The organism is uncultured Sphingomonas sp., assembly GCF_964244235.1.
Lineage (GTDB): Bacteria > Pseudomonadota > Alphaproteobacteria > Sphingomonadales > Sphingomonadaceae > Sphingomonas.
Map to the genome: position 1 here is coordinate 1 of NZ_CAXTII010000010.1, position 50,090 is coordinate 50,090.

A 50,090-nucleotide genomic window follows, 5' to 3' on the forward strand; every position below is an offset into this window, starting at 1 on the left:
ACCCGCAAGAGCTACCGGTTCGACTTCGTGCTGGAAATCGCGTTCCGGATCGAGGGCGCGACGTTGTCGGCCGAAGCGCAGATCGAAAACGGCGGCGACGCGCCGATGCCCGCGCAATTCGGCTTCCACCCCGCTTTTGCCTGGCCGTTGCCGTACGGCGAACCGCGTGCCGACCACCGCGTCACCTTCGCCGCGGACGAACCCGGACTACTCCGCAAGATCGCGCCCGACGGCCAGATCGCGGCGGACATGCGCGCCAGCCCGCTCGACGGTCGCGTCCTGTACCTACGCGACAACCTGTTCGTCGATGATGCGCTGGTCTGGGACCCGGTCCAGTCGCAGGCGGTGACCTATGGCGCGGCGGACGGCCCGCAACTGCACGTAGCATTCCCCGACACCCCGCGGCTCGGCATCTGGACCAAGCCCGGTGCGCGTTTCGTCTGCATCGAACCCTGGCACGGCATCGCCGATCCCGAAGGCTACACCGGCGATTTCCGCGTCAAGCCGGGCGTATTCGAAGTGGCCGCCGGGGAAACCAGGCGGATCGCGATGCACATCACGCTCGTGCCCTGACATCTGTCCTACACGCGCAATCTCTGCCAAGGCGCGCGCATGACGTCGCGCGCCTTCCCCACCCCGGCCAGCCACAAATTTCGCGCGGGGGTGATTTCGGCGTGGACGTGCCGTGTGGTTCGTCCACTTCCGACCCCGATCAGCCTGGATCGACCGACCCGATGAGTTCCCCCCGCCGTACCTTCGCGATCATCTCGCACCCCGATGCGGGCAAGACGACGCTGACCGAAAAGCTGCTCTATTTCGGCGGCGCGATCCATCTGGCGGGCGAGGTGAAGGCGCGGGGCCAGAACCGCCGTGCGCGCTCCGACTGGATGAAGATCGAGCAGCAGCGCGGCATCTCGGTCACGTCGTCGGTGATGACGTTCGAGCAGGCCCAAAAAGACGGGAGCGTCATCACCTTCAACCTGCTCGACACGCCGGGGCACGAGGATTTCAGCGAGGACACCTACCGCACGCTGACCGCGGTCGACAGCGCGGTGATGGTGATCGACGCAGCGAAGGGCATCGAGCCGCAGACGCGCAAGCTGTTCGAGGTCTGCCGCCTGCGCAGCGTGCCGATCATCACCTTCGTCAACAAGGTCGATCGCGAAGGCCGCCCGGTTTTCGAGCTGCTCGACGAGATCGCCGACATGCTCGCGCTCGATGTCTGTCCGATGAGCTGGCCGATCGGGATGGGGGGAGAGTTCGAGGGGGTGCTGGACCTCGTCAGCGGCGGCGTCAGCCGGCCAGAGGGCGACAGCCGCGGCTTTCAAGGGAAGATCGATACCGATGTGATTCTGCCCGAACGCTTCGCCGAGGAGGTCGAGCTGGCGCAGATCGGCTATCCCGCGTTCGACGTCGAGGCGTATCGGAGCGGCGACCTGACGCCGGTGTATTTCGGATCGGCGCTCAAGGATTTCGGCGTCGCCGAACTGATCGCAGCGCTGGCCGACTATGCGCCGTCACCGCGCGCGCAGCCGGCCGAGCCTGCGCCGGTGTCCCCGGACGAGAAGGAAGTCACCGGCTTCGTCTTCAAGGTGCAGGCGAACATGGACCCCAACCACCGCGACCGGATCGCGTTCATGCGGCTGTGTTCGGGAACCTTCAAGCGCGGCATGAAGCTGATCCCGTCGGGTACAGGCAAGCCGATCGCGGTACATTCGCCGATCCTGTTCTTCGCGAGAGACCGCGAACTGGCGGACGAGGCGTTTCCCGGGGACATCATCGGGATCCCCAACCACGGCACGCTACGGGTGGGGGATACGCTGAGCGAACGCGCGGAGGTGCGCTTCACCGGCCTGCCCAATTTCGCGCCCGAAATCCTGCGCCGCGTGATCCTGAAAGACCCCACCAAGACCAAGCAGTTGCGCAAGGCCCTGGACGACATGGCGGAAGAAGGGGTGACGCAGGTCTTCTACCCCGAGATCGGGTCGAACTGGATCATCGGCGTCGTCGGGCAATTGCAACTGGAGGTGCTGCTCAGCCGCCTCGATGCGGAGTACAAGGTTGCCGCCGGGCTGGAACCGGCACCGTTCGACACCGCACGCTGGATCTCGGCGGCCGAACCCGCGGACCTGAAGGCGTTCACCGACATCAACCGGTCGGCGATGGCGAAGGACCGCGACGGCAATCCGGTGTTCCTGGCGAAAAGCGCGTGGGAGATCGGCTATGTCGCCGACCGCTACCCCAAGGTCCGCTTCGCGGCGACCCGCGAGCGGTGAGCGGGGCCGGGGGGCTGGGCGATGCGCCCTATGTCCTGCTCGACGATGCACGGCTGGGCGGGGCCGTCGCGCGGTTGTACCGGGGGCCGGTGGAGATCGTGGCGGCGGTCCGGGTGGCGGAGGTGGCGGCTGCGCTCGAGCGTGTCCGGGCCGCGACGGCGAGCGGGCTGCACGCGGCGGGCTACCTCGCCTACGAAGCCGGAGCGGCATTCGTCCCGATCCGTTCCCCGGCGAACGCAGGAACCCAGGGTCCCGAGGACGACGCCCATGACCCTGGGTTCCTGCGTTCGCAGAAAAACGGGCCCCTCCTCTGGTTCGGCCTGTTCGACCGTTACGACACGGTCGACGATGTCGCGGCGCTTCTCCCCGATCCGGCGGGCGTATGGATCGGTGCGGCACAGCCCGCGATCGACCGCGCCGACTATGACGCTCGCATCGCCCGCATCCTGGGTCTGATCGCAGCGGGCGACATCTACCAGGCGAACCTCACCTTCGCCGCGACCGTCCCCGTGGCTGGTGATCCGGCGGCATTGTTCGCCCGGTTGCGCGCCGCGTCGGGGGCTGGATACGGTGCGCTGATCGATACCGGCGACCGCTGGGTCCTGTCGCTGTCGCCCGAACTGTTCTTCGCACTCGACGGCGACCAACTCATCTGCCGGCCGATGAAGGGCACCGCGGCGCGCCTGCCCGATCCGGCAGCGGATGCCGCCGCGGCGGCGACGCCGGCGGCGGACCCCAAGCAGCGCGCGGAAAACCTCATGATCGTCGATCTGATGCGCAACGACCTGTCGCGCGTCGCGGTCGCGGGCAGCGTCGCGGTGCCCGCATTGTTCGCGGTCGAACATTATCCGACCGTGCACCAGATGACGTCGACCGTCACGGCGACGATCGCCCCCGGCCGCGACGCGGTCGACGTGGTCGCCGCATTGTTTCCGTGCGGATCGATCACCGGCGCACCGAAAAGCCGTGCGATGGAGGTCATCGCCGACGTCGAGGACCGCACCCGCGGCGTCTATTGCGGCGCGATCGGCCGGATCGACGCAGCCACCGATGCTGCGGGTAGCGACGCGATGTTCAACGTCGCGATCCGGACGCTGACGGTTCGAAATGGCACGGCAACGATGGGACTTGGATCGGGTGTCGTCGCGGACTCGGTCGCGGCGGACGAATGGGATGAATGCCTGGCGAAAAGCGCGTTCCTGACCGCCGGCACCCACCGCGGCTTCGACCTGATCGAGACGATGGCGTTCGATCCGCAATCCGGGTTGCAGCGGCTCGACCTCCACCTTGCGCGGCTGAATGCGAGCGCCGCGGCGTTCGGCTTCGCATTCGACCGGCATGCGGCGCGCAACGAACTGCAGGCCGCGACCTTCCGGTTGCGGACGCCGCGGCGAATCCGGCTGTTGCTGGCGCGGTCGGGGGCGATCGTGGTTCAGGTCGGGGCGATGCCGGAGCCGGTGGCGGCAATGACGATCGCGGTCGTGCCGTTGCCCGTGGCCGCGGGGGATTTCCGGTTGCGGCACAAGACCAGCGACCGTGGGTTCTACGACGCCGCGAGGCGGGTGGCGGCGACCGACGAAGTGATATTCGAACGCCCCGACGGTCGCCTGACCGAGGGTAGTTTCACGTCGCTGTTCGTGGCCCGGGGCGACGGCATCCTGGTCACCCCGCCGCTGGCGGACGGCCTGCTGCCGGGCGTGCTTCGCGCCGACCTGATCGTCGCCGGTCGTGCGGTCGAGCGGTCGTTGACGCGCGCCGATCTCGTCCCCGGCGGTGTGTTCGTCGGCAATGCGCTGCGTGGGCTGATCCCCGCGGTGTCCGCGGTTGCGCCATAGGATGTACCACGGCATAGGCCACGCGTCGCTTTTGCAAAGGCCCGCCATGCATCCCTCCGCCGCGCTCGACCGGATCAGCCCTTCGCCCACGCTCGCGATCACGGCGCGGGTCGGGGAATTGAAGCGCGCCGGGATCGACGTGATCGGGCTCGGTGCCGGCGAGCCCGATTTCGATACGCCCGATTTCGTGAAGGACGCCGCGATCAAGGCGATCCGCGACGGCAAGACCAAATATACCAATGTCGATGGCACGCCCGAACTGAAATCCGCGATCGTCGACAAATTCGCGCGCGACAATCGCCTGGCCTATGCCACAAACCAGATCAGCGTGAACGTCGGCGGCAAGCATACATTGTTCAACGCCATCGTCTCGAGCGTCGATGCAGGCGACGAGGTCGTGATCCCGGCACCCTATTGGGTCAGCTACCCCGATGTCGTCCAGTTCGCGGGCGGCGTCCCGGTCGTCGTTCCTTGCGGGCCCGAGGTCGGCTACAAATTGTCCCCCGAGGCGCTGGAGGCGGCAATCACGCCGCGCACCAAATGGGTCGTCATCAACTCACCCTCGAACCCGACGGGGGCCGCCTATACGAAAGCCGAGATGGTGGCGCTCGGCGCGGTGCTCGACCGCCACCCGCATGTCTGGGTGTTCGCGGACGATATGTACGAACACATCCTCTATGACGGCTTCCCGTTCGCAACGATGGCGGATGCCTGTCCGCAGCTGTACGAGCGCACGCTGACGGTGAACGGCTGTTCGAAAGCCTATGCCATGACCGGTTGGCGGATCGGTTATGCCGGCGGCCCGGCCTGGCTGATCGCGGCGATGGCGAAGCTGCAATCGCAATCGACGTCCAATCCCTGCTCGATCGCACAGGCCGCGGCGGTCGCCGCGCTGAACGGCGATCAGTCCTTCCTTGCCGAGCGCAACGCCGCGTTCAAGGTCCGGCGCGATCTGATCGTCGGGATGCTGAACGCCATCCCCGGCGTGCATTGCCCGACCCCGGAGGGCGCGTTCTATGTCTATCCGTCGATCGCCGGGCTGATCGGGAAGACGACGCCGGCGGGCAAGATCATCGACAGCGACGATGCCTTCGTCGCCTATCTGCTCGACGATGCGAAGGTGGCGGCGGTGCAGGGGTCGGCGTTCGGGCTGAGCCCGGCGATGCGGATCAGCTATGCGACGTCGGACGAATTGCTGGCCGAGGCGGGTCGCCGGATCCAGTCGGCGTGCGCGGCGCTCGGCTGATCGTCGTAACGCGGCGTTAGGGGGTATCCGTAAGCGGGCGTTAATCGTGCGTTTCGCAATAGGCCATTGTCGAACGCGCGCATCCGTTCGATGACCAGGCACGTAGCTGGGACGACCAGCGGTTTTCGAAAGTGGGATATGCGGGGCATCGTCAAACCGGATTTCTTCCTGCCGTTCGCCGGTGGGTTCGTGCTCGGCACGATCGGCCTGTTCGCGATGCAGCCGGCCGATGCGACGCAAGGCTTCGCGCAGCGGATCGGCGCGATCGTCCACCAGCAGCGTTGAGGATTAGGGTCCAAACCCGATCACGACCATTGGCCTGATCGGGTTTGGACCCTAGAGCAGCGGGCTCATGATCCGGGCGATATTCTCGATCAGCCGCCGGACCTTCGGGCGGGCACGCCAGGTCATCAGATCCACGCAGTCGCTGCCGTCCAGATAAGCCTCCTGGATCCGTTCCAGCGCGCCGATGGCATCGCTGTCGTAAAGCAGCAGGCTTGCCTCCTCGTTGAGCTGAAACGAGCGGAGGTCGACGTTGCTCGATCCGACGATGCCGAGCCGCGAATCGACGGACACATTCTTGGCGTGCAGAAGGAAGTCGCGGAACAGGTGGATGCGGATGCCGGCGCTGAGCAGCGCATCATAGTAGGAACATTGCGCCAGATGGACGATATGCTGATCGACGACCGCCGATACGATCAGATCGACCGTGACACCGCGTGCCGCCGCGCTTCGCATCGCTGCCAGCACCGCCTCGTCGGGGATGAAATAGGGGGTGACGAGCACCACCCGGTCGCAGGCGCGGTGCAACTGCCAGACCAGCAACGTCTCGAATCCCTCCAACGGATAATCCGCGCCGCTCGGCAGCAATTGGACACGGGCATGACCGACAGCATCGGGTATCGTGACCGCGGCGGGCTCGTCCTCGGTTTCGAGACTCCAGTCGCCGGCGACGACCGCCATCAAGGATGCCACCGCCGGGCCCGTCACTCGTGCCACCAGTTCGCGATTGACGACGCCCGGGCGGAAATCCTTGGTGACCAGGTTCTGCGAGCCGGCATAGCCGACGCGCCCGTCGATCGCGAACAGCTTGCGATGGTTGCGCATGTCGCTCCGCGTCCGCCGCCACAGCCACCGGACGGGCAACGCCTCGCGGACATCGACGTCGATACCGCGCAACAGCTTCAACGTGCCCCGCCGCCAATGATGCGACCCCACCGGATCGAACATGACGCGAACCGCGACGCCGCGAGTCCTGGCCCGACCAAGCGCCGCCGCGATCCGCCGCCCGACCATGTCGTTGGCGAAGATGTAGACCAGGATATCGACCCGCTCCGCCGCACCGTCGATATCGCCAACCAGCCGGTCGATCATCCCGTCATAATCGTCGATCAGTTCGACCATGTTGCCGCCGCACGCCGGCAGCCGACCCAGCCGATGCGCGAACCCTCCGATCTCGCTGCATTCGCCGGGCGGCGCATCCGCCTCGATCCGTGCGGCGATATCGGCGAAATAGGGATGCAACGCCTTCCACCTTTGCTGCCGCCACTCCGGGAAATGCGGCCGCCCGATCATCAGGAACAGCACCAGTCCCGGCACGGGCAGGAAGAAGATCAGCAACAGCCAGCTGGCGGTCGCCGCCGGGCTGCGCCGCAGCGGCACGGCGGCGAGTGCGCCGATGCGGATGATCCATTCGGCGGCATACCAGGCAGTGCGGGGGTCGGGGAGAGTCACAGCTGCGATCCTAGACCGACCGACGGGCTGCCGACGAGGGGGGATTTGCCCGGATGGACTGCGCAGCCTATCTGGCAAGCATGTCCAGGCCGTCCCAACCACCGCTCCGCGCCGTCATCGTGCCGGTCACGCCGCTCCAGCAGAATTGCACGGTCGTCTGGTGCATGGCGACGATGAAGGCGGCGGTGGTCGATCCCGGCGGCGATCTCGACCGTATCCGTGCAGCCGTCGCGGCCCAGGGCGTGACGGTGGAAAAGGTCCTGCTGACGCACGGGCATATCGATCATGCCGGCGAAGCGAAGCCGCTGGCGGACATGCTCCGCGTCGCGATCGAGGGTCCGCATGCGGAGGATCGCTGGCTGCTCGATACGCTGGCGGAGGACGGCGCCAAATATGGCATCCGCGGCGTGCCGTTCGTTCCCGATCGCTGGCTGGTCGAGGGCGATACCGTCACGATCGGCGATCTGGCGCTCGATGTGTACGAAACGCCGGGACACACGCCCGGACATGTCGTGTTCCACCACGCGCCATCGAAACTGGCGCTCGTCGGCGATGTGCTGTTCCAGGGATCGGTCGGCCGCACCGATTTTCCGCGTGGTAACCACCCACAGCTGATCGCGTCGATCGTCGACAAATTATGGCCGATGGGGGCGGAGACCGCGTTCATCCCGGGCCACGGCCCCGCCAGCAATTTCGGCCACGAACGCGCAACCAACATGTTCGTCAGCGACCGCGCGCTGTCGGCCTGACCGTCAACGCCGCGCTGCCGCCGTCGCGTCACGCACATCTTTGAACTCCGACCCGGCGCTCCACGTCGGCCAGTCGCGTCCGTCGGCCAGCCGTCGTGCGACCGAATATACCAGATCGACATCGTCCGCCGCGCCGCGCAGGTTCCAGTCAGCGTCCCAGGCGTCGCAGGTCTGGTGGTAGCATTTCATGTAACCGTCGAGCCACGCCTGCCCCGCCGGACGCCCGCCCGTAACGAGATCGGGTGCACCGCTGATCGCCATCAGCAGCAGCGTCGGCACGCCGCGTTTCGCCAGCGAGAAATGGTCCGCGCGGTAGAACAGCCCGCGCTCGGGCAATGCCTCGGGCGTCACCACCCGACCCTGCGCGGTCGCCGCATCGCCCAGCATTCCCTCGATCGAATCCTGCCCCGCGCCGACCAGCAGAACGTCATGCGACGGCCCCGCGGTCTGTAGTATGTCGAGCGTCAGGTTCGCGACCGTCTTTGCCGCCGGATAGACCGGTGCGACCGCATAGGTCTCGGACCCGAGCAGCCCGCGCTCCTCCCCGGTCCAAAGCGCGAAGACGACCGAGCGGTCGGTTTGCGGCGCGGCCTTGAACGCGCGTGCCATCTCCAGCACCCCGGCAACGCCAAGCCCGTCGTCGTTCGCGCCGGGGCGCATCGTCCGGCCCTGTGCGTCGGGTTTGCCGAGCCCATAGGCGTCCCAGTGCGCACCCAGCATGACGACTTCGCCAGGATGGCGCGTACCGGTGATCTTCGCCAGCACGTTGCGGCTTTCGATATGTTCCTGGGTGACGGGCAAATCCACGGAGAGACGCGTCTTCAAGGTGACCGGGCGGAATGCGCTGCGCCGCGCCGATGCACGCAGCTTGGCGAGATCGAGCCCCGAAGCGGCAAACAGCCTGGCTGCGGCATCGCCCTGCAGCCAGCCTTGCAGCAGCATCACCGATGCCGGATCGGCGCGGACGATATCGTAATTCTCGCCCGCAGGCGCGGTCACCGTCGACCAGCCATAGCCAGCGCCCGGCGTGTCGTGGACGATCAATGCACCGACCGCACCGCGCCGCGCGGCCTCTTCATATTTATACGTCCAACGGCCGTAATAGGTCATCCGCCGCCCGCCGAACTTGCCGATCGAATCGTCGCCCGCCGCCGCTTCGAAATCGGGATCGTTGACCAGGAAGACCGCGACCTTGCCCTTAAGGTCGACGCCCTTGAAATCGTCCCAACCGCGTTCGGGCGCGTTGACGCCGTAGCCGACGAACACCATCGGCGCGGCGGCGATCGCCACCTGGTCCACCGCGCGATCGGTGCCGACATAGATGTCGCGGCCCTGCACCAGCGGCAGGTCGCCCGCGCGGATCGTCCCCGCACCGGTGCGAGTATGGATCAGCGGCACGGCTTGCGTCCATGCGCCGCCGGGACCACCGGGCTCCAGCCCCATCGACTTGAGTTGGCCGATCAGCCAATCGACCGTCCGCGCTTCGCCGGGGGTACCGGGCGCGCGACCCTCGAACGCGGCGGACGCGAGCGTCTTGACGTCGGCGGACAGACGATCGGGCGCGATCGGCCCCTTGTCCTGTGCCGCCGCGGCGGTGGTCAGCAGGGCGGCGACGATGGTCGGCAGGACGCGCATCAACCGCGCGCCGCAGGCACGACGCTGATGGTGCCGCGCATATGCACTGGCCCCGCCCGATAGGCGATCGCGATCGCCCAGCCCGCGAGCAGGGCGAGGATCAGCCAGGTCGCCACCGCGCCGCCGCCACGCAGCGGATTGGTCGTCGTCCGGTCCATGCCGAGACCGTGCGCCACGCGAGCCAGTACGAACGCGATTCCGGCGATCCGAAGCCAGAAGGGCGATGCGCCCGCCAACTCGATCAGTCCCATCAGGATCAGCACGAACGGCGCATATTCGGTGAAGTTGGCATGCGCACGCATCCGCGACCGAAGCCGCAGATCATCGTTGTCGCCGACCAGCACCTTGTCCTTCAGCCGGGTCGGCACGATTCGGAAGGCGAGCCACAGATTGATCACCGCAGCGGCGGCGGCGATCGTGAGTGTTACCGGCAAGATCATGGTGGCTCCCCTTATCGTTATGCACCGCCCTGCCACCTGAGCGCGATGCTTGCAACGCGGGCGGGAATCGCTATAGCGCCACGCTTCGCGATGCGTCCGGCCGTCAGCCCACGCGGCCGCCGGTCATGCCGTCGGCCGTATGTGTTTTCGGTCCGGCCGGTCGATCCTGGTCCAGATGAACAAGGTGCCGAAATGGCCGTCCCCAAAAGAAAGACTTCGCCCTCCAAGCGCGGCATGCGCCGTGGCCACGACTCGCTGGTCGCCGCCTCGTTTCAGGAATGCCCCAATTGCGGTGAACTGAAGCGGCCGCACCACCTATGCGGCTCGTGCGGTCATTATAACGGCCGCGAGATCGTCTCGGTCGAGGGCTGATCGACCTAAGCGAGGCCTGAACGCATGTCCGATCAATTCCCGTCCGATCGCGCACTGATCGCGGTCGATGCGATGGGCGGGGATGACGGGCTGGCCGTGATGCTGGCCGGGGTCGCGCGTGCGCGGCGTCGGTTCGAGGGTACGCGGTTCCTGCTGGTCGGCGACGAACGCGCGATCGGCGACGGGTTGGCGAACCATCCCAACCTCGCGCAGCATGCCGAGATCGTCCACGCACCCGAAATGGTCGGCTCGAGCGAGCGGCCGACCCAGGCGATCCGTCGCGCCAGGATGACGTCGATGGGGATCGCGATCGACCTGGTGAAGCAGGGTCGCGCGGCGGCAGCGGTGTCGAGCGGCAATACCGGTGCGATGATGGCGATGGCAAAGCTCAGCCTCCGGATGTTGCCGGGTATCGATCGTCCGGCGCTGGCCGCGCTGCTGCCGACGCTTGGCGCGACCGACATGGTCATGCTCGATCTCGGCGCGAATACGGAATGCGATGCACGCAATCTCGTCCAGTTCGCGGTCATGGGCGCCGCATATGCGCGGACGACGCTCGACCTCGAACGCCCGCGCGTCGCGCTGCTGAACATCGGCAGCGAGGATCAGAAGGGCACCGGCGAGATCCGCGACGCCGCCGCACGCCTGCGCGCCGCGACCCATTTGCCGATGCAGTTCGAAGGTTTCATCGAGGGCGATCGGCTGTCGCGCGGCGAAGTCGATGTGATCGTGTGCGACGGTTTTTCCGGGAATATCGCGCTGAAGACCGCGGAGGGCACGGCGCGCTTCGTCGCCGATCTGCTGCGCCGTGCCTTCAGCAGTTCGATGCGCTCCAAGATCGGTTTTCTCATCTCGCGTCCGGCCACCGAATTGCTGCGCGATCACCTCGATCCCAACAACCATAACGGCGCGGTCTTCCTGGGGCTGAACGGCATCGTCGTGAAGAGTCATGGCGGCGCAAACGAAGTCGGCGTCGCCACCGCGATCGGCAATGCGGTGAAGATGGTGCGCAACGACCTGTGCCGCCGGATCGGCGACGATCTTGGTCATATGGAGCAGGCGGCGTGATCCGTTCGGTCATTACCGGTACCGGTTCCGCCTTGCCTGTCCGGCGCGTTTCCAACGCGGAACTGGCGCTCACGGTCGACACAACCGACGAATGGATCGTCGAGCGCACCGGCATCCGCTTCCGCCACATTGCGGGGCCCGGGGAAACGACCGCGTCGCTTGCCGCGGATGCCTGCCGCGCCGCGCTCTCGGCGGCGGGCGTTCCGGCGCAGGATATCGATCTGATCGTACTCGCGACCGCCACCCCGGACCAGACCTTCCCCGCCTCGGCAACGAAGGTGCAGACGATGCTCGGCATCGATGATTGCGTCGCGTTCGACGTCGCTGCGGTGTGTTCGGGTTTTCTCTATGCCCTGCAGGTCGCCGACAGCATGCTGCGGTGCGGTGCGGCGAAGCGTGCGCTCGTTATCGGCGCGGAGACGTTCAGCCGCATCCTCGACTGGGAAGACCGCACCACCTGCGTGCTATTCGGCGATGGCGCAGGTGCGATCGTGCTCGAGGCGCGTGAGAGCGACGAGCGCGAAGGTCGCGGCATCCTGGCCGCCAAGCTGCATGCCGATGGCCGCCACAACGCGCTGCTCTATGTCGATGGCGGGCCGTCCACGACGGGCACCGTCGGCAAGCTCAGAATGAAGGGCCGCGAGGTCTTTCGTCACGCGGTGAACAACCTGGCATCGGTGATGGGAGAAGCGCTCGCGCTCGCCGGGGTGACCGCGGAGGCGGTCGATTGGGTCGTACCGCATCAGGCGAACGCGCGGATCCTCGATGCGACCGCACGCAAGCTCGGCTTGCCGGCCGCGAAGGTCGTGGTGACCGTGGACCGCCATGCCAACACCTCCGCCGCTTCGGTCCCGCTCGCGCTCGATGCAGCGGTGCGCGACGGACGTGTCCGGCAGGGACAAATCATCGTCCTCGAAGCGATGGGCGGAGGCTTCACCTGGGGTGCCGCTGTGGTGCGTTTCTGACGCGTTGAAAATCCACGGGATTGTCGTTACGCATCCGGTGATTTAATCCTTTTCCCGGCTTTGGTCGGTGTGATAGGCTGTGCCTCCGAGCCGGGGAGGGCTGTTGTCGATGGATATGAGTGTGATGCCGGTGGGGACGTTGACCCGCGCCGACTTGGCCGAGATGCTCCACCGTCAGGTTGGTCTGTCCCGCACCGACTCGGGGAAGATCGTGGAACATATCCTTCACGACATGTGCGCGGCGCTGTCGCGTGGCGAGAACGTCAAGATTTCGGGTTTCGGCACTTTCGTCCTGCGCGACAAGGGGGAACGTGTCGGGCGCAACCCGAAGACCGGCGTCGAAGTGCCGATCGCGCCGCGCCGCGTGCTGACCTTCCGCGCCAGCCAGATGATGCGCGACCGCATCGTCGGTGCCGGATAACATACATCGATGCCGCGCGACATGCCGGACAAGGCGGCGACGGCGTTCAGGACGATCGGCGAGGTGTCGCGCGACACCGGGCTGCCCCAGCACATCCTACGCTATTGGGAGACGCGGTTCGTCCAGTTGCGCCCGGTGCAGCGCGCGGGCAATCGGCGGTATTACCGGCCCGAGGACACCGCACTCGTCCGGCGGATCGATCGGCTCCTCAACCGCGACGGCTATACGGTGCGTGGCGTGCAGCAATTGCTGGCAGGGGAGGCGGGCGACCTACCCGGCGATCCGCCGGTCGGTTCCGATAGGGGGCCGGCGATCCGCGCCATCCGCGCTATGCTCGTCGGTGCGCTGGCGGACGACGAGGCTTTGCAACGCGGCTGACGTCCTGACTGGACAGGGCCTTACTCCGTCGCAGCGCGGTGCGTCTGCTGGTTCGCCAGAATCTCGGACAAGGTCGCGAGCGGCATCGGAACGACGAATTTGAACCCCAGACGGCCATCATAGGCCCAACAGACCGTGCCGAACAACGCGGTACCGGTTTCGGTCAGGAGAACCTGTCCCGTCTGCCCGCGCTGTACGCCGATATTCGCGGTCAGCTTCGTACCACCGGGCGAAATGTCGAGCGCCTCCACCTTGATCCGTTGTGCTCCGATACGCAGCAGGGCCGGCGCACTGATGGGGAAACGCGGCGCGCGGGCGACGAGGCCGTCGTCGCGCTTCACCTTGAACACGCACTCCACGTCCTGGCGCGTGTCGAACTCGATCCCCGCCCTGAAACCCTCGACCCAGCGGACGGTGGCGTCGATCGGCGGCAGCCCGCGAATCTCGATACAGGTCCGCTGACCCGCGACCGGCAATTTGATGAACCGCGCCATCAGCCCGGTCGGCGAAACGTCATGGACCAGACATGCGTGCGCGCCCGCGGGATCCAGCACCTTGCCGACAAGCAGCACCAGCGAATGGCGCTTGCCCGTACGGCGTTCCGGTCCCGCCGCGGCAGGCGTGATCATCGGCGTTTCAGGATCGGACAGGTTCATCATCTCCCCCCTTGGTCTTCGCAGCGGGCGGTAAATATTTCGCTTCCAACAGCGCTGTATGCGCTTCGGTTCGCCGCATCGTCCGGATCAGTCGCGCGCGAAGTTTCACGGGCTGCCAATAGGTCGCGTCGTCCAGCCGCCATGCCGCGATCGCGCACGCGATCTCGTATCCGCCGATCAGGCGGATGCCGGGCTTTACCCGCCATGACGCCGCTTCGGCGCACACGTTTCATGGCATGCCGGTTGCCAACCGGGTGGAATAGGGTGTGATGCGTCTGGATCGGCGGTTCGTACGTTCATGAGTCGTTTCGGAGAGTTACAGATTGTCCGCCTATCTCAACGCGGTCGCGACCGCGGTTCCAGATCATGACGTGCACGACGCCTTTATTGCATGGGCGCGTGCGCGAATCGAAAAACGGTCGGGCGGGGTGTTCGACCGTATGGTGAGGCGTGCCGGCATCGACCATCGCTGGTCGGTGCTGCCGGTGGGGCCCAATAACGGATCGCCTGTCGCTCCCGGCGGATTCTATGCCGACGATCCACATCCCGGAACGGGCGAACGGATGGCGATCTATGCCGACGCCGCGCCGACGCTCGCCATCGCCGCAATAGATCGATTATCGACCATGTTGTCGCTGGACGGGGTCACGCATCTGGTCGTCGCCAGCTGCACGGGCTTCGTGGCGCCCGGCATCGACCAGATCATCGCGCGCCGCGTTGGCCTGTCGCCGCACGTCGAACGGCTGCTGGTCGGCTTCATGGGCTGTTATGCGGCGGTCGCCGCGCTGCGCAGCGCGCGACATATCGTCCGATCGGATCCATCGGCGCGGGTGCTGGTGATCGCGGTCGAACTGTCGACGTTGCATCTGCAACCCGCGGTCGGGATCGAGCCGCTGCTGGCGATGCTGCAATTCGGCGACGGTGCCGCGGCAGCGCTGGTCACCACGGACCCTGCCGGACTCGCGATCGACGCGCCGTTCGCGATGACCTTGCCGGCATCGGACGACCTGATCCAATGGGCGATCACTGATCGTGGCTTTGCCATGCATCTGTCGGGGGAAGTGCCGGGGCGGATCGGTGCCGCGCTGGCGGATGCCGGTTTCGTCGCCACGCTGACAGGCGGTCGGGATATCGCTTCGATCGATGGCTGGGCCGTGCACGCGGGGGGGCGTTCGATCCTCGATTCGGTAGAGAACGCCCTTGCCTTGCCGCCGACGGCCCTGGCGGCATCGCGCGCGGTGCTCGTGGAAAACGGCAACATGTCGTCCGCGACGCTGATGTTCGTTCTCGCCCGTATCCTGGCGGGGCCGCCGGTCGAACAGGGTGTCGCGCTGGCATTCGGTCCCGGATTGGCCGCGGAAGGCTTCGGCTTCAGGACCGCGCCGTGACGCTTTCGATCCGTGCCGACGCCGAGGAATTGATGGACGCGGACGATCTCGATCCGGCGGTCTATGCCGAGGTTGTCGCCGATCTGGCCAAGGTCAACGTCGTGACGATGGCGGTGCGGCCGACGCTGGCATTCCTGGATCGCGCGGTACGGGGCAAAAGGTTGCGATTGCTCGACGTCGGCTATGGCGATGGTGACATGCTGCGGCGGATCGCGCGCTGGGCGGCCAAACGAGGGATCGCGGCGGACCTGGTCGGGATCGACCTCAACCCGCGAAGCGAGCAAGCGGCGCGCGCGCATACGCCGACCGGGATGGTGATCGATTACCGCACCGGCGATTACGCCGATCTCGCGGCCGAGCCGTGGGACATGATCGTCAGCAGCCTGGTCGCGCACCACATGACCGCTGCGCAACTGGTTGCGTTCCTTCGCTTCATGGAGATGCAGGCGCGCGCGGGATGGTTCGTGAACGATCTTCACCGTCACGCCTTCGCCTATCGGGGCTTTCCGCTGCTCGCCACCATCGCGCGCTGGCACCCGATCGTCCGCCACGACGGCACGCTATCGATCGCGAGGTCGTACCGGCCGGGCGAATGGCGTCCGATCCTGGCAGCGGCGGGGATCGACGATGCCCGCATATTCCGCGCTTTTCCGTTCCGGCTATGCGTCGAACGCCTGCGGTGACCCCGGCGCTGATCGTGGGCGGCGGGCCGGCCGGTGCGGCGACGGCGACGCTGCTCGCGCGTGCGGGCTTGCCGCATCTGCTGCTGGAGCGGACGCGCGAGACCGGTAACGCGCTGTGCGGCGGTTTCCTGTCTTGGCGGACACTCCGATCGCTGGAGACGCTCGGGATCGAGGCGACCGCGCTCAATCCCGATCCGACGCGGCGCGTCCGCCTGTTCGCCGGCAAGCGCATCGTCGAGGCTCCGTTGCCGCGGCCTGCGGTGTCCGTGTCGCGCCACCGGCTCGATACGGTGATGCTGGCACGGGCGATCGCGGCAGGCGCGGCGGTGGAGCGCGGCGTCGCGGTGCGCGGCGTCGACGGCCTGGTGGCGCGAACCGCGGACGGCGCGACGATCGCGGCGGACGCGCTGTTCCTCGCCAGCGGCAAGCACGACGTTCGGGGGCTGGCACGACCGGAGGAGGCCCGCGGGCGCGATCCGACGATGGGGCTGCGGCTGCGGCTGGGGCCTGCACCCGGCCTGACCGCGCTCGTAGGCGACGCGGTCGAGCTGCATCTGGTCGACCGCGGCTATGCCGGACTGGCGATCCAGGAAGATGGCAGCGCGAACCTGTGCATGGCGATCCATCTTTCCCGTCTGACCGCGGCGGGCAGTCCGGAACGATTGCTCGCCGCGCTGGCGGTCGAGGCTCCCGCGCTGGCCGACCGGCTGGCCTATGCGGCACCGTCTCCGGTCATCGATGCGGTTGCCAACGTCCCCTATGGCTGGCGGGTGCGGCATGGCGAGGCGGGATTGTTCCGGCTTGGCGACCAGGCCGGCGTCATCCCGTCGCTCGCCGGTGAGGGCATGGGGATCGCGATCGCCAGCGGGATCGCCGCGGCCAGCGCATATCGTACCGGCGGCGCGGCGAGCGCGGCGGCGTGGCAGCGGTCATTCGCACGTCGGATCGCGCGACCGATCGGGGTCGCATCGCTCGTCCGGGTATTGGGCGAGGGCCGGTTCGCGCCCGTCATCGGTTTCGCGCCCCGCGGGCTGGTCGATCTGGTCGCGCGCACGACGCGGGTCGGATGACCTTGACGACCGCCCCGCGGCGACCGACATCCGCGGGTATGGATCACATCACCCTCTCCGAAGCCGACTGGCGCGAAAAGCTGACGCGCGAGCAATATCACGTCCTGCGCGAAGCCGGGACGGAGCGCGCGTTTGCCGGTGTGCTGACCGACAACAAGGCGGACGGCCTCTACCGGTGCGCGGCCTGCGGCAACGAATTGTTCGACAGCGCGGACAAATATGACTCCGGATCGGGCTGGCCCAGCTTCACCCGGCCGACCGCGCCCGACCGCGTCGCCGATCACACGGACCGCAGCCACGGCATGACCCGGGTCGAGACGCGGTGCGCCCGCTGCGACAGCCATATGGGGCACGTCTTTCCCGACGGCCCGCCGCCCACGGGGCTTCGTTACTGCATGAACTCGATCGCGCTTGCGTTCGAGCCGCGATAGGCGGGTCGAACGGCTTGTAGGGCCCCATTTTAACGCGTATCCGCGGGCGTCCAGATGGCTCGTGCGCGTTCCCCCCGTAAACCTCGTTCGCCCTGGCGTCGCCGGTTCGTCATCCTTTTGCAGGTGCTGCTTGGGCTCGCGGTCGTGGGAGCGATCGCGCTCGGCGTCGCGGTCTATATCGCGGAGGATCAGCTGCCGAGTTTCGAGCAGCTGAAGTCCTCGCCAAACGGCCAGATGATCCGTGTCCATGCCGCCGATGGCACCGTCATCGTGTCGCTTGGACCGAGTTACGGCGAATGGCTGTCCTATGGCCAGATTCCCGACATCATGCGCGCCGCGACGATCTCGGTCGAGGACCGCCGCTTCCGTTCGCATCCCGGGGTCGATCCGATCGGCGTCGCGCGTTCGGTCGAGGTTCGGCTGCAACGCGGGCGCTGGGTTCAGGGCGGCTCGACGATCACGCAGCAGCTGGCGCGCAACGTGTTCCTGTCGAGCCAGAAGAAATTCGGGCGCAAGGCCCGCGAATGGGTCTTGGCGCTCGCGATCGAGCGTAAATTCTCGAAGGACGAGATCCTCGAGCTGTACCTGAACAAGGTCTATTATGGCGGTGGCGCGTACGGCATCGACGCGGCATCGCGCAAATTCTTCGGGCATGGCGCGGACCATCTGAGCCTGGCGGAGGCGGCGGTGATCGCCGGCCTGGTCAAGGCACCGTCCAATTATTCGCCGACGGCGGACGTCCAGGCCGCGATCGGTCGTGCCGGCGTCGTCATCCGGACGATGGAGGAAACGGGCGTCATCACGCCGAAACAGGGTGCCGAAGCCGATGTCGCCGGGTTGAAGCTCGCGCCCGAATCCAGACAGAACAGCGCGCGGTATTTCACCGACTGGGCGCTGCCGCAGCTCGATACGCTGATCGACGAGACGCAGGCCCCGCTCGAGGTCTGGACGACGCTCGATCTCAACATGCAGCGCGTCGCCGACGCCGCGATCCGGCAGAACGTACCGCCCGGCACGCAGGGCGCGCTGGTCACGCTGGACCGCGACGGCGGGGTGCGCGCGATGGTCGGTGGGACCGATTACGTCACATCCAACTACAACCGCGCGACTCAGGCCATTCGGCAGCCGGGATCGGCATTCAAGCTGTTCGTCTATCTGGCGGCGCTCGAAGCGGGAAAGAAGCCCGAGGACATGATCGTCGACGAACCCGTGACGATCGACGGCTGGAGCCCCCGCAACGATTCCCGGCGCTTCAACGGGCAGGTGACCTTGCGCACCGCCTTCGCCTTTTCGATCAACACCGTGGCGGCGAAGCTTGGACAAGAGGTGGGATTTTCGACCATCGCCGACATGGCGCGGCGATTCGGGATCACGACGCCCGTAAATACGCATCCGTCGATGGTGCTCGGCAGTTCCGACGTCCGCCTGATCGACATGACTCGCGCGTTCGCCAGCGTCGGATCGAAGGGGATCGCGGTCACGCCCTACGGCATCACTCGCGTCACCACCAATGGACAGGTGATCTACACGCATGAGGTCGATCGAAGCCATGTCCTGGTCGCGCCCTATGTCGCGGCCGAGATGACCGACCTGCTACAGACCGCGGTCAACACCGGCACTGGCCGCGCCGCGCAGATCGGGCGACCGGTCGCGGGCAAGACGGGCACGACCACCTCGACCAAGGATGGCTGGTTCCTTGGCTTTTCCAGCGGGCTGACGACGGGCGTCTGGATGGGACGCGACGATGCGCGGCCGGTCGGCGGGCTGCACGGCGGTGCCGCGCCGGCGCAGGCGTTCGCCGCGATGATGAAACCGGCGACCGCGGACCGCCCGATCGAGCAGTTCGATACGCAGGTCGTCCTGCCCGACTGGCAGATGGGCAATCAGGAGGACGCGTATTTCGGGCAACCCGACGAAGGGATGCAGGTCGATCCCGACGGCAATCCCGTGACGCCTGCGCCGCGCAGCCAGCCGGGGACGGGCGACGGCGGCGATCAGGTCCAGTCGCTGATCGATCGGGCACCCGATCCCGCACCGCCGCCGGGCGCGGGCCAGGAACTCAACCAGGCCTGGATCGATCATGTAACCGGCCGCGATAACGGCCAGCCGCGGTCCGATGCGCCTGCGCGAAGCCTCCCGCCGCCGCGCCCCGATCAGGACGATCGCCCGAACCAGTGAAGCGCCGCGCCGTGGGTGCGCAGCCACGCGCGTGCCGGTGCCGGGTCTGCGCCGAGCAGCTGCGCAACCAGCGCATGGAACGCCGCGCCGTGGTTCATATGGACACGGTGCGCGACCTCGTGCGCGATGGTCGCGCGGCGGACGAAGCCGGGGGCGAGGATCAACCGCCAGCTATAGCGGATGACGCCGGTGGACGCGCAGCTGCCCCAACGGCCCTTGGCATCGCCGATCGCCACCTTTGCCACCGCGACGCCTGCCGTCGCGGCGAATGCCGCGGTTTCGTGCGTCAGCAGGTCGAGCGCGCATAGCTTCAGCCAGGCCTCGACCCGCCGCGGCAATGTTTCGACCGGACCTTCGCAATCGATCCGGTCGCCTTCGCACTGCACCGCGCGGTGCGGACCCTCGCGCCAAGTGATCGTGAGGCTCTCGTCTGCCACGGGCAGCACCGCCCCGGGTACGAACGGCCGCGGCTGCGGCAGTGCGGCGCGCTGTGCGGCCAGCCATTCCGCCTTGCCCGCCGCCCAGGCAAGCGCGGGTTTCAGCGCGGCGCGGGTCGGCACCACCAGGCGGGCGCGGCCAGTGGCGGGATCGATCGAAAGTCGCGAACGTCGCGCACGCGGGTGGCGGACGATCTCCAGGCCCCCCATCGCGACGGGACCGTTCACAGAATGCGATCGACGATGAAATCCTCGAGATCGTCGCCGACATCGTCCTCGCTGATCGTCCAGCCGCGCACCGACTGACCCGCGCGGTGGACCGCCTCGCGGTCGCCGCAAACCAGATAATGCCATGATGGCAATGGCTGATCCGCCGCGCGCAGGCGGTAGGCGCAGGTCGATGGCAGCCAGTCGATGTCACGGACGTTGCGGATCGTCAGCCGCACGCATTCGGACACATAGGCGCGGCGGTTGCGATAATCCGAACATTGTCCGCTGCGCCGGTCGAGCAGGCGGCAGGCGACGTTGGTCGGGACCAGCTCACCCGTATCCTCGTCCTCCAGCTTGTGGATGCAGCATTTGCCGCAGCCGTCGCACAACGCCTCCCACTGGCCGCGGTTCAGCGTCTCGATCGGCGCTTCCCAGAACGGCGTGCTCGCGCGGTCGGTCATTGGGCCCACCGCCTGATCTCGGTCGCGACCGCCTGCGGCGATTCGTCCGACGGCAGCAGCGCCAGCGGCTTGCCCGCGGGGTCCATGAGATAGGCCTGACGGCTGTGACTCAAGAGATAGCCGCCCCCCGCCGATGCCGCGCCCTTCTGAAAATAGACCGCATAGTCCTTTGCCGTCTGCGCGATGGTGCCCGCACTGCCGGTCAGCCCGATCATCCGCGGATAGAAGGCGGAGACGAACTGCTTCAGCACCGCAGGCGTGTCGCGCGCTGGGTCGATGGTCACGAACACCGGCACGATCCGCGCCGACAGTCCCGGATCGCTCGTGTCGAGCAACCGCATCGCGGCGCCGACATTCTGCATGTCGATCGGGCAGACATCGGGGCAATTGGTATAGCCGAAATACATGATCCGGTAGCGACCGGCGAGGTTCCGGTCCGTAAAGGGCCGGCCGTCCTGATCGGTCAACGCGAAGGGGCCGCCGATCCGCGCGCCCGCGAGCGGCGGCTTCTGCGGTGCCGGCGCGGCATGACAGGCGGCAAGTGCGGCCGCCGTCAGGGGTATGAGCCGAAACATGTTCATGACGTCGCCAGCCTTGATCTGTTAGAGCGTGCAGCGCAAGCATCGCGCGCCCGGCGCGCCGGTCAGATACTAAGGAAGACGCCTTATCATGTCGCTTCGCCCGCTCCTGATCGCCGCCTTTCTCGTCGTCGCCACGCCAGCGCTGGCGCAGCTATCGGGATCGCCGGGATATAAATTCCTCGAGGCGGTGCGCGGCGCGAAGGGCGACGAGGTGATCGCGACGCTCGCCAAGCCCGGCGCAACGATCATCAACACGCGCGACGCATCGACCGGGGAAGGCGCGCTTCACATCGTCGTGAAGCGTGGCGATGCCACCTATGTCCGGTACCTGCTGCAGATGGGGGCCGACCCCAATCTGCGCGACGACAAGGGAACGACGCCGCTATTGTTGGCGGTGACGCAGGGCGAGGTCGATCTGATCCCGATCCTGACCGATGCCAAGGCCAACCCCAATATCGGCAACAGCGCGGGCGAGACACCGCTGATCCGCGCGGTACAGCGCCGCGACGTGACGATGGTGCGCGCGCTGCTTTCGGTCGGGGCCGATCCCGACCAGACCGACGTCATCGCCGGCCAATCCGCGCGCGACTATGCGACGCGCGATCCGCGCAACACCGCGGTCGCGCGGATTTTGGCGGACACACCGAAAAAGGCGAAGCGGGCGGTTGCCGGGCCGAAATTCTGATCGACGTCGCGATCTAACCGTCTCGCCTATTCACCATTACCCCGGATTATCGTGGCGACGGCGCGTCGCGGCCGATCGCATCCGCGACCGCCGCGCCGCGCTTGCCCGGCGGTGCCGGCGGCCCGGTCGTCGTGTCCTTCGAGGTCCGTCGTTCCAGCTGCGAATTCAACTCCGCACCCAGCAGGAAGACAAAACCCGACAACCAGAGCCAGAATTGCAGGACGATGACCGCGCCGAGCGATCCGTAGGTCGCGCTGTAGTTCCCCAGATGCGCGGCGTAGAATGCGAAGGCACCGGTTACCGTCAGCCACAGCAGCGTGGCGATCAGCGATCCCGGGGTCAGCCAGGTCCAGCGCGCATACGATCGGTCTGGTCCGAACCGGTACAGCATCCCGGCCGCGGTCACCGCCATAGCGCCAAGCACCGCATAGCTGAAAATACGGATCGCGGTCAGCGCGATGTCGGGGGCCCATGGCATCAGGCTGTCGAGGAACGCCGTCGCGGTCGTCGATGCCGCGGCACCGAGCGCGAGGATCACGGCGGCGCCGGTGATCGCGAACGCCACCAGATATAATTTGATGAACCCGCGCGTTTCACGTTCCTGATAGGCGACATTGAGCGCGGTGATGAGCGCGGTCGCACCCTGCGTGCCGCCATAGACCGCCAGCAGCAACGCGAGTGCGAGCCCCCAGCCTTTCTTGTCGCCCGATGTCTTGACGATATTGGCCAGCTGATCGCCGATCAAGGTCGCGGCATCGCGCGGCAGGACGCCGAACAGCCCATGGATATTGGCGGCGACGCTCGTCGGCGTCGCGACCAGCCCATAGGTCAACACGGTCGCGGCGAGCAGCGGGACGATCGCGGCGAAGCCCCAGAATGCGGTACCCGCCGCGATCAGACTGAGATTGTTGGTTCCCGCGTCCGCCCATGTTGCCTTCAAGATCGCCCAGCCGTCGTGTCGCAGGATGGTCCAGGGATTGTCGGCACGCCGGATCGTCGCACGGTCCGCTTCGCTGATATCGCCGCCCATCGCCGAAGCCCCCTGTTTGATCCTTGCCCGTCCGCCGATATCGCGATCGGCGGACGGGTCTCGTTCGGCCGCCTCTCAGGCGGGCGCGTCAGGCCGGTTCGACGACCGCGCCCGCCTTTGCGTTGACGGAGGATTTTGCCATGTTCGTCAGCTTGTCGTCGGTCGCATATTCCTCGTCGAGCGTTTCCTTGAAGATCGCGGCGATCTCGTTGCGGCCAAGCTGTTCAGACCAGGCGATCAACGTGCCGTAACGCGCGATCTCGTAATGCTCGACCGCCTGGGCGGCGGCGATCAGCGCTGCGTCGAGGACGGACTTGTCCGCGATCTCGCCCGCCACTTCGTTCGCTTCCTTGATGATGCCGTCGATCGCTGGGCAGGTCGCAGCCTTCACATTCTCGCCGAGCAGTTCGAAGATGCGTTCAAGCCGTGCGATCTGACCTTCCGTCTCGGTCAGATGGGTCTGGAACCCGGCCTTCAGCGCGGGAGCGGTCGCCTTGTCGATCATCTTCGGCAACGCCTTGGTGATCTGGTTTTCCGCGTAATAAACGTCCTGAAGCTGATGCAGGAACAGGTCTTCGAACGTCGCGATGTCTTTCGTGAACAATCCCATGATTGGTTCCTATCGATCTGCGTTAAAAATGCGCGCCAGAGGCAGCACCATCGTCAACGCGCCTATCGTTGCCGCGGTCCATGGATTGATGAAGATCAGAACAAAAAACCCCGGTGTTTCCACCGGGGCCGCTCGTCGCACGGCGGTGGCGACACGGGGGCAACCCCGTGTCGTCGGTCTTGGCTTTTGCGAAGCCGGCCGGCCGTTCGCGTGCGGCTGCGCCCTGCTCCGGCCTACTCGATGACGGGCAGGGTCTCGAACTGGTGGTACGGCGGTGGCGAGGACAGCGTCCATTCCAGCGTCGTCGCGCCGTCGCCCCAGGGGTTATCCGGTGCCTTGGGTCCGGCGAGCAGCGAATAGACGAGGTTGACGAAGAAGATCGCCATGCCGACCGCCATGATCTCGTACCCGTGGGTCGCGATACTGTTCCAGTATTCGTACGCCCCGTTATAGTCCGGAATGCGCCGCGGCATGCCCTGCAGCCCGAGGAAGTGCATCGGGAAGAACATCACGTTCACGCCGACGAAGAACACGTAGAAATGCGCCTTGCCGAGGAACTCGTTGTACATCCGCCCCGACATCTTCGGGAACCAGTAATAAAAACCCGCGAACAGCGAGAATACCGCACCCAGCGACAGCACGTAATGGAAATGCGCGACGACGTAATAGGTGTCCTGCATGTAATCATCGATGCCGCCGTTCGCGAGCACGACGCCGGTGACGCCGCCGACCGTGAACATGAAGATGAACCCGATCGCCCACAGCATCGGCGTCTCGAACGTCAGCGATCCACCCCACATCGTCGCGATCCAGGAGAAGATCTTGATACCCGTCGGCACCGCGATCACCATCGTCGCGGCGGTGAAATACATCTTGGTATCGACGCTGAGCCCGGTCGTGAACATGTGGTGCGCCCACACGACGAAGCCGACCACGCCGATCGCGACCATGGCGTACGCCATGCCCAGATAGCCGAAGACGGGCTTGCGGCTGAACGTCGCGATCACCTGGCTGACGATGCCGAAGCCGGGCAGGATCATGATATAGACTTCGGGATGGCCGAAGAACCAGAACAGATGCTGGTACAGGATCGGGTCGCCGCCGCCCGCCGGATCGAAGAAGGTCGTCCCGAAATTGCGGTCGGTCAGCAACATCGTGATCGCCGCGGCGAGCACCGGCAATGCCAGTAGCAGCAGGAATGCGGTCACCAGCACCGACCATACGAACAAAGGCATCTTGTGGAGCGTCATGCCCGGCGCGCGCATGTTGAAGATCGTCGTGATGAAGTTGATCGCGCCCAGGATCGACGACGCGCCCGCCAGATGGAGCGCAAGGATCGCCATGTCGGTCGATGGCCCCGGTTCGCCATAGGTCGACAGCGGCGCGTAGAGCGTCCAGCCGTTGCCCGCGCCGCCGAAGAAGGGCGAGGCGAGCAGCAGCGTGAAGGCGGGGATCAGCAGCCAGAACGACACGTTGTTCATCCGCGGGAACGCCATGTCCGGCGCGCCGATCATGATCGGCACGAACCAGTTGCCGAACCCGCCGATCATCGCCGGCATCACCATGAAGAACACCATGATGAGGCCGTGCGCGGTGATGAGGACGTTCCAGAGATGGAGCGACTGGTCCAGGCTCTGCGGCCCGCCGTGCAGCATCGACGCCCAGCTGCCCAGATACTGGATACCCGGATGCGCCAGCTCGGCGCGCATCAGCCCCGAGATGCCGCCACCGATGATCCCGGCGCAGATCGCGAAGATCAGGTACAGCGTGCCGATATCCTTGTGATTGGTCGACATGAACCAGCGGGCGAAGAAACCCGGCTTGTGATCGGCATCATGCGCGTGCTCGTTCGGCTGATAGGCCTGGAACGGTGCGAAGGAACCTGACGGATGGAGCGCGGTGTCGGTCATGATGTCAGTGTCCGGCTTGGCCGGCGCCGGCCGGATTGCCGGTCGCGCCTTGAGTGGTGACGGGAGCGGCCGTGGTCGCGGGGACCGTGGGGCCGGAGACCGCGGCGGCGGCATTGCCTTCGCTGGTCTTCACTGCGGATTCGGCCGCGCCGGGCTGCGGGATCAAGGCAGAGGACGGCTTGCCGGGGGTCGGCATCGTGCCGCCCTTCGCCTTCACCCACGCGGCGAACTGCGCCGGTGGCACCGCCTCCACCGCGATCGGCATGAAGGCGTGGCGCGCGCCGCACAGTTCGGAACATTGCCCGAAATACAGGCCCGGCTTCTCGATCGTGAAGCTCGTTTCGTTCAGGCGACCCGGGACCGCGTCCAGCTTGATCCAGAAGGCGGGCACCGCCCAGCTGTGGATGACGTCCGCGCCCGTGGTGATGAGGCGGATCGGCACGCCGACCGGCAGCACGACGCGGTTGTCCGCCGCGAGCAGCCGGGGGCCGTCCGCATCGGTGCGATAGCGTTCGCCCGCCGCGATATCGCCCTTTTCCTTCAGCATGTTGGCGGTGATCTCGAAGCCCCCGTTGTCGGGATAGCTATAGGTCCAATACCATTGGTTGCCCGTCGCCTTCAGCGTGATCGCGCCCGCGGGTGCCGGCTTGTACTGCGCCTGCAGCAGGCCGATCGACGGCACCGCGATCAGGACGAGGATCAGGACGGGGATCAGCGTCCAGGCCACCTCCAGCACGGTGTTGTGCGACGTTTTGGAGGGCGTGGGGTTCGCCGCCTTGCGGAACCGGAAAACCACGACGAAGAGCAGCACCAGAACAAGTGCCGAAACGAACGCGATCGTCGGCACCAGGATGGTGTCGTGCATCCAGTGCGCGAAGCGGCCGTTGCTGGTCACCTGCGGCTGGAGGCCGAAGAGCCTGGCGGTCGGCTGGCCGATGCCGGGCTGCACCGTCATCGCGGGCGCGCCGTCCATCGACAGCAGCGGGCTGGCGGGTGCGGCGGTCGCCGGGGCGGCGGCGGTCGTGGGCGCGGTGGCGACAGTTTTCGCGGGCGCCGCTGCCGCTTGCGGGGCGGCCGGTGCGGCCGCGCCGGCGCCGCCCGCGAAGCCGGCCAGGGCGAGCCCGGCCGCGATCGCCAATGTCCTGAAGCCCATGTTGCGCATCCCTGTCGTCACCCCGAAACCGAACGCCTCGCATCGACCCGGTCCTGGCCGGGGCACGCGGGCTGTCCGGACATGAAAATAGCCGGTTTGGCGATGCCTATACGCGGCAGGGGTGCTTGCCTCAAGCGCCGAGCGGCGGATTCTCGCCCGCGGGTTGCTTTGCGTTGCGCAGGCGCCCGCCGATCCCTAATCGCAGGGGTCCGATCAACGCGCTGCGCTCACCCGCGCGCCAGGGAGCCGATCCGCATGACCGACGACGACGTGCTCGCCGAGTTCCGCGCCGCCGACGCGCTGCTGGAGGGGCATTTCATCCTTTCGTCGGGGTTGCGCAGCCCGCGTTATCTGCAGTGCGCACGCGTATTAATGGACCCGGCGCGGGGCGCGCGGCTGGCGGAGGCGCTGGTCGCCCGGCTTCCGGCGGAGTTGCGCGCGGGGATCGACATCGTCGTCTCGCCGGCGATGGGCGGGGTGATCGCGGGACACGAGATGGCGCGCGCGCTTGGCGTGGAGGCGCTGTTTCTCGAACGGCCCGACGGCGTGTTCGGACTGCGGCGCGGGTTTCGGCTGGCGGCGGGGCAGAAGGTGCTGATGATGGAGGACGTCGTCACCACCGGGCTGTCGTCGCGCGAGGCGATCGCGGCGATCGCGGCGGCGGGTGGCGTGTGCGTGGCGGCGGCGGCGTTGGTCGACCGGTCGGGGGGCGGCGTCGATCTGGGCGTGCCGTTCTTCCCCCTGATCCGGATCGACGTGCCGACCTACGCCCCGGACTCGCTGCCGCCCGAACTGGCGGCGACACCGGCGGTGAAGCCTGGGAGCAGGGCGGCGTGAAAGCACTGATCGCAGCGGTCGCGCTTTCGTCTAGCGTGGGAAGCGCCGTCGCGACGCAACGGACGATCGACATCGTTGGACGGCATATCGACCAGCAGGGGCCTCCTGCCGCATTGAAAGCGGTGGCCGCCAGCGGGTTCGCCGGTCGTGTGCTGGTAGCGCGCGGTGACGAGGTCATCATGCGTGCTGAATTCGGCGAGCCGAATGGCGTGCCCGACACGCGGCCGCAGGAGCAAGGCGTGTACGGCGCGAACATGGTCTGGCCCTGGGCATCCGTGACCAAGCAGGTAACGGCGACGCTGGTGATGCAGGAAGTGGCCCTTGGCCATCTCGCGCTCGATGTCTCGGCCGCGCACTATCTTCCCGGTTTAGCCGGGCGCGTGTCGTCCCCGACGATCCGGCAACTGCTCCAGCACCAGAGCGGGCTGCGTAACGCCGACGACAGTGCGCCAGATACGCTGAGCTTTGCCTGGAAGGGCAAGCCGGGTTTCTATTCGATCGGCCCGACCGGCGTCCGCTGGTGCCTGGCGGCGCGGGGCGCGCCGGGGGGCATATGGCGCTACAATAATTGCGATTACATAGTGCTCGGTGCCGTGCTGGAGCGTGTGACGGGCGAGAAGCTCAATGCGCTGTTCCGGACGCGGATCGCGGTGCCGCTCGGGCTGAAATCGAGCGGATTCGCCCGCGACCCCTCCGCGCCGCATATCCTGTCGGAGGGCTTCTATGCCGGGCCGCTTGTCACGGAAACATCGATCCTCGCCCGCTTTGGCGCGGCGGGTGCCCTGATGGGGAGCGAGGATGATCTGCTCGCGTTCGACCGGGGGTTGCTCGCCGGTAAGCTGCTGTCTGCCGGGGCTCGGGCGACGATGTGGGCTGGGGATCCGAAGCTCGGCTATATGGCGCTCGGCCAATGGGTGTTCGAGGCCCGGCTCAAGGGCTGCGCGAGACCTTTGCGCATCGTCGAGCGGCGTGGCGAGATTGGGCGGTTCGAGGTCCGCAACATCCTGTTGCCCGACAAGGACATGGCGATCATCGCCTTCACCAACCACGCGGGTTTCGATTTCGGCGAAGTCTGGCAGGGCAAAGGGCTATCCTACGATCTGCTGTCCGCAGCAGCCTGCCGATGACCAAGCATCTCCGTCTCGGCGTCAACATCGACCACGTCGCGACCGTCCGCAACGCGCGCGGGGTCGGCTATCCCGATCCGGTACGCGCGGCGATGATCGCCGCCGCGGCGGGGGCGGACGGGATCACCGCGCATCTGCGCGAGGACCGGCGGCACATCACCGACGACGATATCGCGCGGCTGGCGGCGGCGCTGACGATCCCGCTCAACCTGGAAATGGCGGCGACCGACGAGATGCTGGGCATCGCGCTGCGCCACCGCCCCCACGCCGCATGCATCGTGCCCGAAAAGCGCGAGGAGGTGACGACCGAGGGCGGACTGGACGCCGCCGGGCAGTTCGATCGGCTGGCACCGATGGTGCGTTCGCTCGCGGCGGCGGGTACCCGCGTGTCGCTGTTCGTCGAACCCGACACGCGCCAGATCGACGCGGCGCTTCGGCTGGGTGTGCCGGTCGTCGAGCTTCACACCGGGCGCTATGCCGATCTGAAAGGCGAGGATCGCGCGACCGAACTGTGCCGGCTGGCGGATGTTGCGGCACTGGCGACCAAGAACGGGATCGAGGTGCATGCGGGGCACGGGCTGACGTTCGACAATGTCGGCCCCGTCGCGGCGCTCCCGCAGGTCCGCGAGCTGAACATCGGGCATTTCCTGATCGGCGAGGCGCTGTTCGTCGGACTGGGCGACGCGGTGCGGCAGATGCGTGAAGCTATGGATGCGGCGCGTGCTTGAATTCCTCTCCCTTTGGGAGAGGGAGGGAACTGCGCAGCGGCGGAAGGGTGAGGCCAGGTTAGATGTCCCACCTGTCCTCACCCTTCCCACCGCTTCGCGGCGGGCCCCTTCCCTCTCCCATGGGGAGAGGGAGAGATGATCCTCGGCCTCGGTTCCGACCTGTGCAACATCGACCGGATCCAGGCGTCGCTCGACCGGTTCGGCGACCGGTTCGAACAACGCGTGTTCACCGCGGCGGAACGCGCCAAGGCGGCGAAGCGGCCGTTCACCAAGGCCGGGACCCTCGCCAAGCGCTTCGCCGCGAAGGAGGCGTTCTCCAAGGCGGTCGGCACCGGCTTCCGGCGCGGAGTGTTCATGCGCGACATCGGTGTCGTGAACGCGCCCTCCGGCGCGCCGACGCTGGTGCTGACGGGCGGGGCGAAGGCGAGGCTTGACGCGATGATACCCGACGGCCACGGCGCACGCGTACATCTGACGATGACCGACGATCATCCCTGGGCACAAGCCTTTGTGATCATCGAGGCGGTCCGGGAACCGGCGATATGAAGGACGTGGCCTTGGACGGTGAAGACGGCACGGCCCGGCCGGGCGGCGACGGCATGGCCGCCGATGGCGTCAGCGCCGACGGCAGCCACGCGACAGCCAGGCGCGGCACCGATTGGTGGGGCGAGATCAAGGGCATCTTCTGGCTGATCGTGATCGTACTCGGCTTCCACAGCTTCGTCGCCAAACCCTTCTACATCCCGTCCGAATCGATGCTGCCGGGGCTGCAGGTCGGCGACAGGCTGGTCGTCAGCAAGTTCACCTATGGCTGGTCGTTCGTTTCACCGACGATCCCGAACCCGGTTGCCATCTTCGACAGCCTGGTGCTGCACGAGCCCGAGGAAAGCTGGGCGTTTCAACTTCCCTTCATCCATGGCCGGCTTCTCGGTCGCCTGCCGGAACGGGGCGATGTCGTGATCGTGACGCCGCCAGGCACGAGCAGCGACTATATCAAGCGCGTCATCGGCCTTCCCGGCGACCGGCTCGAGGTGCGCGGCGGCACGGTCATCCTGAACGGCGTGCCGGTGAAGCGCGGCCCGAAGCATGACGTGGATATCGCGCGCTACGGCGGTGACATGACGCCGGACGGTGAAACCTGCGGCGGTGGAACGATCGTGCCCAATACCAAGGGGTACAATTCCTGCCGCCTTCCGGTGGTCACCGAAACGCTGCCGGGCGGGCGCACCTTCGATACGGTCGACGACATCGATGGCAGCCAGGGCGACGACTATCATGTGGGACACCCCATCACGATTCCGGCGGGCCATGTCTTTCTGATGGGCGACAACCGCGACCACAGCGCCGACAGTCGCTTTCCGCTGGGCGGCCTCGAACGCGGTCTGGGTGGCCCGGTGCCGTTTGAGAACATAGGAGGTCGCGCCGAATTCATCACCTTCAGCCTTGACGCTACCGCGGGATGGAACCCGTTGACGTGGTTCGGATCGCTCCGCGGCAGTCGCGAGGGTCAGTCGCTGCACCCGCAAAACGTCGCGCCGCCGGCCGCTGGCAAATGAGCGGCGACGCACCAGGCGACACGGGCCCCGTGATCGTCCACGCGCTGGCCCCCAGCGAACTGACCGACCCGGCGATCCGCGTCGAGCTGAAGAAGGCGAGCGTCTGGCTCGGGCTGATCGCGGCGATGGCACTGGTCATCGTGCTGATCCAGCCGCTGCTGATCATCTTCGCAGGGCTGGTGTTCGCGGCGATGCTGGACGGCGGCGTCCGGCTGCTCGGACGGGTGCTGAAGATCGGGCGGGGGTTCCGGCTGCTCATCATCGTCCTGCTGGTCGTCGCGTTTCTGCTAGGCACCTTCTATCTGATGGGCGTCCAGCTGACCGATCAGTTCGCGCAGCTCCAGGCGACGGTGATCGCGCAGGTCGGCCGGGTGACCGGCTGGCTGACCGGCAAGGGGATCATGCCCGGCGCGTCGGACATCAACGGCATGCTCCACCAGGCGGCGGGGGAGGTCGGCAAGCTGACATCCTGGGTCGGCAGCGCGCTCGGCGTGCTGACGACGGTGGTGTTCATCCTCGTGCTCGGGCTGTTCTTCGCGATGGAACCGCGCATCTACGAACGCGGGCTGGTGTGGATGGTGCCGAGCGACAGCCGCGCCGAATTCGCGGTGACGACCAAGCGGATGGGATCGACGCTCCGCCGGCTGCTCGCCGGACGGCTGGTGGGGATGGCGGCGGAGGGCGTGCTGACCGGGATCGCGCTGGCGACCGGCGGCGTGCCGATGGCGCTGGTGCTCGGCATCATAGCGGGGATCATGGCGTTCGTCCCCAATATCGGCGCTTTCGTGACGGGCGCGCTGATGATCGCGGTCGGGTTCAGCGCCGGACCACATACCGGTCTGTGGGCGCTCGCCACCTGGGCGATCGTGCAGAGCTTCGACGGCTATGTCGTCGTCCCGATCGTCGCCCGGCGGACGGTCGACCTGCCGCCTGCATTGACGCTCAGCATGCAGATCCTGGCGAGCGCGCTGTTCGGTATCCTGGGGCTGATGCTGGCGGACCCGATGACGGCGCTGCTGAAGGTCGCGCTGGAACGCCGTTCCGAACGGCAAGGCGAGATCGAGGGGCGTTAGGCGGCGTGACGTTGGTGCTGCACGATTACTGGCGTTCCTCGGCCGGCTACCGCGTACGGATCGCGCTGAACCTGAAGGGCGTGGCCTATGACCGGATCGCGGTCGACCTGATCGGCGGTGCGCAAGGCCAGGCGGCGAATCTGGCGGTCAATCCGCAGGGGCTGGTGCCGACGCTGGTCGCGGGCGGGGTACCGCTGACGCAGAGTCTCGCGATCATCGACTGGCTCGACCGGACCTATCCCGATCCGCCGCTCTACCCCGCCGACCACGCCTTGCGCGCACGGACGCTGGCGATGGCGCTGGCGATCGTGGCGGACATCCATCCAATCGACAATCTGCGCGTGCTGCGGCGGCTGGGGGTGCAGTTCGGCGCGGATCAGGCGGCGAAGGACGATTGGTATCGCCACTGGGTCGTGGTCGGACTGGGCGCGCTGGAGGAGACGGCGCGGCACGGCGACGGGCCGTTCCTCGGTGGCGCGGCGCCCGGTGTCGCCGACCTGTGCCTGGTGCCGCAGCTTTACAACGCGCGCCGGTTCGCGGTCGCGCTGGACGATTGGCCGCGGCTGCTGGCGGCGGACGCGGCGTGCACGGTGCTGCCCGCCTTTGCCGCCGCGCATCCCGATCGCTTCAAGCCATGACGAGGCTGTGGAACAGGGCGAGATAACGCGCCGCCGAATCGGCACCCGGCGGTACCACCGGTGCCGGGCGTACGACGTCGTCGGCGAGCCAATGGTCGAGCGCTACGACGAGCGCGTCCTGATCGTCGCACTCGACGATGCTGCCGAGCGAGGAATCGGTCACGATCTCGTCCACCGCCACGCTGGACCGTGTCGCTACGACCGGGGTTCCGACCGACAAGGCCTCGCGCAGCACCCCCGGCACGCCTTCATATTCGGACGGCAGCGCCAGCACGCACGCGCGCGTCATCGCCGGGAAGGGATCGGCCGCGTGACCCGGCAGCAGCACGCGGTCCGCCACCCCCAGGGCCGCCGCCTGCGCCTGTAGCGCGGGGCGTTCGGGTCCGTCGCCCAGGATCGTGAGCAGGATGTCCCGCCGCGCGAGCCGGGGGAGGGCGGCGACCAGCCGGTCCCAGCGTTTCTGAACGACCAAGCGACCGACCCCGAGGATATAGGGCCGGTCGGTCGCGACGGCAGGCGGCGCGGCCTGGACTCCGGGACGCGCGGGCGGATGCGCCATCGCGGGCGGGTTAGGGATCACGCTGGTACGCCCCGCCATCCGCATCGCCGCCGCCGCCGCGATCCCGGTGGCCGCGGTCATCGCCACCGCCTGATCCAGGAAACGGCCGTGCAGCGCCATCCAGGCACGATATCCCGCGGCGAACAGCCGGCCATGATCGGCACGATCGGGCGCGTTCGACACCTTGCCGACGATCGGTGGACGCGAACCGCGCAGCCACAAAGCGGTCCAGGCGGCGACCGCGGTATAATGATTGCCGGGGCAGAACAGGATATCGGGGCGCCGCCGCCGGACGATGGCGGGCAACGCCAGCATCGCCAGATAGCGGCGCGACCCGATCGCCACGCGCTCGACCCCCGCCGGGACGTTCGCCATCAACGGCCCCTCCGCTGCACCGACCACCAGCGTCACCCGGTGGCCGGCGGCGATCCACCCCGCCGCGAGCCGCAACATCGCCAGCTCCACCCCGCCGCCGCGAAGCGTCTGGGCGTAGGTCAGGATGTGGAGACGAGTCGGTTCCATGGTCATGGGCCGTGCTGCTATACCGGCTTGCGCGCCGGGCGCGAGGATGCGTTCCGCGACCCGCGGTGATGATGTTGCGCGGATCGCGTCGAGCGCGCAAGGGATGGCCCGTGTCGTATCCGCGCGCGGCGTCGTTCATCCGCGGGCAATATCGCATATCGTCTAGCCCCGTCGCGCGATCCGTCGGCAACAACGAGAACAGCATGCGCAAGGCAATCCGAGGGGCTTCCCGCTGACGACCGACACCGCAACCGCGCCCGGATTGCTCGTACCGACGTCCCCGTCGCCGACTGCCACGCCCGCGGTCGATATCGCCGGGCTGGAACCGCTGCCCTCCAGGCGCCGCCACTGGTCCGCCATCGCCGGCACGGCGCTGACCATCGCGATGATCGTCGGGCTCGGGCGACAATTGCTCGGCTCCGGGCTGGCGGGGCTCGGCCGCTCGGTGCCGGTCGACCCCCGTTTCTATCTCTGTTTCGCGCTGCTCTACATGTCGCTGCCGATCGGCGACCATGTCATCTTCCGTCGGCTATGGGGCATTCCGCTCGGCGGCGGTCTGGCGGCGCTGATCAAGAAGCGGATCGCGAACGACGTCGTGCTCGGGTATCTGGGCGAGGCGTATTTCTACGCCTGGGCACGCGCGCGCGCGACGATGGTCGCGGCACCGTTCGGTGCGGTCAAGGACGTGTCGATCCTGTCCGCCATCGCCGGCAACGCGGTCACGCTGCTGATGATGGGCGTCGCGCTGCCGCTGGGTCATGCGCTGATGACCACGGGGCAGGTCCAGATGCTCAGCGGGTCGGCGGTGATCGTGTTCGCGATGTCGCTGCCCTTCCTGATCTTTTCGAAACGCGTCTTTTCGCTGTCGCGGCGCGTCCTGTGGTGGATCTTCGGCGTGCATTGCCTGCGCCTCGTCGCCGGGTCGATCCTGATCGCGTTCGCCTGGCATTTCGCGCTGCCCGAGGTGTCGATCGGCATGTGGTTGTTCCTCGCCGCCGGACGCCTGCTCGTCTCGCGGCTGCCGCTGGTGCCCAACAAGGACCTTCTTTTCGCCAACTTCGCGATCCTGTTGATCGGGCAGGGGGAGGCGCTGTCGCGGTTGATGGCGTTCACCGCAGCGCTAACATTGCTCGTGCATGTCGTCTTCATCGTGCTGTTCAGCCTGTACGGGCTGGCGAAGAGGAAATTCGGATGACGTTCGCGTTCATGAAGACTGCCGCCGGTCTGCTGACCCTGGCCATGGCGCTCGGCGTGGCGCCTGGGATGGCGGCACCGGTCGCTGCACAGGCCGAGGCGGAGCCGTGTCCGGCGAACGAAGGGCCCGCGATCCAGGCCAACATCGCCGGGCTGAAGGACCGGACCGGCATCGTGAAGCTGGAACTCTATCCCGACAATACGACCGATTTCCTGAAGGACGACCACGACCTGATCGCGCAGGGCAAGTTCTTTCGCCGCGTCCAGGTGAAGCCGCCGGCGACCGGCGAACTGGTGATGTGCATGAAGGTGCCCAGGCCCGGCCGCTACGCGTTGCTGTTCACGCATAATCGCGACGGCAAGAACAAGTTCAGCTTCTGGTCCGACGGTGCCGGATTTCCGAGCAACCGCAAACTCGGCCGGCAGCGACCGAGCGTGGACGAAGCGCTGGTCGAGGTCGGCAAGGGCGTGACGGTGACGAACATCCGCGTGCAATATCTGCGCGGGCTCGGCGGCTTCGCGCCCCTGAGCAACTGATCGGCGGGTAAGGACAGTCCGGCCTCGGCGGCCGTATTGGAACGGGTCGATATCGTCGTTGGTTTGCAACGCGAGTCGGAGTAGCAAGGCCAGCGATGCGGATTGTCGACGTCAATGAATTCTATGCGCCGGCCGGTGGCGGCGTCCGAACCTATATCGATCGCAAGATGTCGATCCTGTCCGAGATGGGGCATGAGCTGATCGTCGTCGCGCCCGGCCGAGCCGATGCGGTCGAGGAGCGTCCGGGTGGCGGGCGGATCCATTACGTCAAGGCCCCGGTGCTGCCGTTCGACGCCAATTACGGGCTGTTCTGGGACGCGGCACCGATTACGGGTCTGCTCGATGCGATCGATCCCGATGTCGTCGAATGCTGTTCCCCCTGGCGCCCCGCCTGGATCGTCGGCGACTGGCAGGGACGGGCGGTCAAGTCGTTCTTCATGCACAACGACAATGTCGCCGCCTATCCGCAACGCTGGTTCGAAAGCGTGGCGAGCCCGGGGCGGATCGAGGACGCGTTCGCCTGGTACAGCCGGTATATGGGCCGCTTCCTGGCGAAATACGACACCGTCCTGACCAACGGGCCGGCGTTGCAGAAGCGGCTCGGCGCGCGCGGGGTCAGGATCGACGCGGCGATGCCGCTGGGGATCGAGCGCCAGTATTTTTCCCCGGCGTTCCGCGATCCGGCGCTACGCCGCGCGTTGCTGGCGCAGTGCGATCTGCCCGAGGACTCGCTGCTGCTCCTCGGACTTGGGCGGCATCATCCCGAAAAGCGCTGGCCGATGGTGATCGATGCGGTCGAGCGTGCGGGCGCGCGCATTCCCGTCGGCATGGTGCAGATCGGCATTGGCGGCGACAGCAAGCGGATGGAGAAACGGATCGCCGGATCGCCGCACATCCGCCTGTTCCGCCCGGTTTATGACCGTGAGCGGCTGGCGCGGATCATGGCGAGCTGCGATGCGCTGATCCACGGATCGGAGGCAGAGCCGTTCGGGCTGGTCGCGTCGGAGGCGATGGCATCCGGACTGCCGCTGATCGTCCCCGATACCGGCGGTTGCGCCGAGGTCGCCGATCCGCGATCGAGCGAACGCTATACCGCGCGCAGTGCGGAGAGCTGCGCCGCGGCGATCACCCGGCTCTACGCGCGCGACCGGCCGATGCTTCGCCGCGCGGCCGAAGTCGCGGCAACGAAGGTCCGGTCGGACCGCGAACATGCCGCGGAACTGATCACCTATTACGAAGCGCTGGTCGCGGCAAAGCGTGCGTCGGCGCGCGTCGCCTAAGTCAGTTGACCGTCGGCCGATCCGTCAGCCGGTCCGCTTGTAGATCGCGATCCGCTCGCGCCCCATCGGCCGGATCGCCGACAGCCGGTAGTGGGGACGGATATCGCCCAGCAGCAGCGCGCGGATGTCCGGGCGTTCGCCGCGGAACGGCGGGCGCATCACGATAACCGCCGGCTGCCTCTCGAGAATGCGGCGTAGCTCGGCGGCCTGATCGATCCCGGTCGCGCCGCTTTCGCGCGCGCGGTTGATATGCGCGGGCACGACGTAGCGCGACACCCGGCACCGCCCCGTCACCGGATACAGCATCGTCGATCCCGAATAGACATAGAGGCACCCCGGCCCCGACCCCACCGCCCGGGCAAGCGCGCTCAGCTGTGCGCCGTCGCCGCGATTGGCGCGGTTGACCAGTACCGTGGCCTGCCCGCCGATCGCGACCAGCAGCAGCACCGCGATACCGATCCGCCGATGGCGGGCCTGCACGAAGAACCCCGCCGCGCAGGCCGTGCCCGGCACCAGGATCGGCAGGCCGTAATGATCGAACCACGGCGGAAACAGCGCGACGCCCATGATCGCGACGCACAGCCATATCGCCAGGAATTGCCGGACGCGCGCATTGCCGACCTCCGCCCCGCCGCGCCCGCCAGCCGCCATCGCCAACAGCGGCGACAGGATCAGCAGCAAAGTGCCGATGTTGCGCAACATCTCCGGCCCGGGATCGGGATTGCGGTGCAGGACCGACAGGAAATTGGCGTAGACGAACGCATCCGTCTGACCGAGTGCCGCATAGACCGCGAGCGCGGCGAGCGTCGGCGCGAGCGCGGCGACGATCAGCAGCCCGCCATACCCGACGACCGCGGCGATCGACCTGGTCGTGCGCCATTCCTGCCCCAGCAGCCAGAGCCCGAAGAACACGCCTTCGAACACGACCGAATATTTGATCTGCAGCGACACGCCGACGAGCAGCATCGCGGCGACCCCCATCGCCCGCCGCCGCGGTCGCGCTTCGGCGGGGATGATCAGCCACGCCGCAGCCACCATCGGCAGGTTGTAGAAGATCGGCGCCTGCCCGCCGACGCCGTTCAGCAGGTCCGGCCACAGGGCATAGGCGACCCCGCCGGGCACCGCGCCGCGCACCCACCCGGCCCGGATCGCGAGCTGCACGATCAGCCACGCGGTCGCGATCAGGCTGGCGAGCGCCATCGCCTGATACACCAGCACCGAACAGGGCAACGGCAGCGCACCCGCGGGCAGGTACAGCAGGAACAGCCCGATCGGCTTGCGGTCCCAGATGTCGACGAACGGCAGCGCGCCGTGTCCCATCGCGCTCGCCATGGTGAGGTAGAACTCCTCGTCGACATGGATCACCGGATCGCCGAAGCTCGCCGCGCGCGCCGCCAGCGCGACGAGGGCGAGCAGCGCGAGCGTGCGCCAATGGCGATCGACGGCGGGCAGCGTGGGTGGGCCGGGCATCAATCCCGGGCGGGGACGGCGGTCATGAAATAATCGAGTTGCGTCGATGTCCCGGTCACGAACCCGCGCGCGGGCGACAGGACCAGCCCGGTCGTGTCGATGACCCGCAATCCCGCCGCCGTCAGCAGCGCGGTCAGTTCGTCAGGCGTCAGGAACGCTTCCCAGTCATGCGTGCCCCTGGGGATGCGCCCGGTGCCTTCAGCAATCCCGATCAGCGCCAGCCTCGACAAAGGCGTCCGGTTGGGGGTCGACAGTATCAGCATCCCGCCGGGCGCGACCGCCCCCGCCAGCCCTGCCACGAACGCCGCGCGATCGATGACATGTTCGATGACTTCGAGACAGGTGACGAGATCGAACCGCGCGCCCTCCGTCGCTTCGATCCCGCCCGCGCGGTAGTCGATAGACAGCCCCCCCGACGCCGCATGGCCTTGCGCCACCGCGATATTCTCCGGTGCCGCGTCGATCCCCGTCACGCTCGCGCCAAGCCGCGCGAGCGGTTCGGCAAGCAGCCCCGCGCCGCAGCCGACATCCAGCGCGGTCCGGCCGGCGAGCGGCGCGAACCCCTGCGCATCGCCGCCCCAATGCGCGTCCACCGCCGCGCGGATATAGCCCAGCCGCGGCGGGTTCAGCTTGTGCAGCATCGCGGAGGACCCCGCCGGGTCCCACCAATCCTTCGCCAACCGCCCGAAATGCGCGGCCTGGTGCGGGGCGATCGTCGTGCTTGCGCTTGCCATGGCCGCTTCCTATCAGGATGGCCCCGCCCCCAACAAGGATTATGGCACGCAGCGATGGCACGGATCGTGATGAAGTTCGGGGGCACCTCGATGGCGGGGATCGAGCGGATCAGGATCGTCGCCGCCCGCGTGAAGCGCGAAGTCGACGCCGGCAACCAGGTCGCGGTCGTTGTCTCGGCGATGGCGGGGGAGACCGACCGGCTGGTCGGCTTCTGCCGCGAAGCCTCCGCGCGCTACGACGCGCGCGAATATGACGTCGTCGTATCGTCGGGCGAGCAGGTGACGAGCGGGCTGCTCGCCATCGCGCTCCAGGCAGCGGGCGTCCCCGCGCGAAGCTGGCTCGGCTGGCAATTGCCGATCGGGACCTCGGACGCGCATGCCTCGGCGCGGATCGAGGCGATCGACATGACCGCGCTGGATGCCTCGCTCGCGCAAGGGGTCGTCGCGGTGATCCCGGGCTTCCAGGGCATCGACGGCAGCGGCCGGGTGACGACGCTCGGCCGCGGCGGATCGGACACCTCGGCGGTCGCGGTGGCGGCGGCGATGAAGGCGGACCGGTGCGACATCTACACCGACGTCGATGGCGTCTATACGACCGATCCGCGCATCGTCCCCCGCGCGCGCAAATTGAGCCGCGTGACGTATGAGGAAATGCTCGAACTCGCGAGCGTGGGGGCCAAGGTGCTGCAGACGCGATCGGTCGGGCTCGCGATGAAGGAGGGGGTGCGCGTGCGCGTCCTGTCCAGCTTCGAGGACGCGCGCGACGATGACGGACACCGCGGCACGCTGATCGTGGGCGAAGAGGAGATCGACGACATGGAACGCCAGCTCATCACCGGCATCGCGCACGACAAGAACGAGGCGAAGATCACGTTGACCCAGGTCAGCGACCGCCCCGGATCGGTCGCCGCGATCTTCGCGCCGCTTGCCGGTGCAGGGATCAACGTCGACATGATCGTGCAGAACATCGCGCATTCGACCGGATCGACCGACGTGACCTTCACCGTCCCCGCAGTCGACCTGACGCGGACCATCGACGTGCTGGAGGGCGCGCGCGACAACATCGGCTATGCGAGCCTCGTCCCCGACACCCACGTCGCGAAGGTGTCGGTGGTGGGCGTCGGCATGCGCAGCCATGCGGGCGTCGCCGCGACGATGTTCACGACGCTGGGCGAGCGCGGCATCAACATCCAGGCGATCGCGACGAGCGAGATCAAGGTCAGCGTGCTGATCGAGGAGGATTATACCGAGCTTGCGGTGCGGGTGCTGCATACGGCGTACGGGCTGGATGCGGCGGAGTGAGGGGGCGGCCTCAGCGCTTCCCGTTCCGCTCGATCTGCTGCGCTATCTGCGCACGCTGCGCCGTCGGTCCCAGGGCGGGATCGGTATTGTAGAGTCCCTTCAGCACCGAAAGGTCCGTCGGCGTCAGGGATTGGGGACCTCGGACACCAGCATCGCGCGCTTTGAAAATCGACGTGATGGAGTCGGGTTCGTTCGCGTCGAGCCTGGGCCGAGCGAGCGTCACCAGCGCCAGATAATCGGCCAGCTGACCCCAGGTGATGTGATCGAGACGCTTGGTATCGACGATGACGAGCGACGCGGCCATGTTCTCGCGCACCTGACGGTGAATGCGCGACCCGCCATTATAGGCGATCGTCGCGCCGACCGATTCGTCGTCCGCATCCCCGGAGAGACGGTTGCCGTCGGCACTTCCGGTTCGAGAGGCATCGATCCAGCGCACCGGCCTTGGCGCTTCAATTTCGGTAAGCGCGGACCCGTGATGGATGCCATATTTCGGGTCGGACAATAATCCGGGATGTTGTTCCACGAACGCTCGCGCCAGGGCGTCGGCATCGGCGCTCGCGATGATGACGATGGTGGGCGTGCATGGGCGCGACGCGACGGAAACGCCGATGCTGCGTGCAACTGTGCCGATCCGGTCCTCGATCAGCCCCGCATGGGTGTCGTCCAGATCGAGCACGCGCGGGCAGATCGTGCCGTTCCAGCGTGCGACCTGCGCGCCGTGCGGCGCGCTAGTCATCATCGCGACCAGTCGCGCGATCGCGGCATCGGTGCGGTGCTGGACCACGATATCGGCATCACGCGTTGGCGTGGCGGGGGACGGTTGCTGACCATATGCGGCCGTTGCGATTGTCAGGGCCGCCATCGCACATAGGGTTGTCGCTCTCATAGTCAGAACCTTTCGTTCGCGCGGTGGCTTGCCGTCTTTGGGTCACTACCAACATAGTTGATCCGTCGGGAGACTGGAGGCACGGCCCACTTGCCTGGTACTTTCGTGTCTTCCGCAAGTTTGGACGACGTCAGATCGATTGCCGCCAATCGCCGGATAAATCAACGACGGGGACGTTTGAAATCGTCCACGTCCCCATATTAGTTTGGCGAATACGAGCAGCCCCCGTTCTGTTGACAGTAATAGGTGCCATTGCCGATTGGAGTTGTGCCATTGCCACCGTTTCCGCCTCCACCTGCAGAACCATTCGTTACATAACACTGGTTCTGCACCTTTGATATGCGGCACTTGTTGGGTCGCAACCGAAGTTAACGTTACACCGATCGATGCAATATTCATAGGGTGTTTCATCATTTTGAGCGAAGGCAGGTGCAGCTGGGATGCCAAGGACAACCGAAAAACCAGTAATGAAGGAGCATCCGACGACGAATGATTGGTATTTGCATAAATAACCCCTCTGTTTCTCGCCGAGGCGGACGAGTCCAAAAAGGCTAGAACGCCTGTTCAATTTTGATGAACGCAACAACGTCGACTTTGATAGCTATTTTAAGTTTGCTGCAGCGATCGTGCCAATGCTGCCGTGTAGGCTTCCGCTTCGCCGCGACGCTCGGCGGCAAGCCCGCGCCCGTGACCTGAGCCCGATCGCCGGTGACGTACCCGACCCGCTTGCTCCATCGTCCCGTGGCGGAGTAGGCCTGCACGATGACCGACACCCTCTCCCGATCGCCCGCCTCCACCCTCCCTTCGCCGGGCACCGACCGCCTGACCGCCCGCATGGCGCGCGGCACCGCGTTCCTCGGCTCGGAGGTCGCGATCCTGTGCGGGGCGATGTCGTGGGTCAGCGAGCGCAACCTGGTCGCGGCGATGTCGAATGCGGGCGGGTTCGGGGTGATCGCGTGCGGCGCGATGACGCCCGCATTGCTCGATACCGAGATCGCGGCGACCAAGGCGCTGACGGACAAGCCGTTCGGGGTGAACCTCATCACGATGCATCCCGGTCTGTTCGACCTGATCGCGGTGTGCGCTAAGCACCGGGTCGGCCATGTCGTCCTCGCCGGTGGCCTGCCGCCCAAGGGCAGCATCGAGGCGATCAAGGAGACGGGCGCGAAACTCATCGCCTTCACCCCAGCATTGGCGCTGGCGAAGAAGCTGATCCGCTCGGGTGTCGACGCGCTGATCATCGAGGGGATGGAGGCGGGGGGGCATATCGGCCCGGTCTCGACCAGCGTGCTCGCGCAGGAGATGCTGCCCGAGATCGCCGACCAGGTGCCGGTGTTCGTCGCCGGCGGGATCGGCCGCGGCGAGGCGATCGCGGGGTATCTCGACATGGGCGCGGCGGGGGTGCAGCTCGGCACGCGCTTCGTCTGCGCGACCGAATCGATCGCGCATCCCAATTTCAAGCGCGCGTTCATCCGTGCCTCCGCGCGCGATGCGGTGGCGAGCGTGCAGATCGATCCGCGGCTGCCCGTCATCCCGGTCCGCGCGCTGAAGAACGCGTCGAGCGACCTGTTCACCGCCAAGCAGCGTAGCGTCGCGCAAGGCCTGGACGAGGGCAAGGTCGCGATGCTGGAGGCGCAGCTGGAGATCGAGCATTACTGGGCCGGCGCGCTGCGCCGCGCGGTGATCGACGGCGATGTCGAGAATGGCAGCCTGATGGCGGGTCAGTCGGTCGGGATGGTGACGAAGGAAGAACCGCTCGCCGCCATTATCGCGGCGTTGATGGCACAGGCGAGCGCAGCGTTCGAGAAGCGGGCGGGCTGACACACGCCGCGTCCACCCCATCCTCCGCCGGCGGCGGCCGGGGCCCAACAGGGAGATCGCGACGCGATGCGGTTTCATCGCTTTCGTTCGGCAAATGGGCCCCGGCCTGCGCCGGGGAGGCATAGGGGCCGGCATCGTCGCATTGCGGTTACCGCAGCCTTATCGCTCCTTCTCAACCCCTTGTTGATCCGGACGGGCGACATTTCCCCCGGGGTAGCAAGGGGATTGAATCATGCGGATTATGGTGGTCGCGGCATTGATGGTCGCGGGTCTGACGGTGACGGCACAGGCGCAGGACTTCGCCGCCGCGGCGCGGCCAGCGGCGAACCCCGTGGCTTCCGACGACGCGCCGCCCGCCCTGCCCCTCGGCATGGCGGCAAGCTTTGCAGCGCCGCCCCACGACGCGACGGGCGCATACCGGACGCTCAACCGCGACTTGTCGCCCGAAGAAGTGACCTGGCATGTGCGAGTCGCGTTAAACGTCGCCGCGCTCGGATGCCGGCAGCAGGCGGGGGAGAATGTCGCGGCGTATAACGCGCTGCTTAACGCCGACAGGGTGGCGCTCGCCGCCGCACAGGATGGGGTCGGTGCCCGCTTCAAGGCGCGGTTCGGTGCCGACTGGCAGGCGGCGAACGACGAGGCGATGACGAGGCTATACAATTTCTGGGCACAACCATCCGCACAAGGCGGCTTTTGCCGCGAGGCAAACGCGGTGCTTCATGAGGCGCAAACCGTTGAACCCGACGATTTTCCTGCCTTCGCTGCGGCGGTCCTGCCCCGGCTGGAGGCACCGTTCCTCGCCGCCTTCGCGACAATCGACGAATATCATGCTCGGATGATGCGGTGGAACGACACGCACGGGCCGCGTGCGGTGATCGCGACCGTTGCCGCGGTTACCACGGAAGGCGCACTCGGACCGCGGATCGGAACCGAGGGACCGTGAATGCCGCGAAGGCTAGCGCGCCATCCGCCGCAACCGCACGTAATTGACCGCGAACAGCGCGGCGAGCGCGACATCGATCAGCGCGAAGGGGATCGGCATCGCGGACACGCCCTTCGCCGCCAGCCAGAACACCGGCAGCGCGAAGCTGAGCTTCGAGGCGATGCCGATCGGAATAACGGGGGCATACCGCCGCGGATCGCCGGCGATCAGCAGATAGGCGAGCTGGGTCGCCGCCGCCGCGCCCGCGAACCACCATGCCGCGAGCGTCGCCGCCGACAGCGGCTGCCGGATATAGACCGCCAGCGTCGCCACCAGCCCGTAGATCCCGGCAAGCGCGAAGCTCGCTCTCGCAAAACGCATGGTTCCTCCTCTGCTTTACGCGGTCTTAACCGAAACGCGTGCAGATGTCCCGTCATGCCGGGGGGCGGAAGGATCGTCGAGTGATGGCCAGCGTACGTGTCCTGTCCACAAGCGTTTTCGCCGGGATCCTGTCCGCCGCTTTGACCGCCTGCGCCGGGCATCCGCCGATCGTCGCGGTCGCGCCCGTCCCCGCACCCGTTGTCATCGCCGCGGCACCGGCCTTGCCGCCCGGGGTGTCGCCGACGATGACGGTCCCGCTGATGCTGCCCGACGGCAGCTACCAGACGCCCAATCGGGGGCTCAGTCCCGACGCCACCTTGTGGCATTTCCGGGTCGCGCTGAACGTCGCCGCGCTAGCCTGTCGGGGTGCGCAGGGCGATGCGATCGTGGCGTCGTACAACGCGATGCTGGCTCGCCGGCGCACGACGCTGTCCGCTGCGGAGACGCGCTTCGCCGCGGAATGGCGGCACGGCGGCGGCGATTGGCGCGACCGGTACGACGATGCGATGACCCGGCTGTACAATTATTTCTCTCTGTCGCCGGCGCGCACCGCCTTCTGCACCGCCGCGGCGGAGGTGCTGACGGATGCGGCGACGGTGCCCGACGATGCTCTGCCGGGCTTCGCCGCTGCCCAACTGCCAGCGCTCGACCGACCCTTCACCGATGTCTACCGCGCGTTCGATGCGTGGCGCGGCGTGAACCGTCCCGCGCCGCTCCGCGCGCAACCGCAGACCGTCGCCGCGATCGCCGTCGCGCCGCATATCACATTGGCAACGGCGCATCCGCGGCTGGAACTCGACCCGAGCGTATTTCAGTGATCCGGATCGACGAGCCGGCGTAGCGCGTCGCCGGTGAGCCGCTGCACCGTCCATTCGTCCATGCCGACCGCGCCGATCGACTGGTAGAATCCGATCGCTTCCATGTTCCAGTCGAGCACCGACCATTCGAGGCGCGCGCAGTCCCGGTCCACCGCGATCCGCGCGAGATGCGTAAGCAGCGCCTTGCCGACGCCGCCCCCGCGCGCTGCTGGCGTGACGTACAGATCCTCCAGATACAGCCCGCGCCGCCCCGTCCAGGTCGAGAAATTATGGAAGTACAGCGCGAAGCCGATCGCCGCGCCGTCGTCTTGCGCGATGATCGCCTCCGCTGCCGGGGACACCCCGAACAGCGCCTCCGCCAGCATTGCCTCGGTCGTATGCACCGCGCCGGGCTCGCGTTCGAACGCGGCGAGATCGCGGATGAATGACAGGATCACCGGCACATCCGCCACGGTCGCTGCACGGATCATGCGCCAGCCTCGCTCATCGGCACCGGCATGGCGCGGCGCACCGCGACGATGCAACCGCCGACGATCAGCGCCGCGCCCGCCAGCGTGAAGGGCGAAACGCGCTCGCCGAAGACTGCGAAGCCGAGGATCGCGGACCAGACGAACGCGGTATATTCGACCGGCGCCAGCACCTGCGCCTCGGCCCGGCCATAGGCCCAGGCCAGGCACACCGACGACACCGTCCCGAGCACCGCCGCCACGCCGATCGCGGAAAGTTGTGCCGCGGCCGGCCAGCCCGAGAACCAGGGCGCGCCGGCGAGCAACACGGTGCCGATGACGAGACTGGTGAACAACGTCACCTCCAGCGGGTCCGCCGCCTGCGCCTGGCGGCGCAGCAGGATCAGGCTGCCGGCGTAGAGGACGGACGCGACGACGATCGCGACCGTCCCCGCCAGGCTGTCCGCGGAAGCCTCCGCCCGCATCTCGCCCGCGGCGATGACCAGGACGCCGACGACCGCGACCAGCGACCCGGCGATCGCCGCGCGGCGGATCGTCTCGCCGAGGAACGCGGCGGCGAGGTACAGCGCGATCAGCGGCGCGAGGAACGTGAGCGCGACCGATTTCGCCATCGGCACGCGCTCGAGCCCCCAGAAGAACAACAGGATACTCGCCCCCGCCGCCAGCCCGCGTGCGATATGGAGGTTCAGCGCGTCGCGTCCGGGCCACGGCCGACGGCGCGCGAGGAATACCGATCCGGTGATCGCCACCCCCGCGACCGACCGCCACAGCACCGCGCTGTACGCGCCGCTGTCGATCGACAGCCGCTTCATGATGGCATCCATGCAGGAATAGATCGCGATCCCGCCGGCCGCGACCATGAACGCGGTCGCGGGGGCGGTTTTGGGATGGGTCATCGGATGAGGCGGATGTCGAGTCCGAGCTTACCATCGAGAGAGCCCATCCGGCGATCCGCTGTGTAGATCGTACCACTGCGAAGCCTTGCCAACGCCAAGCACATTCGATCGCCCAGCGAAGATCCCGTTGCGCGTGTCGGCTCGCGCAATCGCGCCGCCTCGGCGGCCTGCGCCAGATCGCAGTCGACGATCCGCATTTCATAGTCGGCGATCATCGCCAAGACCGCCTCCGCGGTTGCGCCGCGTTCCACGCCGCGCGCGCAGCATTCCGAAATGTTGACGGTGGAAATCGTCGCTCCGCGAATGATGCCGGATACGATATCCGCTCCGCGTTCATCTAGGAGCAGCGCCATCAGCGCGGCCGCGTCGATGACAACCGTCACACCTCGCCCCAATCGGCACGATTTTCTGCAAGGAATTGATCGACCGTATAGTCTGCGCCAAACATTTCGCGCGCCTTTCGCTGGCTATCGCGAATTGCCTGGTCGAAGGTCCTGACTAACAGGCCGCCGGCATCGTCGCGCGTCAAGACCAACGAATCGCCGTCCTTTATTCCGAATTCGTGACGCAATTCCGAAGGGATGACAATCTTCCCGCCGGCGATCACCTTGGCATGATAGGTCATATCGGTCCTCCTGGGACCTAGACCATGGCACAGGACCTATTCAGCCGCCACCGGTACCGCCGCCAGCAACACCGCATCCGCCGCGTCGATCTCCGCCGCCTTGGCCTCGACCAGCCCGACGATATGCTCGATCATCCCCGAATCCTGCACGTGATGGTCGGTCACCCCCGACAGATACACCATGTGCTTGCCGTTGCCGCCGCCGGTGATGCCGATATCGGTCTCGCGCGCTTCGCCGGGGCCGTTGACGACGCAGCCGAGCACCGACAGCGACATCGGCGTGCGGATATGCTGGAGCCGTTCTTCCAGCGCCTGCACGGTGCGGATGACGTCGAAGCCCTGGCGCGCGCAGGACGGGCACGACACGACGCGCACGCCGCGGTTGCGGATGCCGAGTGCCTTCAGGATCTCGAACCCGACGCGCACTTCCTCCTCGGGCTCGGCGGACAGCGATACGCGGATCGTGTCGCCGATGCCGTACCACAGCAGCGATCCCATCCCGATCGCGGACTTCACCGTGCCGCCGACGAACCCGCCTGCCTCGGTAATGCCCAGATGCAGCGGGCAATCGACCTGTTCGGCCAATTGCTGATAGGCGGCGACCGCCAGGAACAGGTCGGACGCCTTCACCGCCACCTTGAATTCGTGGAAGTCGTGGTCCTGCAGCAGCTTGATGTGATCGAGCGCGCTCTCGACCAGCGCGTCGGGGCACGGCTCGCCATATTTCTCCAGCAGGTCCTTCTCCAGGCTGCCGCCATTCACCCCTATCCGGATCGCGCAGCCATTGGCCTTGGCCGCGTCCACCACTTCCTTCACGCGCGCGGCCGAACCGATATTGCCCGGGTTGATCCGCAGGCACGCCGCGCCCGCATCGGCGGCTTCCAGCGCGCGCTTATAATGGAAATGGATGTCCGCGATGATCGGCACGCGGCTGGCGCGGACGATCTGCTTCAGCGCCGCGGTCGATTCGACATCGGGGCAGGACACGCGGATCAGGTCGGCGCCCGCCTCCTCGCAGCGACGGATCTGCTCGATCGTCGCCTTCGGATCGCTGGTCGGCGTGTTCGTCATCGTCTGCACGGTGACGGGCGCGTCGCCGCCGACGGGGACGTTGCCGACCATGATCTGGCGGCTCTTGCGGCGGACGATGTCGCGCCAGGGACGAATGGACATGGGCAGGCTTATACCGCGTTGCGGCGTGGACCGGAAGCCCATGGCGACGGTCCCCCGATCTGGCTAAGGCGCGGCGATGACCGACCCGAACTGGACGATCGCGGTGCATGGCGGCGCAGGCCGCCTGACACGCCAGACGCTGACCCCCGAACAGGATGCGGGGGCGCGGGCAGGGCTGACGGCGGCGATCGCGGCGGGGTCGGGGATCCTCGTGAACGGCGGCTCGGCCCTCGATGCGGTCGAGGCAGCGGTGCGCGTGCTGGAGGACGATCCGCACTTCAACGCCGGGCGTGGCGCGGTACTGACGCATGCGGGCGCCATCGAACTCGACGCCGCGATCATGGACGGCGCGACCCGCGCGGCGGGCGCGGTGACCGGGGTCACGGCGACGCGCAGCCCGGTTGCGCTGGCACGCGCGGTGATGGCGGACGGGCGGCATGTGTTCCTGGCGGGCGTGGCGGCGGATGTGTTCGCCGACGACCAGGGGCTGGAGCGCGCGACCCCCGGCTGGTTCGAAACCGACGAGCGTCGCCGACAGCATGCCGAACTGATCGCGAGCGGCGGCGACGGGTTCGATGTCGACATGAAATACGGCACCGTCGGCGCGGTCGCGCGCGATGCGGCCGGGCATCTGGCGGCGGCGACCTCGACCGGCGGCGTGACCGGCAAGCGCTGGGGCCGGATCGGCGATTCGCCCGTGATCGGCGCGGGGACATGGGCCGACGACCGTTCCGTCGCGGTGTCGTGCACCGGCTCGGGCGAATATTTCCTGCGCGTGGGCGTCGGGCACGAGATCGATGGGCGGGTGCGGCTGGCGGGGGCGACACTGCCGGCGGCGACCGATGCGGTGCTGGCGGAGGTCGAGGCGCTGGGCGGGACCGGCGGCGCGATCGTCGTCGGGCGCGAGGGGCCGGCGCACTGGGCGTTCACGACGCCGGGGATGAGCCGCGGGATGCTGTCGGCCGGTGGGGCGGCGGTGGTGGCGATTTATGGGGATGAGGGTGGGTAAGAGCGGGTGCGACGATTGGCGAAAATCGTCGAAATTGGAAGGGCGGCTTTGAGAATAGCAAATGCAATAAGCGGCCCTTCGTTCAAAGCCTCTGGACGAGACCCTTGCTGAGGAAGCCTAAGCCGTTAAATTCGCTCGAAGGGAGAGCGGAATGTCGAGCTATGATTTAATACCCGAGGAAGTGTACGAAAATCTGCCTGAGGAAGCTGCCGACAAATTCGTTGTCCTTGTACGTACCGCCCAAGCCAATTTGCAGCGGATGATGGACGATTCCAATTCAAGCGATTTTGCCGGTGAATTGCGAAGCCAGTTTATGGCGATTATCCAAGGGACTGCTGATGCTCTGGGCATCGAAGGGCTCGCGACAGAGACACCTTCTATGGACTATAGTGACTACAATCGGTTCCAGATTATTGTGACAGGCATAGTCGCCAAGGTTCGGCTGCTAGGTAGTGCGCTTTCAATGCCAGACTCGGTTGAGCTGGGGCGGGTCACGAAAGCGAAAATCCATCAAGAGGTAGATCAGCTTCGAACATACATTGCCGCGTTGGATGTGACTGACGCGAAGAAGCAGGCGATGAACGATAAGCTTGACGATCTGCTGCACGAACTCAGCAAGCGACGGCTCAGTTTTGCTCGCGTGATGGCTGTTGCTGCATCGATCATGGGAGTGGTCGGGGGGTCGGCCGGCGCTATTGCTGCGGCGCCAAAAATCCCGTCCGGCATTTCTTTTATTATATCGTTGATCGGCCAGGATAAGGAAATTGAAGATCGAGAGAAGGCTCGTCTCTCACCCCCTCAACTGAAACTCGAACAGACCCCGACGTCAGTGGGAGGGGGCGGGTTTGCAGATGATTTGGATGATGACGTGCCATTCTAGAGTCGTTTCCATTTAGGTTGAAGCATATCCTGAGTTCCTCAGATAGTTGG

At 66.9% G+C, this 50,090-nt stretch carries 53 protein-coding genes and 1 pseudogene; 33 read left to right on the forward strand and 21 right to left on the reverse strand.

The window, feature by feature from the left end:
* The 5 genes and pseudogenes from ACFE7D_RS03250 to ACFE7D_RS03270 form a co-directional block, all read left to right on the forward strand.
* A pseudogene (locus tag ACFE7D_RS03250) lies at positions 1–573 on the forward strand (aldose 1-epimerase family protein); the annotation flags it as partial.
* A gap of 161 nt (positions 574–734) precedes the next feature.
* Positions 735–2,276, forward strand: a complete 1,542-nt coding sequence (locus tag ACFE7D_RS03255; protein ID WP_375393997.1) for a peptide chain release factor 3 — start codon at positions 735–737, stop codon at positions 2,274–2,276.
* Positions 2,273–4,111, forward strand: coding sequence for an aminodeoxychorismate synthase component I (pabB, locus tag ACFE7D_RS03260; RefSeq protein WP_375393998.1), 1,839 nt, complete (start codon positions 2,273–2,275; stop codon positions 4,109–4,111). Before ACFE7D_RS03255 ends, pabB begins: the two co-directional genes overlap by 4 nt.
* Positions 4,112–4,157: 46 nt before the next feature.
* On the forward strand, positions 4,158–5,357 hold the full coding sequence (locus tag ACFE7D_RS03265) for a pyridoxal phosphate-dependent aminotransferase (protein ID WP_375393999.1): 1,200 nt from the start codon (positions 4,158–4,160) through the stop codon (positions 5,355–5,357).
* A gap of 90 nt (positions 5,358–5,447) precedes the next feature.
* A complete protein-coding gene (locus tag ACFE7D_RS03270) occupies positions 5,448–5,642 on the forward strand; it encodes a hypothetical protein (RefSeq protein WP_375394000.1) in 195 nt (64 codons plus the stop codon).
* A 51-nt stretch (positions 5,643–5,693) separates the two neighbouring features.
* On the opposite strand, the gene ACFE7D_RS03275 is transcribed toward ACFE7D_RS03270, so the two are convergent.
* The gene (locus ACFE7D_RS03275; protein ID WP_375394043.1) at positions 5,694–7,100 is read right to left on the reverse strand and encodes a phospholipase D-like domain-containing protein; all 1,407 of its coding nucleotides are present in this window, start codon (positions 7,098–7,100) and stop codon (positions 5,694–5,696) included.
* A gap of 71 nt (positions 7,101–7,171) precedes the next feature.
* Between ACFE7D_RS03275 and ACFE7D_RS03280 the strand changes: the two genes are divergently transcribed.
* Complete coding sequence (locus tag ACFE7D_RS03280) at positions 7,172–7,840, forward strand: MBL fold metallo-hydrolase (RefSeq protein ID WP_375394001.1); 669 nt, start codon at positions 7,172–7,174, stop codon at positions 7,838–7,840.
* A gap of 3 nt (positions 7,841–7,843) precedes the next feature.
* Here the strand turns inward: ACFE7D_RS03280 and ACFE7D_RS03285 are convergent, their stop codons facing one another.
* A complete protein-coding gene (locus ACFE7D_RS03285; protein ID WP_375394002.1) occupies positions 7,844–9,475 on the reverse strand; it encodes a M28 family metallopeptidase in 1,632 nt (543 codons plus the stop codon).
* Positions 9,475–9,915 (reverse strand): MAPEG family protein, encoded by a 441-nt coding sequence (locus tag ACFE7D_RS03290; protein WP_375394003.1) that lies wholly within the window; start codon positions 9,913–9,915, stop codon positions 9,475–9,477. The genes ACFE7D_RS03285 and ACFE7D_RS03290 overlap by 1 nt, the downstream gene beginning before the upstream one ends.
* A gap of 192 nt (positions 9,916–10,107) precedes the next feature.
* Between ACFE7D_RS03290 and rpmF the strand changes: the two genes are divergently transcribed.
* The 5 genes from rpmF (at position 10,108) to ACFE7D_RS03315 (ending at position 13,119) form a co-directional block, all read left to right on the forward strand.
* Positions 10,108–10,287 carry a 50S ribosomal protein L32 gene (rpmF, locus tag ACFE7D_RS03295; RefSeq protein WP_375394004.1) on the forward strand — a complete coding sequence of 60 codons (180 nt, stop codon included), beginning with the start codon at positions 10,108–10,110 and terminating at the stop codon, positions 10,285–10,287.
* Between the two features lie 24 nt (positions 10,288–10,311).
* A complete protein-coding gene (gene plsX / locus ACFE7D_RS03300) occupies positions 10,312–11,355 on the forward strand; it encodes a phosphate acyltransferase PlsX (RefSeq protein WP_375394005.1) in 1,044 nt (347 codons plus the stop codon).
* Positions 11,352–12,320, forward strand: a complete 969-nt coding sequence (locus ACFE7D_RS03305) for a beta-ketoacyl-ACP synthase III (RefSeq protein ID WP_375394006.1) — start codon at positions 11,352–11,354, stop codon at positions 12,318–12,320. The genes plsX and ACFE7D_RS03305 overlap by 4 nt, the downstream gene beginning before the upstream one ends.
* Positions 12,321–12,435: 115 nt before the next feature.
* The gene (locus ACFE7D_RS03310) at positions 12,436–12,741 is read left to right on the forward strand and encodes an integration host factor subunit alpha (protein ID WP_174286594.1); all 306 of its coding nucleotides are present in this window, start codon (positions 12,436–12,438) and stop codon (positions 12,739–12,741) included.
* Positions 12,742–12,750: 9 nt separating this feature from the next.
* Positions 12,751–13,119, forward strand: a complete 369-nt coding sequence (locus ACFE7D_RS03315; protein ID WP_375394007.1) for a MerR family transcriptional regulator — start codon at positions 12,751–12,753, stop codon at positions 13,117–13,119.
* Between the two features lie 20 nt (positions 13,120–13,139).
* Here the strand turns inward: ACFE7D_RS03315 and ACFE7D_RS03320 are convergent, their stop codons facing one another.
* On the reverse strand, positions 13,140–13,775 hold the full coding sequence (locus ACFE7D_RS03320; RefSeq protein ID WP_375394008.1) for a PilZ domain-containing protein: 636 nt from the start codon (positions 13,773–13,775) through the stop codon (positions 13,140–13,142).
* Between the two features lie 440 nt (positions 13,776–14,215).
* On the opposite strand from ACFE7D_RS03320, the gene ACFE7D_RS03325 reads away from it, so the two are divergent.
* Genes ACFE7D_RS03325 through ACFE7D_RS03345 form a run of 5 tightly spaced genes read left to right on the forward strand, consistent with a single transcriptional unit; the run spans position 14,216 to position 19,525 of the window.
* Positions 14,216–15,163 (forward strand): type III polyketide synthase, encoded by a 948-nt coding sequence (locus tag ACFE7D_RS03325; protein WP_375394044.1) that lies wholly within the window; start codon positions 14,216–14,218, stop codon positions 15,161–15,163.
* On the forward strand, positions 15,160–15,846 hold the full coding sequence (locus ACFE7D_RS03330; RefSeq protein ID WP_375394009.1) for a methyltransferase domain-containing protein: 687 nt from the start codon (positions 15,160–15,162) through the stop codon (positions 15,844–15,846). Before ACFE7D_RS03325 ends, ACFE7D_RS03330 begins: the two co-directional genes overlap by 4 nt.
* The gene (locus ACFE7D_RS03335; RefSeq protein WP_375394010.1) at positions 15,825–16,916 is read left to right on the forward strand and encodes an NAD(P)/FAD-dependent oxidoreductase; all 1,092 of its coding nucleotides are present in this window, start codon (positions 15,825–15,827) and stop codon (positions 16,914–16,916) included. Before ACFE7D_RS03330 ends, ACFE7D_RS03335 begins: the two co-directional genes overlap by 22 nt.
* Positions 16,917–16,954: 38 nt before the next feature.
* Positions 16,955–17,347, forward strand: a complete 393-nt coding sequence (gene msrB / locus ACFE7D_RS03340; RefSeq protein ID WP_375394011.1) for a peptide-methionine (R)-S-oxide reductase MsrB — start codon at positions 16,955–16,957, stop codon at positions 17,345–17,347.
* Between the two features lie 54 nt (positions 17,348–17,401).
* Positions 17,402–19,525: a transglycosylase domain-containing protein gene (locus tag ACFE7D_RS03345; protein WP_375394012.1), complete on the forward strand. Its 2,124-nt coding sequence runs from the start codon at positions 17,402–17,404 to the stop codon at positions 19,523–19,525.
* On the opposite strand, the gene ACFE7D_RS03350 is transcribed toward ACFE7D_RS03345, so the two are convergent.
* The 3 genes from ACFE7D_RS03350 to ACFE7D_RS03360 are packed head-to-tail and all read right to left on the reverse strand — an operon-like array spanning position 19,501 to position 21,214.
* Entirely contained in the window at positions 19,501–20,172 is a 672-nt protein-coding gene (locus tag ACFE7D_RS03350; protein WP_375394045.1) for a M48 family metallopeptidase, read from the reverse strand. The genes ACFE7D_RS03345 and ACFE7D_RS03350 overlap by 25 nt on opposite strands.
* Positions 20,173–20,186: 14 nt before the next feature.
* The gene (locus ACFE7D_RS03355; RefSeq protein WP_375394013.1) at positions 20,187–20,633 is read right to left on the reverse strand and encodes a YcgN family cysteine cluster protein; all 447 of its coding nucleotides are present in this window, start codon (positions 20,631–20,633) and stop codon (positions 20,187–20,189) included.
* Positions 20,630–21,214 (reverse strand): SCO family protein, encoded by a 585-nt coding sequence (locus ACFE7D_RS03360; RefSeq protein WP_375394014.1) that lies wholly within the window; start codon positions 21,212–21,214, stop codon positions 20,630–20,632. Before ACFE7D_RS03360 ends, ACFE7D_RS03355 begins: the two co-directional genes overlap by 4 nt.
* Before the next feature lie 88 nt (positions 21,215–21,302).
* Here ACFE7D_RS03360 and ACFE7D_RS03365 point away from each other — a divergent pair, with 88 nt between their 5' ends.
* The gene (locus tag ACFE7D_RS03365) at positions 21,303–21,899 is read left to right on the forward strand and encodes an ankyrin repeat domain-containing protein (RefSeq protein WP_375394015.1); all 597 of its coding nucleotides are present in this window, start codon (positions 21,303–21,305) and stop codon (positions 21,897–21,899) included.
* A 46-nt stretch (positions 21,900–21,945) separates the two neighbouring features.
* On the opposite strand, the gene ACFE7D_RS03370 is transcribed toward ACFE7D_RS03365, so the two are convergent.
* From ACFE7D_RS03370 to coxB, 4 genes are all read right to left on the reverse strand, one after another.
* A complete protein-coding gene (locus tag ACFE7D_RS03370; RefSeq protein ID WP_375394016.1) occupies positions 21,946–22,929 on the reverse strand; it encodes a YihY/virulence factor BrkB family protein in 984 nt (327 codons plus the stop codon).
* 88 nt (positions 22,930–23,017) lie between these two features.
* Positions 23,018–23,539: a ferritin-like domain-containing protein gene (locus ACFE7D_RS03375; RefSeq protein WP_375394017.1), complete on the reverse strand. Its 522-nt coding sequence runs from the start codon at positions 23,537–23,539 to the stop codon at positions 23,018–23,020.
* A 233-nt stretch (positions 23,540–23,772) separates the two neighbouring features.
* On the reverse strand, positions 23,773–25,449 hold the full coding sequence (gene ctaD / locus ACFE7D_RS03380; protein WP_375394018.1) for a cytochrome c oxidase subunit I: 1,677 nt from the start codon (positions 25,447–25,449) through the stop codon (positions 23,773–23,775).
* Positions 25,450–25,453: 4 nt separating this feature from the next.
* A complete protein-coding gene (gene coxB, locus ACFE7D_RS03385; RefSeq protein WP_375394046.1) occupies positions 25,454–26,611 on the reverse strand; it encodes a cytochrome c oxidase subunit II in 1,158 nt (385 codons plus the stop codon).
* A gap of 246 nt (positions 26,612–26,857) precedes the next feature.
* On the opposite strand from coxB, the gene pyrE reads away from it, so the two are divergent.
* The 7 genes from pyrE to maiA all read left to right on the forward strand — a co-directional run bounded on the left by pyrE (position 26,858) and on the right by maiA (position 32,561).
* Positions 26,858–27,439 (forward strand): orotate phosphoribosyltransferase, encoded by a 582-nt coding sequence (gene pyrE, locus ACFE7D_RS03390; RefSeq protein WP_375394019.1) that lies wholly within the window; start codon positions 26,858–26,860, stop codon positions 27,437–27,439.
* A 35-nt stretch (positions 27,440–27,474) separates the two neighbouring features.
* Positions 27,475–28,566, forward strand: coding sequence for a serine hydrolase domain-containing protein (locus ACFE7D_RS03395; RefSeq protein ID WP_375394020.1), 1,092 nt, complete (start codon positions 27,475–27,477; stop codon positions 28,564–28,566).
* A complete protein-coding gene (locus tag ACFE7D_RS03400; protein WP_375394021.1) occupies positions 28,563–29,294 on the forward strand; it encodes a pyridoxine 5'-phosphate synthase in 732 nt (243 codons plus the stop codon). The genes ACFE7D_RS03395 and ACFE7D_RS03400 overlap by 4 nt, the downstream gene beginning before the upstream one ends.
* A 135-nt stretch (positions 29,295–29,429) precedes the next feature.
* Positions 29,430–29,840, forward strand: a complete 411-nt coding sequence (acpS, locus tag ACFE7D_RS03405; protein WP_375394022.1) for a holo-ACP synthase — start codon at positions 29,430–29,432, stop codon at positions 29,838–29,840.
* Between the two features lie 53 nt (positions 29,841–29,893).
* Complete coding sequence (gene lepB / locus ACFE7D_RS03410; protein WP_375394047.1) at positions 29,894–30,850, forward strand: signal peptidase I; 957 nt, start codon at positions 29,894–29,896, stop codon at positions 30,848–30,850.
* A complete protein-coding gene (locus ACFE7D_RS03415; protein ID WP_375394023.1) occupies positions 30,847–31,923 on the forward strand; it encodes an AI-2E family transporter in 1,077 nt (358 codons plus the stop codon). The genes lepB and ACFE7D_RS03415 overlap by 4 nt, the downstream gene beginning before the upstream one ends.
* A 5-nt stretch (positions 31,924–31,928) precedes the next feature.
* The gene (gene maiA, locus ACFE7D_RS03420; protein WP_375394024.1) at positions 31,929–32,561 is read left to right on the forward strand and encodes a maleylacetoacetate isomerase; all 633 of its coding nucleotides are present in this window, start codon (positions 31,929–31,931) and stop codon (positions 32,559–32,561) included.
* Here the strand turns inward: maiA and ACFE7D_RS03425 are convergent.
* Positions 32,551–33,642 (reverse strand): glycosyltransferase, encoded by a 1,092-nt coding sequence (locus ACFE7D_RS03425; RefSeq protein WP_375394025.1) that lies wholly within the window; start codon positions 33,640–33,642, stop codon positions 32,551–32,553. The two genes, maiA and ACFE7D_RS03425, sit on opposite strands and share 11 nt — an antisense overlap.
* 262 nt (positions 33,643–33,904) lie before the next feature.
* On the opposite strand from ACFE7D_RS03425, the gene ACFE7D_RS03430 reads away from it, so the two are divergent.
* From ACFE7D_RS03430 to ACFE7D_RS03440, 3 genes are all read left to right on the forward strand, one after another.
* On the forward strand, positions 33,905–34,837 hold the full coding sequence (locus ACFE7D_RS03430) for a hypothetical protein (RefSeq protein WP_375394026.1): 933 nt from the start codon (positions 33,905–33,907) through the stop codon (positions 34,835–34,837).
* A complete protein-coding gene (locus ACFE7D_RS03435; RefSeq protein WP_375394027.1) occupies positions 34,834–35,373 on the forward strand; it encodes a DUF2141 domain-containing protein in 540 nt (179 codons plus the stop codon). Before ACFE7D_RS03430 ends, ACFE7D_RS03435 begins: the two co-directional genes overlap by 4 nt.
* Before the next feature lie 95 nt (positions 35,374–35,468).
* The gene (locus ACFE7D_RS03440) at positions 35,469–36,653 is read left to right on the forward strand and encodes a glycosyltransferase (protein WP_375394028.1); all 1,185 of its coding nucleotides are present in this window, start codon (positions 35,469–35,471) and stop codon (positions 36,651–36,653) included.
* Positions 36,654–36,677: 24 nt separating this feature from the next.
* Here ACFE7D_RS03440 and ACFE7D_RS03445 read toward each other — a convergent pair whose 3' ends face one another.
* The gene (locus tag ACFE7D_RS03445; protein WP_375394029.1) at positions 36,678–38,123 is read right to left on the reverse strand and encodes a hypothetical protein; all 1,446 of its coding nucleotides are present in this window, start codon (positions 38,121–38,123) and stop codon (positions 36,678–36,680) included.
* Positions 38,123–38,857, reverse strand: coding sequence for a bifunctional 2-polyprenyl-6-hydroxyphenol methylase/3-demethylubiquinol 3-O-methyltransferase UbiG (ubiG, locus tag ACFE7D_RS03450; protein WP_375394030.1), 735 nt, complete (start codon positions 38,855–38,857; stop codon positions 38,123–38,125). The genes ACFE7D_RS03445 and ubiG overlap by 1 nt, the downstream gene beginning before the upstream one ends.
* A gap of 54 nt (positions 38,858–38,911) precedes the next feature.
* On the opposite strand from ubiG, the gene ACFE7D_RS03455 reads away from it, so the two are divergent.
* Positions 38,912–40,159 (forward strand): aspartate kinase, encoded by a 1,248-nt coding sequence (locus ACFE7D_RS03455; protein WP_375394031.1) that lies wholly within the window; start codon positions 38,912–38,914, stop codon positions 40,157–40,159.
* Between the two features lie 10 nt (positions 40,160–40,169).
* On the opposite strand, the gene ACFE7D_RS03460 is transcribed toward ACFE7D_RS03455, so the two are convergent.
* Complete coding sequence (locus ACFE7D_RS03460) at positions 40,170–41,024, reverse strand: hypothetical protein (protein WP_375394032.1); 855 nt, start codon at positions 41,022–41,024, stop codon at positions 40,170–40,172.
* Positions 41,025–41,882: 858 nt separating this feature from the next.
* Between ACFE7D_RS03460 and ACFE7D_RS03465 the strand changes: the two genes are divergently transcribed.
* Positions 41,883–42,869 carry an NAD(P)H-dependent flavin oxidoreductase gene (locus tag ACFE7D_RS03465; protein ID WP_375394048.1) on the forward strand — a complete coding sequence of 329 codons (987 nt, stop codon included), beginning with the start codon at positions 41,883–41,885 and terminating at the stop codon, positions 42,867–42,869.
* A gap of 232 nt (positions 42,870–43,101) precedes the next feature.
* A complete protein-coding gene (locus ACFE7D_RS03470) occupies positions 43,102–43,812 on the forward strand; it encodes a hypothetical protein (RefSeq protein ID WP_375394033.1) in 711 nt (236 codons plus the stop codon).
* A 12-nt stretch (positions 43,813–43,824) separates the two neighbouring features.
* Here ACFE7D_RS03470 and ACFE7D_RS03475 read toward each other — a convergent pair whose 3' ends face one another.
* Positions 43,825–44,172, reverse strand: coding sequence for a hypothetical protein (locus ACFE7D_RS03475; RefSeq protein WP_375394034.1), 348 nt, complete (start codon positions 44,170–44,172; stop codon positions 43,825–43,827).
* 83 nt (positions 44,173–44,255) lie between these two features.
* On the opposite strand from ACFE7D_RS03475, the gene ACFE7D_RS03480 reads away from it, so the two are divergent.
* The gene (locus tag ACFE7D_RS03480) at positions 44,256–44,990 is read left to right on the forward strand and encodes a hypothetical protein (RefSeq protein ID WP_375394035.1); all 735 of its coding nucleotides are present in this window, start codon (positions 44,256–44,258) and stop codon (positions 44,988–44,990) included.
* Here ACFE7D_RS03480 and ACFE7D_RS03485 read toward each other — a convergent pair.
* From ACFE7D_RS03485 to ispG, 5 genes are read right to left on the reverse strand one after another with little or no spacing between them, the layout of a single operon-like run.
* Positions 44,984–45,460 carry a GNAT family N-acetyltransferase gene (locus ACFE7D_RS03485; RefSeq protein WP_375394036.1) on the reverse strand — a complete coding sequence of 159 codons (477 nt, stop codon included), beginning with the start codon at positions 45,458–45,460 and terminating at the stop codon, positions 44,984–44,986. The two genes, ACFE7D_RS03480 and ACFE7D_RS03485, sit on opposite strands and share 7 nt — an antisense overlap.
* The gene (locus ACFE7D_RS03490; protein WP_375394037.1) at positions 45,457–46,353 is read right to left on the reverse strand and encodes a DMT family transporter; all 897 of its coding nucleotides are present in this window, start codon (positions 46,351–46,353) and stop codon (positions 45,457–45,459) included. Before ACFE7D_RS03490 ends, ACFE7D_RS03485 begins: the two co-directional genes overlap by 4 nt.
* On the reverse strand, positions 46,350–46,736 hold the full coding sequence (locus ACFE7D_RS03495) for a type II toxin-antitoxin system VapC family toxin (protein WP_375394038.1): 387 nt from the start codon (positions 46,734–46,736) through the stop codon (positions 46,350–46,352). The genes ACFE7D_RS03490 and ACFE7D_RS03495 overlap by 4 nt, the downstream gene beginning before the upstream one ends.
* Positions 46,733–46,978: an AbrB/MazE/SpoVT family DNA-binding domain-containing protein gene (locus ACFE7D_RS03500; protein ID WP_375394039.1), complete on the reverse strand. Its 246-nt coding sequence runs from the start codon at positions 46,976–46,978 to the stop codon at positions 46,733–46,735. The genes ACFE7D_RS03495 and ACFE7D_RS03500 overlap by 4 nt, the downstream gene beginning before the upstream one ends.
* 36 nt (positions 46,979–47,014) lie before the next feature.
* Entirely contained in the window at positions 47,015–48,151 is a 1,137-nt protein-coding gene (gene ispG, locus ACFE7D_RS03505; protein ID WP_375394040.1) for a flavodoxin-dependent (E)-4-hydroxy-3-methylbut-2-enyl-diphosphate synthase, read from the reverse strand.
* Between the two features lie 76 nt (positions 48,152–48,227).
* On the opposite strand from ispG, the gene ACFE7D_RS03510 reads away from it, so the two are divergent.
* Positions 48,228–49,160 (forward strand): isoaspartyl peptidase/L-asparaginase family protein, encoded by a 933-nt coding sequence (locus tag ACFE7D_RS03510; RefSeq protein WP_375394041.1) that lies wholly within the window; start codon positions 48,228–48,230, stop codon positions 49,158–49,160.
* A 151-nt stretch (positions 49,161–49,311) separates the two neighbouring features.
* Complete coding sequence (locus ACFE7D_RS03515) at positions 49,312–50,040, forward strand: hypothetical protein (protein WP_375394042.1); 729 nt, start codon at positions 49,312–49,314, stop codon at positions 50,038–50,040.
* Positions 50,041–50,090: the final 50 nt, after the last annotated feature.

What these genes read in the sequence shown, in the direction of transcription:
- ACFE7D_RS03350 (WP_375394045.1), bottom strand. Translation starts at nt 20,172, where the DNA reads ATGGGGGGCCTGGAGATCGTCCGCCACCCGCGTGCGCGACGTTCGCGA.
- ACFE7D_RS03425 (WP_375394025.1), bottom strand. Translation starts at nt 33,642, where the DNA reads ATGGAACCGACTCGTCTCCACATCCTGACCTACGCCCAGACGCTTCGC.
- msrB (WP_375394011.1), top strand. Translation starts at nt 16,955, where the DNA reads ATGGATCACATCACCCTCTCCGAAGCCGACTGGCGCGAAAAGCTGACG.
- ACFE7D_RS03455 (WP_375394031.1), top strand. Translation starts at nt 38,912, where the DNA reads ATGGCACGGATCGTGATGAAGTTCGGGGGCACCTCGATGGCGGGGATC.
- ACFE7D_RS03320 (WP_375394008.1), bottom strand. Translation starts at nt 13,775, where the DNA reads ATGAACCTGTCCGATCCTGAAACGCCGATGATCACGCCTGCCGCGGCG.
- ACFE7D_RS03285 (WP_375394002.1), bottom strand. Translation starts at nt 9,475, where the DNA reads ATGCGCGTCCTGCCGACCATCGTCGCCGCCCTGCTGACCACCGCCGCG.
- ACFE7D_RS03315 (WP_375394007.1), top strand. Translation starts at nt 12,751, where the DNA reads ATGCCGCGCGACATGCCGGACAAGGCGGCGACGGCGTTCAGGACGATC.
- ispG (WP_375394040.1), bottom strand. Translation starts at nt 48,151, where the DNA reads ATGTCCATTCGTCCCTGGCGCGACATCGTCCGCCGCAAGAGCCGCCAG.
- lepB (WP_375394047.1), top strand. Translation starts at nt 29,894, where the DNA reads ATGGCCGCCGATGGCGTCAGCGCCGACGGCAGCCACGCGACAGCCAGG.
- ACFE7D_RS03510 (WP_375394041.1), top strand. Translation starts at nt 48,228, where the DNA reads ATGACCGACCCGAACTGGACGATCGCGGTGCATGGCGGCGCAGGCCGC.
- ACFE7D_RS03355 (WP_375394013.1), bottom strand. Translation starts at nt 20,633, where the DNA reads ATGACCGACCGCGCGAGCACGCCGTTCTGGGAAGCGCCGATCGAGACG.
- ubiG (WP_375394030.1), bottom strand. Translation starts at nt 38,857, where the DNA reads ATGGCAAGCGCAAGCACGACGATCGCCCCGCACCAGGCCGCGCATTTC.
- coxB (WP_375394046.1), bottom strand. Translation starts at nt 26,611, where the DNA reads ATGCGCAACATGGGCTTCAGGACATTGGCGATCGCGGCCGGGCTCGCC.
- ACFE7D_RS03485 (WP_375394036.1), bottom strand. Translation starts at nt 45,460, where the DNA reads ATGATCCGTGCAGCGACCGTGGCGGATGTGCCGGTGATCCTGTCATTC.
- ACFE7D_RS03415 (WP_375394023.1), top strand. Translation starts at nt 30,847, where the DNA reads ATGAGCGGCGACGCACCAGGCGACACGGGCCCCGTGATCGTCCACGCG.
- ACFE7D_RS03475 (WP_375394034.1), bottom strand. Translation starts at nt 44,172, where the DNA reads ATGCGTTTTGCGAGAGCGAGCTTCGCGCTTGCCGGGATCTACGGGCTG.
- ACFE7D_RS03500 (WP_375394039.1), bottom strand. Translation starts at nt 46,978, where the DNA reads ATGACCTATCATGCCAAGGTGATCGCCGGCGGGAAGATTGTCATCCCT.
- ACFE7D_RS03345 (WP_375394012.1), top strand. Translation starts at nt 17,402, where the DNA reads ATGGCTCGTGCGCGTTCCCCCCGTAAACCTCGTTCGCCCTGGCGTCGC.
- ACFE7D_RS03270 (WP_375394000.1), top strand. Translation starts at nt 5,448, where the DNA reads ATGACCAGGCACGTAGCTGGGACGACCAGCGGTTTTCGAAAGTGGGAT.
- ACFE7D_RS03265 (WP_375393999.1), top strand. Translation starts at nt 4,158, where the DNA reads ATGCATCCCTCCGCCGCGCTCGACCGGATCAGCCCTTCGCCCACGCTC.
- ACFE7D_RS03490 (WP_375394037.1), bottom strand. Translation starts at nt 46,353, where the DNA reads ATGACCCATCCCAAAACCGCCCCCGCGACCGCGTTCATGGTCGCGGCC.
- ACFE7D_RS03480 (WP_375394035.1), top strand. Translation starts at nt 44,256, where the DNA reads ATGGCCAGCGTACGTGTCCTGTCCACAAGCGTTTTCGCCGGGATCCTG.
- ACFE7D_RS03375 (WP_375394017.1), bottom strand. Translation starts at nt 23,539, where the DNA reads ATGGGATTGTTCACGAAAGACATCGCGACGTTCGAAGACCTGTTCCTG.
- ACFE7D_RS03290 (WP_375394003.1), bottom strand. Translation starts at nt 9,915, where the DNA reads ATGATCTTGCCGGTAACACTCACGATCGCCGCCGCCGCTGCGGTGATC.
- ctaD (WP_375394018.1), bottom strand. Translation starts at nt 25,449, where the DNA reads ATGACCGACACCGCGCTCCATCCGTCAGGTTCCTTCGCACCGTTCCAG.
- ACFE7D_RS03435 (WP_375394027.1), top strand. Translation starts at nt 34,834, where the DNA reads ATGACGTTCGCGTTCATGAAGACTGCCGCCGGTCTGCTGACCCTGGCC.
- rpmF (WP_375394004.1), top strand. Translation starts at nt 10,108, where the DNA reads ATGGCCGTCCCCAAAAGAAAGACTTCGCCCTCCAAGCGCGGCATGCGC.
- ACFE7D_RS03470 (WP_375394033.1), top strand. Translation starts at nt 43,102, where the DNA reads ATGCGGATTATGGTGGTCGCGGCATTGATGGTCGCGGGTCTGACGGTG.
- ACFE7D_RS03465 (WP_375394048.1), top strand. Translation starts at nt 41,883, where the DNA reads ATGGCGCGCGGCACCGCGTTCCTCGGCTCGGAGGTCGCGATCCTGTGC.
- ACFE7D_RS03460 (WP_375394032.1), bottom strand. Translation starts at nt 41,024, where the DNA reads ATGGCGGCCCTGACAATCGCAACGGCCGCATATGGTCAGCAACCGTCC.
- ACFE7D_RS03255 (WP_375393997.1), top strand. Translation starts at nt 735, where the DNA reads ATGAGTTCCCCCCGCCGTACCTTCGCGATCATCTCGCACCCCGATGCG.
- plsX (WP_375394005.1), top strand. Translation starts at nt 10,312, where the DNA reads ATGTCCGATCAATTCCCGTCCGATCGCGCACTGATCGCGGTCGATGCG.
- ACFE7D_RS03280 (WP_375394001.1), top strand. Translation starts at nt 7,172, where the DNA reads ATGTCCAGGCCGTCCCAACCACCGCTCCGCGCCGTCATCGTGCCGGTC.
- ACFE7D_RS03310 (WP_174286594.1), top strand. Translation starts at nt 12,436, where the DNA reads ATGAGTGTGATGCCGGTGGGGACGTTGACCCGCGCCGACTTGGCCGAG.
- ACFE7D_RS03360 (WP_375394014.1), bottom strand. Translation starts at nt 21,214, where the DNA reads ATGAACATGTTTCGGCTCATACCCCTGACGGCGGCCGCACTTGCCGCC.
- ACFE7D_RS03365 (WP_375394015.1), top strand. Translation starts at nt 21,303, where the DNA reads ATGTCGCTTCGCCCGCTCCTGATCGCCGCCTTTCTCGTCGTCGCCACG.
- ACFE7D_RS03515 (WP_375394042.1), top strand. Translation starts at nt 49,312, where the DNA reads ATGTCGAGCTATGATTTAATACCCGAGGAAGTGTACGAAAATCTGCCT.
- ACFE7D_RS03370 (WP_375394016.1), bottom strand. Translation starts at nt 22,929, where the DNA reads ATGGGCGGCGATATCAGCGAAGCGGACCGTGCGACGATCCGGCGTGCC.
- pyrE (WP_375394019.1), top strand. Translation starts at nt 26,858, where the DNA reads ATGACCGACGACGACGTGCTCGCCGAGTTCCGCGCCGCCGACGCGCTG.
- ACFE7D_RS03325 (WP_375394044.1), top strand. Translation starts at nt 14,216, where the DNA reads ATGGTGAGGCGTGCCGGCATCGACCATCGCTGGTCGGTGCTGCCGGTG.
- ACFE7D_RS03400 (WP_375394021.1), top strand. Translation starts at nt 28,563, where the DNA reads ATGACCAAGCATCTCCGTCTCGGCGTCAACATCGACCACGTCGCGACC.
- ACFE7D_RS03445 (WP_375394029.1), bottom strand. Translation starts at nt 38,123, where the DNA reads ATGCCCGGCCCACCCACGCTGCCCGCCGTCGATCGCCATTGGCGCACG.
- acpS (WP_375394022.1), top strand. Translation starts at nt 29,430, where the DNA reads ATGATCCTCGGCCTCGGTTCCGACCTGTGCAACATCGACCGGATCCAG.
- ACFE7D_RS03440 (WP_375394028.1), top strand. Translation starts at nt 35,469, where the DNA reads ATGCGGATTGTCGACGTCAATGAATTCTATGCGCCGGCCGGTGGCGGC.
- ACFE7D_RS03335 (WP_375394010.1), top strand. Translation starts at nt 15,825, where the DNA reads ATGCGTCGAACGCCTGCGGTGACCCCGGCGCTGATCGTGGGCGGCGGG.